General features: G+C 55.2%; 44 protein-coding genes (2 of these 44 cut by a window edge). 9 read left to right on the top strand and 35 right to left on the bottom strand.

Annotated features, from left to right (window positions below; genetic code table 11):
* Positions 1 to 932, top strand: the 3' portion of a protein-coding gene (locus tag EIY72_RS29925; protein ID WP_170290046.1) for a hypothetical protein. Its footprint begins 448 nt before the window's first position; the window shows 932 of its 1,380 coding nt (coding positions 449-1,380); its start codon lies beyond the left edge, outside the window; its stop codon occupies positions 930 to 932.
* Positions 933 to 1,203: 271 nt separating this feature from the next.
* Positions 1,204 to 2,904: a hypothetical protein gene (locus EIY72_RS13515; protein WP_132680141.1), complete on the top strand. Its 1,701-nt coding sequence runs from the start codon at positions 1,204 to 1,206 to the stop codon at positions 2,902 to 2,904.
* A 178-nt stretch (positions 2,905 to 3,082) separates the two neighbouring features.
* Here the strand turns inward: EIY72_RS13515 and EIY72_RS13510 are convergent, their stop codons facing one another.
* The 25 genes from EIY72_RS13510 to mtnA all read right to left on the bottom strand — a co-directional run bounded on the left by EIY72_RS13510 (position 3,083) and on the right by mtnA (position 35,073).
* Positions 3,083 to 5,119 (bottom strand): acyltransferase family protein, encoded by a 2,037-nt coding sequence (locus EIY72_RS13510; protein WP_093216387.1) that lies wholly within the window; start codon positions 5,117 to 5,119, stop codon positions 3,083 to 3,085.
* 236 nt (positions 5,120 to 5,355) lie between these two features.
* On the bottom strand, positions 5,356 to 6,468 hold the full coding sequence (locus tag EIY72_RS13505) for a glycosyltransferase family 4 protein (RefSeq protein WP_093216383.1): 1,113 nt from the start codon (positions 6,466 to 6,468) through the stop codon (positions 5,356 to 5,358).
* Positions 6,465 to 7,094 (bottom strand): acetyltransferase, encoded by a 630-nt coding sequence (locus tag EIY72_RS13500; RefSeq protein WP_093216379.1) that lies wholly within the window; start codon positions 7,092 to 7,094, stop codon positions 6,465 to 6,467. Before EIY72_RS13500 ends, EIY72_RS13505 begins: the two co-directional genes overlap by 4 nt.
* Positions 7,091 to 8,749 carry a glycosyltransferase gene (locus tag EIY72_RS13495; protein ID WP_231985525.1) on the bottom strand — a complete coding sequence of 553 codons (1,659 nt, stop codon included), beginning with the start codon at positions 8,747 to 8,749 and terminating at the stop codon, positions 7,091 to 7,093. The genes EIY72_RS13500 and EIY72_RS13495 overlap by 4 nt, the downstream gene beginning before the upstream one ends.
* The gene (locus tag EIY72_RS13490) at positions 8,746 to 11,037 is read right to left on the bottom strand and encodes a glycosyltransferase family protein (protein WP_093216369.1); all 2,292 of its coding nucleotides are present in this window, start codon (positions 11,035 to 11,037) and stop codon (positions 8,746 to 8,748) included. Before EIY72_RS13490 ends, EIY72_RS13495 begins: the two co-directional genes overlap by 4 nt.
* Positions 11,027 to 11,788 (bottom strand): ABC transporter ATP-binding protein, encoded by a 762-nt coding sequence (locus EIY72_RS13485; RefSeq protein ID WP_093216364.1) that lies wholly within the window; start codon positions 11,786 to 11,788, stop codon positions 11,027 to 11,029. The genes EIY72_RS13490 and EIY72_RS13485 overlap by 11 nt, the downstream gene beginning before the upstream one ends.
* Positions 11,785 to 12,567, bottom strand: coding sequence for an ABC transporter permease (locus tag EIY72_RS13480; RefSeq protein ID WP_093216359.1), 783 nt, complete (start codon positions 12,565 to 12,567; stop codon positions 11,785 to 11,787). Before EIY72_RS13480 ends, EIY72_RS13485 begins: the two co-directional genes overlap by 4 nt.
* 95 nt (positions 12,568 to 12,662) lie before the next feature.
* On the bottom strand, positions 12,663 to 13,748 hold the full coding sequence (locus tag EIY72_RS13475; protein WP_093216355.1) for a DegT/DnrJ/EryC1/StrS family aminotransferase: 1,086 nt from the start codon (positions 13,746 to 13,748) through the stop codon (positions 12,663 to 12,665).
* 11 nt (positions 13,749 to 13,759) lie between these two features.
* Positions 13,760 to 14,854, bottom strand: a complete 1,095-nt coding sequence (gmd, locus tag EIY72_RS13470; RefSeq protein ID WP_093216350.1) for a GDP-mannose 4,6-dehydratase — start codon at positions 14,852 to 14,854, stop codon at positions 13,760 to 13,762.
* Positions 14,855 to 14,955: 101 nt separating this feature from the next.
* A complete protein-coding gene (locus EIY72_RS13465) occupies positions 14,956 to 16,329 on the bottom strand; it encodes a phosphohexomutase domain-containing protein (protein WP_093216346.1) in 1,374 nt (457 codons plus the stop codon).
* A 145-nt stretch (positions 16,330 to 16,474) separates the two neighbouring features.
* The gene (locus tag EIY72_RS13460; protein WP_093216341.1) at positions 16,475 to 17,917 is read right to left on the bottom strand and encodes a mannose-1-phosphate guanylyltransferase/mannose-6-phosphate isomerase; all 1,443 of its coding nucleotides are present in this window, start codon (positions 17,915 to 17,917) and stop codon (positions 16,475 to 16,477) included.
* A 430-nt stretch (positions 17,918 to 18,347) separates the two neighbouring features.
* Entirely contained in the window at positions 18,348 to 19,235 is an 888-nt protein-coding gene (gene rfbA / locus EIY72_RS13455) for a glucose-1-phosphate thymidylyltransferase RfbA (RefSeq protein ID WP_093216338.1), read from the bottom strand.
* Positions 19,232 to 20,131, bottom strand: a complete 900-nt coding sequence (gene rfbD / locus EIY72_RS13450; RefSeq protein ID WP_093216333.1) for a dTDP-4-dehydrorhamnose reductase — start codon at positions 20,129 to 20,131, stop codon at positions 19,232 to 19,234. The genes rfbA and rfbD overlap by 4 nt, the downstream gene beginning before the upstream one ends.
* The gene (rfbB, locus tag EIY72_RS13445; RefSeq protein ID WP_093216328.1) at positions 20,128 to 21,204 is read right to left on the bottom strand and encodes a dTDP-glucose 4,6-dehydratase; all 1,077 of its coding nucleotides are present in this window, start codon (positions 21,202 to 21,204) and stop codon (positions 20,128 to 20,130) included. The genes rfbD and rfbB overlap by 4 nt, the downstream gene beginning before the upstream one ends.
* A 218-nt stretch (positions 21,205 to 21,422) precedes the next feature.
* A complete protein-coding gene (locus EIY72_RS13440) occupies positions 21,423 to 21,662 on the bottom strand; it encodes a LapA family protein (protein WP_093216324.1) in 240 nt (79 codons plus the stop codon).
* Between the two features lie 27 nt (positions 21,663 to 21,689).
* On the bottom strand, positions 21,690 to 21,986 hold the full coding sequence (gene ihfB, locus EIY72_RS13435; protein ID WP_007899751.1) for an integration host factor subunit beta: 297 nt from the start codon (positions 21,984 to 21,986) through the stop codon (positions 21,690 to 21,692).
* Between the two features lie 150 nt (positions 21,987 to 22,136).
* Positions 22,137 to 22,415, bottom strand: coding sequence for a hypothetical protein (locus EIY72_RS13430; RefSeq protein WP_093216319.1), 279 nt, complete (start codon positions 22,413 to 22,415; stop codon positions 22,137 to 22,139).
* A 216-nt stretch (positions 22,416 to 22,631) separates the two neighbouring features.
* Complete coding sequence (gene rpsA, locus EIY72_RS13425; RefSeq protein ID WP_093216314.1) at positions 22,632 to 24,326, bottom strand: 30S ribosomal protein S1; 1,695 nt, start codon at positions 24,324 to 24,326, stop codon at positions 22,632 to 22,634.
* Positions 24,327 to 24,446: 120 nt separating this feature from the next.
* Entirely contained in the window at positions 24,447 to 25,136 is a 690-nt protein-coding gene (cmk, locus tag EIY72_RS13420) for a (d)CMP kinase (RefSeq protein WP_093216310.1), read from the bottom strand.
* Complete coding sequence (locus EIY72_RS13415; RefSeq protein WP_231985587.1) at positions 25,133 to 27,340, bottom strand: bifunctional prephenate dehydrogenase/3-phosphoshikimate 1-carboxyvinyltransferase; 2,208 nt, start codon at positions 27,338 to 27,340, stop codon at positions 25,133 to 25,135. Before EIY72_RS13415 ends, cmk begins: the two co-directional genes overlap by 4 nt.
* 28 nt (positions 27,341 to 27,368) lie before the next feature.
* On the bottom strand, positions 27,369 to 28,481 hold the full coding sequence (gene hisC / locus EIY72_RS13410; protein WP_093216300.1) for a histidinol-phosphate transaminase: 1,113 nt from the start codon (positions 28,479 to 28,481) through the stop codon (positions 27,369 to 27,371).
* A gap of 12 nt (positions 28,482 to 28,493) precedes the next feature.
* On the bottom strand, positions 28,494 to 29,588 hold the full coding sequence (gene pheA / locus EIY72_RS13405; protein WP_007939916.1) for a prephenate dehydratase: 1,095 nt from the start codon (positions 29,586 to 29,588) through the stop codon (positions 28,494 to 28,496).
* Complete coding sequence (serC, locus tag EIY72_RS13400) at positions 29,588 to 30,673, bottom strand: 3-phosphoserine/phosphohydroxythreonine transaminase (RefSeq protein ID WP_093216296.1); 1,086 nt, start codon at positions 30,671 to 30,673, stop codon at positions 29,588 to 29,590. The genes pheA and serC overlap by 1 nt, the downstream gene beginning before the upstream one ends.
* A gap of 240 nt (positions 30,674 to 30,913) precedes the next feature.
* Positions 30,914 to 33,568, bottom strand: a complete 2,655-nt coding sequence (gene gyrA / locus EIY72_RS13395; RefSeq protein ID WP_093216291.1) for a DNA gyrase subunit A — start codon at positions 33,566 to 33,568, stop codon at positions 30,914 to 30,916.
* Between the two features lie 425 nt (positions 33,569 to 33,993).
* A complete protein-coding gene (gene mtnA, locus EIY72_RS13390; RefSeq protein ID WP_093216285.1) occupies positions 33,994 to 35,073 on the bottom strand; it encodes an S-methyl-5-thioribose-1-phosphate isomerase in 1,080 nt (359 codons plus the stop codon).
* A gap of 108 nt (positions 35,074 to 35,181) precedes the next feature.
* On the opposite strand from mtnA, the gene EIY72_RS13385 reads away from it, so the two are divergent.
* The 5 genes from EIY72_RS13385 to EIY72_RS13365 all read left to right on the top strand — a co-directional run bounded on the left by EIY72_RS13385 (position 35,182) and on the right by EIY72_RS13365 (position 40,144).
* Entirely contained in the window at positions 35,182 to 36,516 is a 1,335-nt protein-coding gene (locus tag EIY72_RS13385; RefSeq protein ID WP_093216280.1) for a TRZ/ATZ family hydrolase, read from the top strand.
* A gap of 58 nt (positions 36,517 to 36,574) precedes the next feature.
* Positions 36,575 to 37,273 carry a bifunctional 2-polyprenyl-6-hydroxyphenol methylase/3-demethylubiquinol 3-O-methyltransferase UbiG gene (gene ubiG / locus EIY72_RS13380; RefSeq protein ID WP_093216275.1) on the top strand — a complete coding sequence of 233 codons (699 nt, stop codon included), beginning with the start codon at positions 36,575 to 36,577 and terminating at the stop codon, positions 37,271 to 37,273.
* Between the two features lie 4 nt (positions 37,274 to 37,277).
* Positions 37,278 to 37,949 carry an N-acetylmuramic acid 6-phosphate phosphatase MupP gene (mupP, locus tag EIY72_RS13375; RefSeq protein ID WP_093216270.1) on the top strand — a complete coding sequence of 224 codons (672 nt, stop codon included), beginning with the start codon at positions 37,278 to 37,280 and terminating at the stop codon, positions 37,947 to 37,949.
* Between the two features lie 151 nt (positions 37,950 to 38,100).
* Complete coding sequence (locus EIY72_RS13370) at positions 38,101 to 38,841, top strand: YciK family oxidoreductase (protein WP_093216266.1); 741 nt, start codon at positions 38,101 to 38,103, stop codon at positions 38,839 to 38,841.
* Between the two features lie 376 nt (positions 38,842 to 39,217).
* Positions 39,218 to 40,144 carry a GGDEF domain-containing protein gene (locus tag EIY72_RS13365; RefSeq protein ID WP_093216261.1) on the top strand — a complete coding sequence of 309 codons (927 nt, stop codon included), beginning with the start codon at positions 39,218 to 39,220 and terminating at the stop codon, positions 40,142 to 40,144.
* Between the two features lie 77 nt (positions 40,145 to 40,221).
* Here EIY72_RS13365 and EIY72_RS13360 read toward each other — a convergent pair whose 3' ends face one another.
* A complete protein-coding gene (locus EIY72_RS13360; protein ID WP_371315418.1) occupies positions 40,222 to 40,983 on the bottom strand; it encodes an iron-containing redox enzyme family protein in 762 nt (253 codons plus the stop codon).
* Positions 40,984 to 41,061: 78 nt separating this feature from the next.
* A complete protein-coding gene (locus EIY72_RS13355; protein ID WP_093216251.1) occupies positions 41,062 to 43,521 on the bottom strand; it encodes an EAL domain-containing protein in 2,460 nt (819 codons plus the stop codon).
* Between the two features lie 218 nt (positions 43,522 to 43,739).
* Between EIY72_RS13355 and EIY72_RS13350 the strand changes: the two genes are divergently transcribed.
* Positions 43,740 to 47,894: a hypothetical protein gene (locus tag EIY72_RS13350; protein WP_093216247.1), complete on the top strand. Its 4,155-nt coding sequence runs from the start codon at positions 43,740 to 43,742 to the stop codon at positions 47,892 to 47,894.
* Position 47,895: 1 nt separating this feature from the next.
* Here the strand turns inward: EIY72_RS13350 and EIY72_RS13345 are convergent, their stop codons facing one another.
* The 5 genes from EIY72_RS13345 to EIY72_RS13325 all read right to left on the bottom strand — a co-directional run bounded on the left by EIY72_RS13345 (position 47,896) and on the right by EIY72_RS13325 (position 52,228).
* Complete coding sequence (locus EIY72_RS13345) at positions 47,896 to 49,713, bottom strand: ABC transporter ATP-binding protein (RefSeq protein WP_093216241.1); 1,818 nt, start codon at positions 49,711 to 49,713, stop codon at positions 47,896 to 47,898.
* The gene (locus tag EIY72_RS13340) at positions 49,706 to 50,308 is read right to left on the bottom strand and encodes a DsbA family protein (RefSeq protein WP_162276456.1); all 603 of its coding nucleotides are present in this window, start codon (positions 50,306 to 50,308) and stop codon (positions 49,706 to 49,708) included. Before EIY72_RS13340 ends, EIY72_RS13345 begins: the two co-directional genes overlap by 8 nt.
* 39 nt (positions 50,309 to 50,347) lie before the next feature.
* On the bottom strand, positions 50,348 to 51,289 hold the full coding sequence (gene trhO / locus EIY72_RS13335; protein ID WP_093216231.1) for an oxygen-dependent tRNA uridine(34) hydroxylase TrhO: 942 nt from the start codon (positions 51,287 to 51,289) through the stop codon (positions 50,348 to 50,350).
* 102 nt (positions 51,290 to 51,391) lie between these two features.
* Positions 51,392 to 51,691: a BolA family protein gene (locus EIY72_RS13330; protein WP_093216226.1), complete on the bottom strand. Its 300-nt coding sequence runs from the start codon at positions 51,689 to 51,691 to the stop codon at positions 51,392 to 51,394.
* 12 nt (positions 51,692 to 51,703) lie between these two features.
* Entirely contained in the window at positions 51,704 to 52,228 is a 525-nt protein-coding gene (locus EIY72_RS13325) for a DUF2059 domain-containing protein (protein WP_093216221.1), read from the bottom strand.
* A gap of 190 nt (positions 52,229 to 52,418) precedes the next feature.
* Between EIY72_RS13325 and EIY72_RS13320 the strand changes: the two genes are divergently transcribed.
* Complete coding sequence (locus EIY72_RS13320) at positions 52,419 to 53,813, top strand: class II fumarate hydratase (protein ID WP_093216216.1); 1,395 nt, start codon at positions 52,419 to 52,421, stop codon at positions 53,811 to 53,813.
* Between the two features lie 101 nt (positions 53,814 to 53,914).
* On the opposite strand, the gene EIY72_RS13315 is transcribed toward EIY72_RS13320, so the two are convergent.
* The 3 genes from EIY72_RS13315 to pap form a co-directional block, all read right to left on the bottom strand.
* Positions 53,915 to 54,874: a DMT family transporter gene (locus EIY72_RS13315; RefSeq protein ID WP_093216212.1), complete on the bottom strand. Its 960-nt coding sequence runs from the start codon at positions 54,872 to 54,874 to the stop codon at positions 53,915 to 53,917.
* Positions 54,875 to 55,123: 249 nt separating this feature from the next.
* Complete coding sequence (locus EIY72_RS13310) at positions 55,124 to 56,308, bottom strand: thiolase family protein (protein WP_093216207.1); 1,185 nt, start codon at positions 56,306 to 56,308, stop codon at positions 55,124 to 55,126.
* A gap of 102 nt (positions 56,309 to 56,410) precedes the next feature.
* Positions 56,411 to 57,671: the 3' portion of a polyphosphate:AMP phosphotransferase gene (pap, locus tag EIY72_RS13305; protein ID WP_093216202.1), read on the bottom strand. 263 nt of this gene lie beyond the right edge of the window; only the last 1,261 of its 1,524 coding nucleotides appear in the window; its start codon lies beyond the right edge, outside the window; the stop codon is at positions 56,411 to 56,413.

The raw sequence follows: 57,671 nt of genomic DNA, 5'->3' as shown, positions 1-57,671 counted from the left end.
CAGCCGCAATATGCTTGATTATTGCAATAAAACTCGCACTCAATCCTGAACGAAAGCACTGGCTCGTACTCCTGTTTTTTTCGGGTGCGGCAGCTAGCGCTGCTTACAATATTCGAACGATCTATCTATTCGCTTTTATTGCCTTGCTATTTACCATTCCGTTCACACTGCACGAAAAGTCTTGGCGAGCGCGCGGGCTTGGTTTGATGATATTTATATTCGGTGCGTTTTTAATCGCTCTTCCGCAAATGGCGATAAATAAACGCATTCACAACATCGCATCCCCTTTAGTGTTTGCCACTGTTGAAGGAAAATCATTAATGGCAACACAACTATTTTGGGGAATTACGGTACAGCGCTACGAAACCTATGTCGGCAAAGATACTCCTGCGCCAAGCATATATTACAGAGACCCTGCCGGCATTATCTTACGCTCGCTTAACGAATCAGTATTCACTAGTGAACCTTCTATCAGCGGGTACGCCTCGTTGCTCATGAGTCACCCGATGCAATTTCTTGGTATCTATGGGAGACATTTTGTTAACGGCATCGATGTACGTGATGGATTGGTTTACATCACAAAACCCTCTATCAATAAAAGCACTACTGCAATCCTGTGTTTTAGTCTATTTTTTTTTGGCGCTTTAATTTTCTGCACAAGACAAAATCCTCGCCAGGTGGAAATTGTATATCTCGCCCCTCTACTCATTCCGCTGTTAGCTATACTTCCCGGGGCAATTGAAACTCGATTTTTTTTACCTCTCTATCTGATACTGTTTGGAGCAATCGCGACGCAATTTCAATGGCATGACTTTCAAAAGCTTTTAAGGAACCATTGGATACCCCTCTTGGCTGCCTACATTGTACTCGGCACCTCTTTTCTCGCTATTACTACCACTACAATGGCCAACGTATCGTACAGCCTGCCTTGATCTTAAAGAGAGTTAACTGCATGAAGAACGAGCGTGGCGAGGGATGGTACTTTCGGATTATTGGGCTTTGAGCTTGGTATCGCTTCCCTTTCTTAAAGAAGCCTAGGCCTCTATGGAGAAAGGAAGGCTATAACACAACCAGCCAATCCTATCTACGAACTACCCCTATTAAAGTTATGGCAAACACTCGCAACAAGCTAAATTACTCATAAAAAAATGGCATAATTTTGCAAATACTTAAAAACGTTGATCACCATGAGACATATCAGGAATGCCAAAGTTGATTTCGGATAACAATACCTATAGTAGCGATCCGTTGGTCCGCACGGCAGTACTTTCGCTCGTGATAGCGACCTCTCTTTTACTTTGCTTTCGCATGACACTAGGGGTAGACCTTACTGACGAATCCTACTATTTGTCTTTTGTAGATGGCTGGTTGAAGACCGGCTTTCATGACAGTAGCGCTCTAGTAATTCACCAAACTGCTGAATTTTTAGTTTTTCCTTTCGTAAAAATATTTTTTACAATATACCCAGATGAAAATGGTCTAGCTCTATTCAACCGTTATTTATATCTATCACTAAGCCTGCTTTCGGGATTTTGTTTTTTTTACTTCGCTCGTACTCGCCAAACATTCACAATCTCTGCGCTTTGCGGAGTAGCTGTGACCAGTTTTATTCCTTTCAGTCTCCCGGCTCCGTCTTATAACACCATAGGTATGCTAGGCATGCTTTGCGCAATCGCATGCTACGCAACTTTTATAGAGACAAGGAAACACACTTTATTATTAATCTCTGCAGCATCATGGGCCGTATCAGCGCTCGCATATCCCACGCTCGTTGTAGTTCTAGCAAGTTTTCTGACTGTAATTGTTGCCGTTCCCACTCTACGACCCACCATACTTCGCTACAGTTTGTGGTGTCTGTTATTTCAAGTTCTGGGGCTTGGTTTACTGTTGTCCGTGTACGGCGAAAATCGCTTAATGCAGATTGTCGAATTCACGAATGCATCACTTCAAGTTTCATCTGGGCTTGGAGGAAAAGTATCAAGAGCGTATGTACTATTAAGCGCTAGTTACACTTTCGTCGCTTTGTGTTTAGGATCCATCGCAGTTGGTGTCGTTGCAGGAATGAGAATACGTCACTGGACTCATGGATGGCTAACTGCGTCCCTTATAACAGGGGTGTTGGTAACGGCCAGGCTCACAGGCCCTGTTCTATATGCGACATCACATGATTATGTATTCTTGCTTGCAATCACAGGTACTGCTTTTTTCATAACCGCATCCATTACAAGAACCCACAATGACTCCGCATTAACTGGGTATTTTCTTGTGGGGCTCTTTGCCGGCCTCGTCACCTCCTTAACTGCCACGAACAGCATCGTCAACTTCGCCGTAGGCGGCTTCATCAGTACGTGCATACTTCTTCTCTCCGCTCTCCCAAAAGATAAAATCTATCGTAAGGCCCATACAACTCTTGTCTGTGTGGTATCGGCTTTTTTTCTTCTGAGCAACTTCGAGTTTATATATGGAGAAAGTACCGATTTATTAAGCTCGAAATCCGCTAATCGAATTGAGCGTGGAGTCTTCGCGGGATTAGTTACTACCAAGGAAAAAGCTGAAGCGATAACCGAAACTTCTGCCTTTCTCGCAAAAATTCCCGGTGAATCGATTGCGGCTATTGGTCGGTTTCCCAGCATTTATTTACTGACTAGAATGCGGCCACAAACATTATCAACGTGGGACTTTAGTCAACAAAATGGAACAACCCCAAAAATCGACAGTGCTATTTCTGAATTTTACTCATTCGATAAAAACTTACCATCTGTAGTATTGAATGTAACCGACCCTTGGACACGCCCCCCATCAAACTCGGCCTTACAACTACTGACTCGCTATGTAAAAACTTCGCACATTGAAACCAATCTGTGGCGCATTGAAATATATGTTAAACCGTCCACAGTAAGGTGAGATGGTCATAATCGAAGGGTACGCACCAGTCAGTTGATAGACCTGGGAGTGTTGATGGGGTGCGTTTTTAGGGAAAAGAGGGGCAAAACACACTCTATGCGTGTAAAGCCCCGTCACGCGGGTGACCCGATAACTTTCTACAATACGACCTACATGCAATAGGCGTCCTATTGAATGCTTATGGGGTAGTTATACCTAATTCCGAGGCAATGGCCCTCATCGCAAAATTTGCACCATGAGGGGTAAAATGAACGATATCCAAATAGAACGCTGCGCCACTGGATGCAGACTCTCTCGTAAGGCATCCTTCATCGTTGCACATTTTGTCCGCAACCGAAATATATAATGCACCTGTTTCTTTCGCTACTAATCTAAGTTCTTTCTCCGCAGTTTCAGTGCGGCTATCCAACCCCTGCCCTACTTTAAAATCATGGCCCATTCCATACTTGGCATAGTCCAAGCGCTCCGACGGAACCCGGTGTAGCGGATCACTACTCCATAAATTAAAGGATATGCGAGAGGGTGTATCCTTCCATGCGGGAGCCGGTCCTAAAATTATAATCTTACGAACGCCTGCACTTTGTATTTGTTTGATCGTTGAAGCCAGCAAGTCCTTTTGATACTCCCCCCACATACCAGCCAATATCACCGTATCAGGTACCTGTTGGCTAATTTTTTCAATCGTCCATTGATTGTTACTTCTGCATGCGGGATTTCCGCCCTCGAAACCAATCATTGGGGGACAGGCCGAGGATGTAAATTGCGCTAACCGGAACTGACCGCTACGCTCAGCAAGACCACGCAACCCCGAATAAATAGCTGCGGCACCTGAGTCACCCCACAACACCCAAAGGGGCGCGTCCCCTTTATCTATGCACTCCGGAGCATATTGCGAAGCATCTTGTCCAATGTCCATGAAACAAACTCGATTGCGTAAAGCTGCACGATAACCGTCGAGATCGTACTCAGTTGCGCGTTGAATAATTTCTGGATAGCGGGACGCGAAGCCTCCTGACTTCAATATGCCTACTGAAACGACCACAGCCGCACACATCGAGGCGCAGAGAACGGAAACCTTAAGTTGCGTCCTTGAGCCTGAGCGAAATGGCTTTTCAATATAAAGATACGTCAAGGTGGCAAGCACGGCACTCGCAAACAGTATTCCAACACGCGCAGTCCAGGGCAAACCTTCCGGATTGGCGCTTCTTGCAAACGTCAACAATGGCCAGTGCCAGAGATAAAGAGGAAAACTGATCAACCCAATAGCAATCATTGGCCGGCTGGAGAGTAATACCCTATTCACCCAAGCAACTGGTCCGGCAGCTATCAACAGGAAAGTCCCGACAGTCGGAAGCAGCGCCCACTTTCCAGGGAATGGAAGCGTATCTTTAATCCGAAGCATCGCAAAAACAAGGAACAGAAGACCTATGATTGAAATAGCAGAACGTGCCTTTTCTGCTCTAAAAAACTCCGTAACGGCCGTGTAATACCTGTTGTATGAAATAGAACTCGAACGAGAGTTCAGTGTAAGACATGCTAATCCGGCTCCTATAATCAGTTCCCAGGCACGCGACAACGGAGAGTAAAATGTAGCTGTTGGATATTCATGTATCCAATTGATATTCACTGCAAAGGATGCCAGTCCGATACCAGCTACAATCAACAACAAGGAAATTCGTAAGCGCCATGCGGCCCAAATTAGTAACGGCCAAACAACATAAAACTGTTCTTCAATCCCCAATGACCAGAGATGGAGCAGCGGCTTCAACTCTGACGCTTTATCAAAATAACCTGCCTCTCCCCATAAAACTAAATTGGAAGCAAATCCGGCACCGCCTAACACATGTTTTGCCAAAAGGGCGAGATCATCCGCCAACATTGTATTCCAGCCGAATATTAGACAGCTGGCCAATACAGTCACAAGCGCTGGGAATATTCTACGTATACGCCGAGAGTAAAAATCAGCAATGGAGAACGAGTCCTTTTTCAGTGTACTAAAGATAACCTTCGATATGAGATAGCCGGAAATAACGAAGAACACATCAACCCCAACAAAACCGCCCTGCAGTACTGTTGGAAATGCATGAAAAATTAAAACAGCCAGAACAGCGATAGCACGTAGCCCGTCGATATCCGGTCTGTACTCAATATGACGCTTTAAATCACTGAGCTTTTTTGATGTTCTAAACGCAATTTGAGCCTCATTAACGGCCATCTTCCCCACCAGAGCACGATATTGCACGCATTTAAGTTTTAACTCACCCTATAAAAACTCGGGCACCGGATACGCTTCATTAAAACAAAACCTGCTCAACATGTTCAAACTGCAGCGCCGACTATAACCACCTCAACAACCAAACTAAAATCAATACTCAAGGCCGAGTAAATTACATTAGCCCTTCATGAGCAAAATCATTTAGCCGGCTAAATCACATTCAGCTAACGCATTACTCACTTGGGTATCAAATCTTTATATATATTCAAATATGCGCCAACCATAGTATCAGCTTGAAATAGTCGCTGGTAACGCCTCTGACTCGATTCTCCAAATTGAGCAGCCAACGTTGGACTTTCCCAGAGTTTTCGCATTGCATTTGCTAGTGCGTCGGCATCACGAGGGGGAATCACCAACCCAGTTTCATGATCTATATTTATATATGTCGTGCCAGTTCCAATTTCACACGAAATAAGTGGTTTTCCATACATTGCCCCTTCAAGAAGCGTTATCCCGAAGGCTTCCGATCTGAGATGAGAGGGAAACACCAAAGCAAAACATAGACTCATCAACGCCGCCTTATCACTATCAGGCAACGCACCAACAAAAAAGACATTACTTAAACCAGCATCTTTTGCCTTTAGTTTCAGATCACTTTCCATCGGGCCTTTGCCCATGATAACTACTGGCAATTGGGTTTTCCGGGCAGCCTCGAGCAAGAAATCAAGACCTTTGTAATAGCGAAGCGCGCCAACAAAGAGAAAAAAACGGTCCCCCAGTTTCTCTCGCCATTTGGCTGCTATGGCCGCGCTCACCTCGGGGTACGTATTTCTATCCACTCCAATAGGAACAACTTTAACCTTGTCTTTGTACTTCTGCAGAACCTCACTACTTTCAACATAGTTCGGAGAGGAAGCAACAATAACATCAGCATTTCGAAGAAAGGCATGTAGAAGAGGGGAATAAAGTTTAAGCAATAGTTTCTGCTTGACGATATCAGAGTGATACGTGACAACGATGGGTTTCTTGACCTTTGTTAGAAAGTGCACCATATCCATGAAAGGCCAAGGAAAATGGTAATGAATTATATCGGCTTGTTCGGCTAATTCGGCAAAATCTCTGAATGCCCCGATGGAAAATCCGGTAGACGCAAATTGAAAATTTTCATAGGAGCGGTGCGTAACATGGTTTGCGAGTTTTTCATTGCGCATTGCACCACGGGGGCTAAGGTACAAAACTTCAGCCTCGATACCCTGTTGGATGCCTCCCTCAGCAAGCTGAAAGATAACCTGTTCTATACCACCCATCGTGTCGGGATAATACGTCTTGAAAAAGTGCAGGACTTTCAATGCTTGTCTCCCAGCATCTTTGCTGGAACGCCCACATACGTACCAGCGATCTCCAGGTTTCGGTGGGCGCATGCGCCTGCTCCGAGTACGACATGGTCGGCCACCTGCAGACCGTCGATTACCGTTGAACCTGCCCCCAAGAAACAGCACTCGCCAATACGACTGCGCCCTGCGATTACCGCGCCAACGGAAACATGAGTGTATTGGCCCACTGTGCACTCGTGCTCAACAATGGCCCCAGTATTGATAATACAGCCGCGCCCGACTTTAGCCATAGGTCCTATATGGGCGTGATGGGCTATGAAACTACCCTCACCAACCTGGGCTCCAACGCCAACAGTCGCGTAGGGAGAAATAAGCGTACCCAAGCGCAATCCCTGCTGAGTGGCCCAGTCACATTGCTCCAGGCGCTTCTGATTGTCTCCAGCCGCAGGGAAGACAACCCAGTCCGAGGGCAGCTCAAAGTCCAAGGCCGACTTGACAGGAAAGGAAAGAAACGCTTCGTTAGGCCTCGCATTACTGTCGACAAAACTAAGTTGCGTTATTCCAGAGGCAAGGGCTACATCAGCTACACTTCGAGCATGGCCCCCGAACCCCAAAATAAGTATCCCTGCGACAGGACTCATGAATGAACCTCTGAAGGGTTACCCGCCTCTGCTGAAATGGCGTCAAGTACCGTAATGTGTTCGTTTACGACATCCGTCCAGGTGCGTTGAATCAATCGCTCGTAGATGGCTTTCTGCTGGACAAGAAGTTCTTCTCGATGCAAAAGCGCCCACTCAATTCGACGCGCCATGTCCTCCCAATCATAGGGATCAAAAAATGTCGTATCTTGAATTTCAGGCTGATTGAGAATTTCTTCAGTAACCGGGATTCGCGCCATGACGACTGGAGTGTCAACTGACAACGCTTCGGTAAAGGTGAAAGGACATCCACCCTCACTTAAACTCGGGTTAACTGCCAGATCCGCTAACTTATAGCATGCTGCCAACTCCTGGATGCTTAATCCGTGCAGACATAGCACATCATTCTGCAAGCCATGTTCAGCTATGAACTTCTTGACCACGGGAAACTTGCTGGAGTCTCCAGTCAATATCAGCTTGTGCGACAAAAACCTATTTCTTAACAAATATTCATAGGCTTTCAAAAGCATCAGTAGATTTTTATTTGGGCGAAATTGACTCGCATAGAACATAAATTTGAAACTTGAGTTTTTAAAGCCCGATGCATAGTGCCGATTGCTGGATTTCCTCATAGCGGAAGACAGCAGAACCCAGCAATAATTCTTGGATGTCTCTACCAAGTCCGCGAAGCCGCGAGTTGTCACCCATTTGTGCAACATATTAGGCGCATGGTGAATTACCGTAACATCAGAAGGCTTTACAGAATACTGATCAACCAAGGTCTCCCACTTAATAGCCTCGCTGTAGGTTATGAAGTTTTGCCCAGTTTGAATCGCACGACGAACAGACTCAAAAGTCTGCATGTATCGATCTCCGCCTAGTGCAGAAAACTCGACAGGAAAATCCGAAAGGACAACATCAGGAACGCACATCAGCCGAGGCGCTGAAATCTTGTTGAATTCCGGCCAGAATGCCGTCGGGCTATACCATGCCTTAACTTTTTTCTGAGCATTTATCAGCTTCAGCATTTTTTCGGACTCTATGCTTTCCATGCGCTTATAAAGTCGCAAGACAAAAGCATCATCTTTCGGTTCTTCTACGGCCACCCCAACCCTAGACGATACAACACCGAAACGTCTAAAAACTCGACGTAGAACCCGTCGAGCAATCTTTGGAGCTTTTACCAACCCAAACCCAAACAGGATAGCAATAATGACAGGGCTAATTATTGCAATTACAGCTAGAGCGGCCAGCCCCTCAACAAGTAGCCACAAGACATCAAGAACGCTTTGAGTAGCGACCAAACGATGCTCAACATGATTGCTCAGAGCCGTCTTAAACTTAGCAATCTTAGTGTTCATCCATTGAACTAATCTAGATTTATTATTTCTCTTTTTACGCTCAAGATAAGCTTCGTAAACCCGCAGAACTAATGGTTTCTTCGCAGGGCTGACAATCTCAAGTTTTTCCTCGGGAATGCCCTCGCTAGCAAATAGCTCGGCTATGCCTTGTCTCGACCAACTGGGGCAGACCAGGACAAACCTGACGTCTTCTCGCAGCGATGCACCTTTTACAAAGGCCGCCAGGTAGCGTCCTAATCCCTCATGCCTCAAATCAAGACTAGGGGCATATGCCAAATATATTCCGTAGTATTTCATAGGCATTCCCTGATCACTTCCCAGTACTCGGCACTGAGTTCATCCACATGCTGCTCACTCAAACTTTCAACATTTGGTAACGTCGAAGCCCTGGAGAGATGTGTCATCTCCATTTCTTTCAGTTTGCGACCCATCTCTTTATAATCGCCTGAGTTCATCCACATCAAATTTAACGCAAACTGCTCATCCATTTCTCGCATTGCGGGGTAATCGCTGCTTAACGTCGGAACGCTCAAGTAGGCCGCCTCCACCGCACTGAATGTTCCATTATCGATTTTAGCGGTATGCCACAGAAAAGCAGCGTTCCCTAAAGTAGTTCGATATTCGAAATCAGGCAGTTCGCCCAACCAGTGAACTTTCTTATGTAGCGTCTCACTCGACTCAAATAGCTTTATTGACCCCTGCAAGTGGCGCGCTTCACTTCTCAGCAGATCTTTAGTATTAACACCCGTAACATAACAATCCATTTTTCCGTCCAGACTGTCATAATAAAAACTGAGCGCCCTTAAAGAGTTTTCATGATTTTTATGTTGCGCTGCATTTGTAGTCCAGACAAAATATGGATTAATATCCGAGCGTCGTGGAACCACACCTAGTTTTTCATTTGAAAAATCGGTTGTCAGCATCGGCAACTTTACAACAAGCTCATGATCCACACCGGCATATTGAATTACATCACTCCGAGTAAACTCAGTAGTAACAATCACTTTCTGCGCCAATCGAACGGCATCAATGAAGGAGCTGTCCCGTATCGTAGATTTACCCTCATATCGCTGAAGATAATCATACACCACGAACAAACACGGCTTAAGAGGTAACAGTGGTGCGGCCACTCGATCAGAAACCACTACCCACGCATCACAGTCCAATAATTGTTTAATACCATCATTGACGACCAGGTATTTATTGTAAGTAGGTTCCCAACCATCATGCCCGGCATATCTCATTGCACGTCGAGCTCTGGGGTGATCCATGCTTTCCCAACTGAACGATCGAAGTTGGATTTCGGGACTTATATCTTCAAAGTCCTCATTTTGGTAACTATTAGCGGATTCCAAGTGGAGTATTACAACGTCCACAGGCTCTTCCCAACGCCGGCTACCAGAGTAGATGGCTTGGGCTACGAGTTTCGCACCTCTAAGGCTTCCACCTCGATACTCGACAGGAACAATGACAGCAATCTTTTTTCTCTTGATCGGAAGCGGTCGTTTTTCCAAACGAATAAGGGCCAGATCCGATATTACTTTATCCATCCCTATACGCCACGCATCCACGCAGCGATCAGCATGCATGGGCCCAAGCATGACTGTTTGCGTTTCACGGATCCGACGGATTAGATCGGCATCGTCATTCAGAATCCTCCGAATCTTTTCTTTAGCCTCGGCGATTGTTTGACACCTGCCAGGGAGCCCAATGCCTCCCATGCGATCTAAAATGCCTCCGGACATAAACACCAGAGGCATACCAACCCTTATCGCCTCATAAGGGTGATAGTGAATATGATTCGGCTCACGAGAATGGTAGAACATAAGCCGACACTCTCTCATGTTTCTATCATGCTCTTCGTTTGTCACAAAACCCAATACATTGGGATCGTCGACTTCGATAGGTTGTGCGCCACCGACTTTATAGGGAAAATCACCAAAATCGCGTTTAAACTCGCTATAGATTTGACCGTAGTAACTGCTTGGGCCTATGTCAGGGCAAACAAAAAAGATGACCTTTTCACGCCCCATCCACTTATCGTTGATACTGCAGTTACTTAACCCTAACGGTAAGAAAACCTTGCGCCGCTGAAGATATAAAGGTTCGACGTCTGCGAGGTGTTCATAAGCAATCCCGAACCAAAGTCGCCGGCCCAGTCGTTGAACCGATTGACTGCCATGCATCATGGCCCTGACGACAACCGAATAGTTAACGTCAATAGGCTGACCATACGCGCGCCAAATAGCCGCCCCTTGGAATGAGCGGGACACTTCACTCATAAAGCCCAAGGACTGGCATATAAAAAAGCAAATATCAAAATGCTTATTGGCTATCGCCCAAGCCTCTTTCGTAGGCGTTTTATACCAATTCTGCGCATTCAATATCTCTAACTCTTCACGCGGAATTGTTAGATTATCGTCTTCAGAATAATCAATGCTCGCCGAGCGAAATCCGATTTCCTGTGGAAAAGATTTAGGAAGGAATATTTCATTGATACCCATTGCTTTAAGCATCGGGATCTCGAATTTACGTGCGGCCCCATGATTGAGAAGCCACATGACGCGCAATGGTTTATCCGACATTATTTAATCCATTAATAGATGCGTATTCAGCAATGGCCGCCTCAATATTGCCGTCAAACATCAATTTGCCATGGTGAAACACGAGCCCGCGGGTGCAGATCGACCGCAATGCTCCCAGGTCGTGAGAAGCGAGAACCAAGATCTCCGCTTGTTCAATAAGACTGCTTATGCGTGCTTTGGCTTTAGCCATGAAGTTCGCATCACCGGCTCCAATGACTTCATCAAGCAATAGTACATCGCCGCCAACAGTTGTAGAAATTGCAAAGGCTAGCCTAACCTGCATACCTGCGGAGTAGGTCTTTATCGGGTAATCAATGAACTCACCCAACCCTGCAAACTCAACGATCTCAGCCTCTTTCGCACGCATGAAGCTCGGCGTCAGACCAAGAAGCAAGCCGCGGTAGAGAATATTTTCCCGGCCTGTAGCATCTGGTTCAAAGCCTAGGCTCAAATCGAATAAGGAACGAACCTGCCCAACCACCTTCAACTTGCCGCTGGAGATAGGGTATAGACCTGCAACAGTTTTGAGAAAAGTGCTTTTACCCGCGCCGTTATGCCCGAGCAAGCCAACACGTTCGCCACTGACTATCTCGACACTCACATCCTTAAGTGCGTGTATGTCGACAACTCCAGTGTTTTGTGCACGTTTGCGCAAGAGCCCGGCCATCAACGACTTTACCGATCTGTCCTTGTAGGCTACTGCCGCGTAGTGAAGATTGACGCCATTTAGTGAAATTCGATTGTTTTTCATAGATAAAAAATCACTTTACGCTCAGATTTCTTGCCCACCATGATTGCGATCACGGCAAAGAACAGCGCAGTGCCCAAACTGAAAGTATAATTTTCAAGAGTCGGCCATTGCCCCTGCAACAAGGGAGCCCGGATAATTTGGAGGATATGATAGATAGGGTTGTAATCAATTAGAGCGTGAAGCCCACCGTTTTGGAACATCTTGGCTTCAAAATACACTGGCGATACAAACCAAAGCGCTTGCATGACGAGTCCAAGTGCATGAGGAATGTCTCGAAAACGGGTGCTAAAGTAAGCAAGAATAGTTGACACCGGCCAAGCTATCATCGCCAAAACTGGAAAGATCGTGAGGGTGGCCAACCAACTCCAACCAAAATTTTGCGGCATCACCACCAACACCCACAAATATAACGAAATACTTGCAAGCATGAGTACGATCGAGCTGCCCACCACCGTACGAAGTGTGTAGATGGCTAACGGGTGATTACATTGCTTGATATAAGCATCCGCTTGAACGAAAGATAAAGAACCACCGACCGTGTTCGCAGAGATATAGTCCCACACAATAATGCCCGATAGTACATAGGGCGCATAAGTCACTATATCCGCGTTAAATATTTTACTAAACACCAAACTTAATAGCAGCGTCAGCCCAAGTGGCTGCATGATTGACCACATAACGCCGAAAAAAGATCGCCTCCAACGCGAACGCAGATCGGATAAAGCAAGGTGTACCCAAAAATACCGGGTCCCCCAAACGCGGGAAAAATACGAAATCATTACTTCCTCTGGATTTTTAGTTACAACGCCAGACGATCCTGGCGTTGCACTTGAAGATGTCCAGGGTTGTTCATTTCCCCCGGATCACTATTAAATCAGGCAGAAAAGTATGCCCTGATTTCTTCTACTACTTGCTGCACCTGCTCCCGGGTCAGCGTCGGGTAGCTCGGAAGGTTCATCCCTCGCGAGCTGAGGTCCTGCGCGACCGGGAAGGTCTGGTCCGTCTTGCAATGTGGCATGGTGTTCGCCGGTGCGAACAGCGGACGTGTCTCAATGCCCTTGCTCTTGAGATGATCACGCAGTGGTTGGCGCTGTTCAGCGTCATCCAGCAACACCGAGCACATCCAGTACGAGTGGCGTGTACCTGGTTGTTCGGCATGCATTTGCAACGGAAGGCCTTCCAGCGCTTCGCGGTACCAATCGGCTACCTGACGTTTCAGCGCGATAATCTCGTCAGCGCGTTCCAGTTGGGCCAGGCCAATGGCTGCGCAGATGTTGGTCATCCGATAGTTGTAGGCCAACTCGTCATGCCAGTACTCACGGGTCTTGGAGACGCCCTGGCTTTTGAGATGGCAGGCTCTTTCGTGGATGTCCTTGTTTTTGCAAACCACCATCCCACCCTCACCGGTGGTAATGGTCTTGTTCCCGAAGAAACTGAAGGTAGCGACATCGCCAAAAGTGCCGACATGCTGGTTCTTGTACAAGGAACCGAATGCCTCTGCACAGTCTTCGATCAGCAGCAGATCGTGTTCTTTGCAGAGTGCGACAACCGCATCCATGTCACAGCTCAGGCCGTACAGGTGCACGACCATGACGGCCTTGGTTTTCGGCGTGATTCGGCTGCGGATATCCGAAACGCTGACGTTCCATGTGTCCGCCAGGGATTCGGCGTAAACGACGCTCGCCCCGGTCTGCATGATGGTGTTGACCGATGCCACGTAAGTCAGCGTCGGAACAATCACTTCATCGCCAGGACCCAGGCCCAGAGCGGCCATTGCCAGGTGAAGGGCAACGGTGCCGTTGCTCACCGTGGTCGCGTGATCTGCGCCGATGTACTGGGCAAACTCGCTCTCAAAGCGAGAAATAAACTCTCCGCGAGAAGAAATCCAGGTCGAATCCAGACACTGGTTTACGTATTCCTTTTCGCGACCGCCCAGGAAGGGCTGATATACCGGAATCATCCCAGCCCCCTTTATTCCTGGCCTTTGAAGTATTTAAAGCCATGTTCCGCGACCAGCTTGTCGCGTTTGGCTTCACTCAGGTCTTCACGCATCATTTCTTCTACCAGCTCGGCGAAGGTGGTGCGTGGTACCCAACCCAATTTGGCCTTGGCCTTGCTTGGGTCACCCAACAGTGTCTCTACTTCGGCAGGACGGAAATAGCGTGGGTCGACAGCCACGATGCATTGGTTGGTTTCGACGTCGTAACCCTTCTCGTCTACACCCTTGCCTTCCCAACGGATCTTGATGCCGGCCTCATTGGCTGCAACTTCAACAAATTCACGAACAGAATGTTGTTCGCCGGTCGCGATCACGAAGTCTTCCGGGGTTTCCTGCTGCAGCATGAGCCATTGCATTTCCACGTAATCACGGGCATGACCCCAGTCACGCAGGGCATCCATGTTGCCGAGGTACAGGCAATCCTGCAGTCCGACCTTGATACGTGCCAAGGCGCGGGTGATCTTGCGGGTTACGAAGGTTTCACCACGGATCGGCGATTCGTGGTTGAAGAGAATGCCGTTGCAGGCGTACATGCCATAGGATTCGCGATAGTTCACGGTGATCCAGTAGGCGTACATCTTGGCAACGGCATACGGGGAGCGCGGGTAGAAAGGCGTGGTTTCTTTCTGAGGAATTTCCTGAACCAGACCGTACAGTTCGGAGGTGGAGGCCTGATAGAACTTGGTCTTCTTTTCAAGACCGGCGATGCGGATGGCTTCAAGGATACGCAATGTACCCATGGCATCCGTGTCAGCGGTGTATTCCGGCGATTCGAAGGAAACGGCAACGTGGCTCTGCGCGCCGAGGTTGTAGACTTCGTCCGGTTGTACTTCCTGCACGATGCGAATCAGGCTGCTCGAATCGGTCAGGTCGCCGTAATGAAGCTTGAGATCATAGCCTTGGTTGTGCGGGTCGTGGTACAGGTGATCAATACGGTGAGTATTGAACAAAGAGGCACGACGCTTGATGCCGTGCACCGAATAACCTTTTTTGAGCAGGAACTCAGCCAGGTAAGCACCATCTTGCCCCGTAATACCCGTAATCAACGCTACTTTCTTTTCGCTCATGTTTTCACCAATTTAAATTAATCAATTGAACAGTAAGTCTCTATCGGAGAGTCAACTATTCGCTGCCCTCACCTTCCAACTGGAAGTGAGACCGTCTTTTTTCATTCCATATATTTACTGTTCAGCAGTCCCTCAATTTCTTTAACCTTCAACGCGACCAGAGCCGGATCTCTTCTGCTTTCCACATTCAGCCTCAGCAGTGGCTCGGTATTTGAGCCGCGAAGATTGAATCGCCAGTCAGGAAAATCCAGACCAATCCCGTCTGTTTGATCAAGGTGGGGCGCCTGAGGCAGGTAGTGCTTCAAGACGGACTCCAGTGCAGCAGCAACGTCGCTGACCCGGTAGTTGATCTCACCACTGCACGGATAGGCTTCAATGCGCTCATCAACCAGTTGCGACAGCTTTTTACCCGAGACGGACATCAAGGCCGTCACCAGTAGCCAAGGGATCATGCCGCTATCACAGTAGGCGAAATCCCGGAAATAATGGTGCGCACTCATCTCACCGCCGTAGATCGCATCCTCCAGACGCATGCATTCCTTTATGAAGGCGTGCCCGGTTTTGCATTGTACTGAAACGCCGCCCGCCAAACGAACCTGGTCGATCGTGTTCCAGGTCAATCTTGGATCATGGATGATCTTGGCGCCCGGGTTCTGCTTGAGCAACATCTCGGCCAGCAGGCCGACCAGGTAGTAACCCTCGATAAAACGGCCTTCCTGGTCAAAGAAGAAGCACCGATCGAAGTCACCATCCCAGGCCAGACCCAAATCGCAGCCGTTTTCCAACAGCGCTTGCCGGGTCAGACTGCGGTTCTCCGGGAGCAGCGGATTGGGGACACCATTCGGGAAGTTGCCGTCAGGTTCGCCATTGATGATGATCCATTCGAACGGCAGCTTGCCTATCAACTCCTGCAGTACCGGGCCGGCCGCACCATTGCCCGGGTCCGCGAGAATTTTCAGCGGCTTCAAATCAGCGATATCGACGTAGGTCAGCAAATGCTCGATGTAGCGGGTCTTGTCCAGCTCGAATCGAACCTGCCCGGGATTGGACGCCAACGGCCCCAAGTCCCCACTCTCCACCCTGTCGCGTATCGCATTGAGCCCCGTATCACCACTGATCGGACGCGATTCGGACTTCACCAGCTTCATCCCGTTGTAGCCCTTGGGATTGTGGCTGGCGGTGATCATCACGCCGCCATCCGCTGCAAACGCGCTTGTCGCAAAGTAGACCTCTTCTGTGCCACACAAGCCGATATCGATGACGTTGGCACCCGCTTCTCGCAATCCGCGAGTCATTGCCTCAGCCAGCATCGGGCTTTCGAGCCGCATGTCCCGCCCCAGCACAATGTGCTTGGCGTGAAGCTCGGCAACCATGGCGCGGCCTATACGGTAGGCGACTTCTTCGTTGAGATCGGAAGGCACTTGGCCACGAATGTCATAGGCTTTGAAACACTGAGTTTTTATAGGGGTGTTCATACCGCTCTCTTGCTGAGGTATGTGAGGTGAAATCGAAGCAGACCACCAATTAAGCGACCGGATCGAGAGGTTCCCTTGGCAACATACAAAGAAGCCAGGTCAGTGAACACTCCCACCGACCCGGCTTGCGATGGCCGGGCAACCGTTACTTGTCGGTTCGACCGTAATTGTCTTCGAAGCGCACGATATCGTCCTCGCCGAGATAGTCGCCACTCTGCACTTCAATGAGCACCAGGTCTATGACCCCTGGGTTCATCAGACGATGCTGATGACCTGCACGGATAAAGGTGGACTCATTGGTGTGCAGCATCAGCTCCTGCTTGTCGTTGATGACCACCGCCGTGCCACTGACAACGATCCAGTGCTCACTGCGATGATGGTGCATCTGCAGGGACAAAGACGCCTTAGGCTTGACGACGATGCGCTTGATCTTGAAGCGCTCGCCGTTTTCAAGTGTCGTGTAGGTACCCCATGGGCGATGCACTGTGCGATGCAGCAGATGCACCGTATGGCTGCAAGCCTTCAATTGGTTGACGATGTGCTTCACGTCCTGAGCGTGATCCTTGTGGGCGATCATCACGGCATCAGGGGTATCGATCACCAGCAGGTCTTCGACACCAACCAGTGCGGTCAACCGACCTTCGCTGTTCACGTAGTTGTTACGGGATCCGTGGGACAGCACTTCCCCTTCAAAGCGGTTACCGTTCTCATCAGGCTGGGTCAGTTCGCTGACAGCATTCCACGAACCGATATCACTCCAACCGATATCACACGGGATGGTTGCCACCTTGGACGAACGTTCCATCAGTGCGTAATCGATGGAAATGTCAGGTACTTCGGCGAACGCGTCAGCATTCAATGCCAGACAGCGATATTTCGAGGACGAAGTCAGGCGCGATTGGTCGATGGTCCTGGCCACTGCGGCCACGACGTCCGGGGCATGCTCGCGCAACTCATCGAGAACCGTGCCGACCCGGAAGCAGAACATGCCGGAGTTCCAGTAATAGTTACCTGCACTGACGTAACCTTGTGCGGTATCGAGGTCGGGTTTCTCGACGAAGCGAGCAACCTTGAGCCCCCCATTCAATGGCGCACTCTTTTGTGCCTCGATGTAGCCGAACCCCGTTTCCGGATACGTTGGCTGAATGCCGAACGTGACCAGCCAACCTTCGGCAGCCAGCGTCATGGCATTGGCGACAGCGGCAGCAAAGGCATGCTCATTCTGGATCAGATGGTCCGCGGCCAATACCAGCATCTGGGCATCAGGACCATGGGTGGCTTCCAGCTGAAGCGCGGCGGCGGCAACGGCTGCTGCCGTGTTGCGGCCAAAGGGTTCGAGGATGAAACCTTGAGCAAGTTTGGCCTTGTTGACTGCGCCGTACTCGTCTTCAGTCTTGAACAGCAACTCCCGATTGGTCACCGTAAGGATTTCCACAACCCCCTCCAGACGCGACGCACGCAGGAAGGTTTTCTGGATTAGATTCTGGCCATCTGGCAGGTCCATGAACGGCTTGGGATGAGCCTCTCGTGAAACAGGCCACAACCGGCTGCCCACTCCACCAGACAAAATTACGGGAATCAGTTCCATGCTCTAAATCCTTAATCCCCTACTGGTAGAGGCAACCAGTCATCGGGGTTCAGTTATGTTTCCAGTCACTCCTGCATCGTCACCATTGCAAAATGTTGGTGAAGCGGCCGCAGGAGAAACAATTCAATTTCAATTCAAGAAACCTGGCTCAGCACGCCCTATCGATTAATCCGTGACCATACACTCGCATCCCACACCAGCTCTAGAGACTGCCTGGACGGAAAAGCTTCACCCGGAAAGAAAGGAGAAGCCTTTGAGAGTGAGTTGCAATGCCTGTCAGGATCAGACCGTTCTAACGTCCATTCTACAGGGAGGCTCGGAAATAAATAACTCACGTACCGACCAGCGACAAAAAATCATTTGAAAACAATCAATTGTCTCTTCCTGAAAGCCATCATAACGACATCAACTTCCAGCGTAGTACAAAGCTCTATCGAGGGTGCGAGTCCAAGAGTTTTTCCAGGTATTGACCGTAGCCCGTCTTCCCGAAGCGCTTCGCCTGAGCCGACAGTTCCGCAGCAGAAATCCAACCGCTGTTGTAAGCGATTTCCTCCAGACAGGCGACCTTGAGGCCTTGGCGCTTTTCGATGGTATGAACGAAATGCCCTGCCTCCAGCAACGAATCGTGAGTGCCGGTATCCAACCAGGCAAACCCACGGCGGAGCATCTCCACCTTTAGGGACTTTTGTTCCAGGTAAACACGATTGACATCTGTTATTTCCAACTCGCCCCGAGCAGACGGTTTAATATTTTTCGCGATATCCACAACCTGATTATCGTAGAAGTAGAGCCCCGTCACCGCGTAGTTGGACTTTGGATTCGCTGGTTTCTCCTCGATGCTCAGCACCCGGCCATTCACATCAAACTCCACAACCCCAAAACGCTCTGGATCGGAAACGTGGTAGCCAAATATCGTTGCACCGCTGGCCTGATTGTTGGCCGAACGCAGGTGCTCGGTAAATTGGCCGTAGAAAATATTGTCTCCTAGTATCAGGCAGCACGGATCCTTGCCAATGAACTCTTCGCCAATAATAAAGGCTTGAGCCAGACCATCCGGAGTTGGCTGCTCCGCATAACTCAGTTTGATTCCATATTGACTGCCATCTCCCAGCAACTTTCGAAAGTTAGGAAGATCCTCGGGAGTTGAAATGATCAAAATCTCGCGCATACCGGCCAGCATCAGCACGGACAGCGGATAAAAAATCATCGGCTTATCATAGATAGGCAACATTTGCTTCGAGACACCCAAGGTCAAAGGGTGCAGTCGCGTACCTGAACCACCGGCGAGGATGATGCCCTTGCGATTTATCATGCTCATTTATTTAAAACTTCCCTTAGCATTCGGGTTACGCCACTTTGCCAATCAGGCAAGTACAAAGAAAAACTGTCTCGCAGTTTCTGGGTACTCAATCGAGAGTTCAATGGACGAGGTGCGGGCGCCGGATAATCTCTCGCATCTATCGGCTTGATTGATGTCACCGCAAACTGGGCGCCGTTGTTTCGCGCAAAATCGATAACGAAACGAGCATACTCGAACCAGGACACTTGACCGCTCGCACTCAAATGATAAACACCAGCCAACTCTGGATGCCGTATTACCTTTTGAATAGCCAGCGAAGTCACGTCCGCCACCAGGTCAGCACCAGTGGGAGCACCAATCTGATCAGCCACAACCGTCAACGTTTCGCGCTCTGCCGCCAAGCGCAACATGGTTTTGGCAAAGCAACTACCCCGAGTGGCATAAACCCAACTGGTACGAAAAATCAGATACTTACAGCCAGACTGCATGATTGCGCGTTCGCCGGCGGCCTTACTCTGACCATATCTGTTCAAGGGGCTGACCGTATCGGACTCTCGCCATTGCGCCGTGCCTTGGCCATTGAACACATAATCGGTCGAGTAATGTACCAACCAGGCACCTAGCGACAGCGCCTCCTCGGCCATGACACGACAGGCCTGAACATTCACACGATCGACCAGCTCGGCTTCAGAATCTGACTCTGCCTTGTCGACCGCAGTATATGCCGCCGCATTGACGATCAGATCCGGTTGGATCTGCCGGATTACTGCGCGTAGAGCAGTCAGGTCCGCAACATCCACGCTTAACCCGGTGACAGCGTGACGCTCAAGTGCAATCAATTCTCCCAGCGGAGCGAGGGAGCGCTGCAGTTCCCAACCTATTTGCCCATTTTTGCCGAGTAAGAGGATCTTCATGCCTTACCCGAACGCCTTGCATAGTTCTGCTCAAGCCATTGCTGATAGCTACCACTTTTCACATGAGCAACCCATTCTGAGTTGCTCAGATACCACTCGACCGTTTTGCGAATTCCGCTTTCGAAGGTTTCTTCAGGAGTCCAACCCAGCTCGCGCTGTATCTTGCTGGCATCGATCGCGTATCGCTGATCATGCCCAGGACGATCTTGAACATAAGTAATCAAATCGGCATGCGGGCAGTGAGCAGAATCAGGGCGCAACTCATCCAGTAACGCACACAGGGTTTTGACAACTTCGATGTTCTGCTTTTCGTTGTGACCGCCAATGTTGTAGGTCTCTCCGACCACACCCTCAGTGACGACCTTGTACAAAGCGCGAGCATGATCCTCGACGTACAACCAATCCCGCACCTGGTCACCTTTGCCGTAGACAGGCAACGCTTTGCCCTCCAGAGCATTAAGGATGATCAGCGGAATCAACTTTTCCGGAAAGTGGCAAGGACCATAGTTGTTCGAGCAGTTTGTAACCAGCGTAGGCAATCCGTAAGTACGGCTCCAGGCGCGAACCAGATGATCTGAGCTGGCCTTACTGGCGGAATACGGAGAACTTGGCTGATACGGCGTGCTTTCTGTGAAAAGGTCTTCAGGACCGTCGAGATCTCCGTAAACTTCATCTGTCGAAATATGATGAAATCGGAACCCGGCTTTACGCGAATCATCCAGTGCAGCCCAGTAATGGCGTGCAGCTTCCAGCAAGGTGTACGTGCCGATGATGTTCGTCTGAATGAATTCGGATGGCCCAGAGATCGAACGATCAACGTGCGACTCTGCAGCCAGATGCATGATGGCGTCTGGCTGGTGCTCACGCAGGATTCGGTCGATTTGAACGCGGTCGCAAATGTCGACATGCTCGAATGCATAACGTGTGTTTTGACTGACTTCGGCCAGCGACTCTAGGTTACCGGCATACGTCAGCTTGTCGACGTTAACTACCGAGTCAACTGTATTGGCCATTATGTGACGAATAACGGCCGAACCGATAAATCCGGCGCCGCCGGTTACTAGAATTTTCACGCCAAACCATACCCTTGAGTTGCCGGCAGGGCTGCGACTCGAGCCCAGCCTGATCCTTGAATGCGAAAACCATATTGCCAGCCGAGGCTATGGGTAATGCCGGCCAGAGTCGATATGGGGAGTGCCATTTTCGAGTGAGGCCGCATTTTACAGCTTAATCAGCGCTTTACTAACGGATAAAGACCAGTCGCAAGGTAAATTCGATAGGCGCTGCACAATCATACAAGGCGCTTGCGCGAGGCCTTGAACAAGCGATTCGCGAGCCACCCGATAACCGGCCCGATTACCATACCGATCAGCAACGTCAGAACAACAATCAGCGAAATTGGCAGTTGCGGCCCAGCCCAGCCCAGGAACAAAAGAGAAACTGATTGCTGATTTTCGAGGACGAAAGCCAGGATCGCCAATATCAACAAAAGAAGGAGTACGACGACCACGATGCGCTTCAGGTTACGCATGCGTGACCTCCGGAACGATAGCGACTATCAAAGCCCCTCCTCCTCTTCCTCATTCACACGGTCACGCAGTTCCTTGCCCGGCTTGAAATGAGGAACAAATTTACCATCGAGGCTGACAGACTGGCCGGTCTTGGGATTGCGACCCACGCGCGGGGCGCGGTAGTGCAGGGAGAAGCTGCCAAACCCTCGGATCTCGATGCGATCACCGGTGGCCAGACATTGGGACATTTGCTCAAGCATGGTCTTGATGGCCAGCTCTACATCCTTGGATGAGAGTAGCCCTTGATGGGTGACAATTCGTTCGATCAACTCCGACTTCGTCATATTTTTCCCTTCTTTTTCAAGCAGCTAGGTCAGCGCTTCAAAGGTTTTAGCACGCCTGCATGAATTTGAACAGCCCGACCTCTTCCATCTTTCTCTCCGCGCCAGAACACCTGCTCCACAGACAACAACAGACACACCTTGATCACCCACTCACTTGCAAATCACCAACATGGTGCGCGTCAGGAAACCCGCAGGATTGAAGCCAAAAGGGAACTCATCCTCTTCTTTTGCATCGTCAGACCGGACAATGACCTTATAGCCTGCACCCGCGCACTCCTTGGCTGCGCGCTTCTGGCAGCGCTCCCAACTCGACCCTAGCCCCGAACAGTCGACCTCGATACCGCTCACCCCACGCACAGCATGAGTCTTGGCATTAGTCGTACATCCAGTCAGTGTCAGCACTGCTATTGCGACAATGAACTTGTTCATTCACATCCTTATGCCAGGCGAGCCGCCCGGCCGTCGTCAGCTACAGGCTAAAGACTAGCTGCAAATAAGCGATTGATCCGACTAAAGAAACAGACTGCACTTAGCAGCCTTTGTTTCATGAATTCGCAACGACGTTAGACACACAGTTATCGCCCCCTCAAATTCCGGGCACAAAAAAGGGCGACCGAAGTCGCCCTTTTTCTGGTCAATCAGAACTTAGTTCTGCTTTTCCATTTGTGCACGCAGCAGGTCACCCAGAGTGGTGGCTACTGGAGCATCGGAGCCAGCTTGCGGCTTGTCGCGCAGGCTTTGGATGGCTTCCTTCTCTTCTTCAACGTCTTTCGACTTGATCGAGAGCTGGATTACACGGCTCTTACGGTCAACGCTGATGATCTTGGCTTCTACTTCTTCGCCTTCTTTCAGAACGTTGCGCGCGTCTTCAACGCGGTCACGGCTGATTTCGGAGGCTTTCAGAGTCGCTTCGATATCGTCGGCCAGAGTGATGATGGCGCCTTTGGCGTCAACTTCTTTCACGATGCCCTTAACGATAGCGCCTTTGTCGTTCTCTTGAACGTACTCGGAGAACGGATCGCTTTCCAGCTGCTTGATACCCAGGGAGATGCGCTCGCGCTCTGGGTCAACCGACAGGATAACGGTGTCCAGCTCGTCGCCCTTCTTGAAGCGGCGTACGGCTTCTTCGCCCACTTCGTTCCAGGAGATGTCGGACAGGTGAACCAGACCGTCGATGCCGCCGTCCAGACCAATGAAGATACCGAAATCGGTGATCGACTTGATGGTGCCGGAGATCTTGTCGCCCTTGTTGAACTGGCCAGAGAAGTCTTCCCATGGGTTCGACTTGCACTGCTTGATGCCCAGGGAGATACGACGACGCTCTTCGTCGATGTCCAGAACCATAACTTCCACTTCGTCGCCGACTTGTACGACTTTCGAAGGGTGGATGTTCTTGTTGGTCCAGTCCATTTCGGAAACGTGTACCAGACCTTCAACGCCTTCTTCCAGCTCAGCGAAGCAGCCGTAGTCGGTCAGGTTGGTTACACGCGCGGTAACGCGAGTGCTTTCTGGGTAACGGGCTTTGATAGCAACCCATGGATCTTCGCCCAGTTGCTTCAGGCCCAGGGAAACACGATTGCGCTCGCGATCGTACTTCAGAACCTTGACATCGATCTCGTCGCCAACGTTGACGATTTCGGAAGGATGCTTGATGCGCTTCCAAGCCATGTCGGTAATGTGCAGCAGGCCATCGACGCCACCCAGATCGACGAATGCGCCGTAATCGGTGAGGTTCTTGACGATACCTTTGACTTGTTGGCCTTCCTGCAGGGATTCCAGCAGAGCTTCGCGCTCGGCGGAGTTCTCGGCTTCCAGGACGCTACGACGGGAAACGACAACGTTGTTGCGCTTCTGGTCCAGCTTGATGACCTTGAATTCCAGCTCTTTGCCTTCCAGGTGCGTGGTGTCGCGCACTGGACGGACGTCAACCAGAGAACCTGGCAGGAACGCACGGATGCCGTTAACGTCGACAGTGAAGCCGCCTTTAACCTTACCGTTGATAACGCCCTTGACCACTTCTTCGGCTGCGAAGGCTGCTTCCAGAACAATCCAGCATTCAGCGCGCTTGGCTTTTTCACGGGACAGCTTGGTTTCACCGAAGCCGTCTTCAACCGAGTCCAGAGCAACGTGAACTTCGTCACCGACGTTGATGTTCAGTTCGCCAGCGTCGTTGTAGAACTGCTCCAGCGGGATCAGTGCTTCAGACTTCAGGCCAGCGTGAACGGTTACCCAGCGAGCTTGGTAATCGATATCAACGATAACACCGGTGATGATGGAGCCTGCCTGAAGGTTCAGGGTCTTTAGGCTTTCTTCAAAGAGTTCCGCAAAGCTTTCGCTCATTTTAATTCCTGTTGATTAGGGCGAAAAATACGCCCATCTCCACACCCCAGACAGTGTGGGTTAGTTTCATTTAAAAGAAGCCACCGCAGGACTATGACTGGTCCCCTGCGGCCTTCTTGGTCACCCGGCGATATCGCGAATGGCGATTTCGCTCATGATGCGTTCAAGCACCTGGTCGATGGATAATTCCGTGGAATCCAGCTGTATGGCGTCAGCCGCCGGCTTGAGCGGAGCTACCGCTCGCTGGGTGTCGCGCTCATCGCGCGCACGTATCTCATCTAGCAGACTCGACAGACTAACACCCTCGACCTTGCCCTTCAACTGCAAATATCGACGACGAGCCCGCTCTTCGGCGCTGGCGGTCAGGAAAATCTTCAGCGGAGCGCCCGGAAACACCACCGTGCCCATGTCGCGACCGTCGGCTACCAGCCCTGGCGATTCCTGAAATGCGCGCTGGCGCTGCAGCAGCGCCTCGCGCACAGCCGGCAGTGCAGCCACTTGGGACGCACCGGAACCGACGCTTTCGGTACGAATGACATCGCTGACTTCGTCACCTTCCAGAATGATGCGCTGCAACTGACCGTCGTTCGCCGCGATGAATTGAACATCCAGATGAGCGGCCAGTTTCTTCAGCAGCTCTTCATTGGTCAGGTCGACGCCATGGTTGTGCGCAGCAAACGCCAGCAATCGATACAACGCACCGGAATCCAGCAGGTTCCAGCCCAGACGCTTGGCCAGAATCCCGGCTACCGTGCCTTTGCCAGAGCCGCTTGGCCCATCGATGGTGATGACCGGTGCAATGCTGTTCACGACTGAGCCTCTTGTGCCACACGAATACCGACCTGCGCGCACAGCGCGAGGAAGTTCGGGAACGACGTCGCGACGTTGGCGCAATCGTGGATCCGGATTGGTGCAGTGGCGCGCAGCGACGCAACACTGAACGCCATCGCAATACGGTGATCGCCGTGGCCATGCACTTCGCCGCCGCCAATCTGGCCGCCGTCGATGATGATGCCGTCCGGCGTTGGTTCGCATTTGACGCCCAGCGCCAGCAAACCGTCCGCCATCACCTGGATGCGGTCCGATTCCTTGACTCGCAGCTCTTCAGCTCCGGTCAGCACGGTGCGCCCTTCGGCACACGCGGCGGCGACGAACAGCACCGGGAACTCGTCGATAGCCAGTGGAACCAAGGCTTCCGGAATCTCGATACCCTTGAGTTTAGCTGCTCGCACGCGCAGGTCGGCTACTGGTTCGCCACCGACTTCACGCTGGTTTTCCAGGGTGATGTCAGCGCCCATCAGGCGCAGGATGTCGATCACACCGGTGCGAGTCGGGTTGATACCAACGTGCTCCAGAACCAATTCCGAGCCTTCGGCGATCGATGCCGCCACCAGGAAAAACGCCGACGACGAGATGTCGCCCGGCACTTCAATGTGGGTCGCGGTCAGCTTGTTGCCGGACTCGACCGACGCCGTGGCGCCGTTCACGCTGACCGGGTAACCAAAACCGCGCAGCATGCGCTCGGTGTGGTCACGGGTCGGTGCCGGCTCGGTCACGGTGGTCTTGCCTTCAGCGTAAAGACCCGCCAGCAGCAGGCAGGACTTAACCTGGGCGCTGGCCATCGGCATGGTGTAGGTCAGGCCTTTGAGCTTGTGGCCACCCCGAATGGTCATCGGCGGACGACCTTCAGCGGCGGTTTCGATCACGGCGCCCATTTCCCGCAGCGGATTGGCCACGCGATTCATCGGACGCTTGGACAGCGAAGCGTCGCCGGTCAGCGTGCTGTCGAAGTCCTGCGCAGCCAACAGGCCGGACAGCAGACGCATCGACGTGCCGGAGTTACCCAGATAGATCGGACCTGGCGCAGGCTTCAGGCCATGCAGGCCAACGCCGTGAATGGTCACGCGGCCATGGTGCGGGCCTTCAATGACCACGCCCATGTCGCGGAAGGCCTGCAAGGTCGCCAGGGCGTCTTCGCCCTCGAGGAAGCCTTCGACTTCGGTGACGCCCTCAGCCAGGGAACCGAGCATGATCGAACGGTGGGAAATCGATTTGTCACCTGGTACGCGAATCCGACCGGACAGGCGGCCACCAGGTTGAGCCAGGAAAATCAGATCGTTGGAATTCATAGCGTCCACATAGGCCCTGCGGGCCAGGATTTTACTGAAATGCTCGCGGGCAACCCGGGCGCGAGTGAATACGCCCAATAATTGGTGCCCATCCCCTGCATCGACCGCGTCGCGCAAGGCGTCGAGGTCGCTGCGAAATGTATCGAGTGTGCGCAGGACAGCTTCGCGGTTGGCGAGGAAGATGTCGTGCCACATGACCGGGTCGCTACCGGCGATTCTTGTGAAATCGCGGAAACCGCCCGCAGCGTAACGGAAGATCTCAAGATTTTCATTGCGCTTGGCCAACGAGTCGACGAGGCCGAACGCCAGCAAGTGCGGCAAATGACTGGTCGCCGCCAGCACCTCATCGTGCCGCTCGACCTGCATATGCTCGACATCGGCGCCCAGTTCGCGCCACAAGCGATCGATCACTGCAAGGGCAGCCGGATCGGTTTGCGCAAGCGGCGTCAGGATCACTTTATGGCGCCGGAACAGATCGGCGTTGGAAGCTTCCACCCCACTCTGCTCAGAGCCGGCAATCGGATGCCCCGGTACAAAGTTCGCCGGCATGCGGCCGAAGGCTTCGGTGGCGGCGCGCACGACATTGCCCTTGGCACTGCCGACGTCCGTCAGGATCGCCGACCCCAGGCTCATGCCAGCCAAGCGGGCCAGCACTTTTTCCATGGCCAGGATCGGCACGGCAAGCTGAATCACATCAGCACCCTGACACGCAACGGCCAGGTCGTCCTCACAGCGATCCACCACACCCAACTCAACCGCGAGCTTGCGTGACTGTGGATCGAGATCAACCCCAACCACTTCACGGCAAACGCCGCTTTCACGCAAACCCTTGGCAAACGAACCGCCGATCAACCCCAGACCGACCACCACCAGGCGACCGATCATAGGTTCGGCAGATTGCAGTGCAGTGACATCAACCACGAGCCAGGACCTTGCTCAGCGCTTCGAGGAAGCGGCTGTTTTCCGCCGGCAGACCAATGGTGATACGCAGGTGATTCGGCATGCCGTAGTTCGCTACAGGACGCACGATCACACCTTCGCGCAACAAGCCCTGGAACACGGGAGCCGCGACTCGACCCAGGTCAACGCAAATGAAGTTGCCCTTGGACGGAATCCAGCTCAGGCCCAGCTCGCGGAAGCCGGCTTCCAGCTGCTGCATGCCGGCTTCGTTCAGTTGACGGCTTTGCGCCAGGTACTCTTCATCCTTCAACGCTGCACAGGCCGCAGCCAGGGCCAGGCTGTTGACGTTGAATGGTTGACGCACGCGATTCAGCACGTCGGCAACCACAGGCGTCGACAAGCCATAACCTACACGCAAGGACGCCAGGCCATAGGCCTTGGAGAAGGTGCGCGAAACCAGCAGGTTCGGATAGGCCGCCAGGAAGTCCAGACCATCGGGCAAATCGCTGCCTTCGGCGTATTCGATGTAGGCCTCGTCCAGCACGACCAGTACGTGTTCCGGAACATCCTGGAGGAATTCATCCAGCGCCTCGGCGTCGAACCAGGTGCCGGTCGGATTGTTCGGGTTGGCGATGAAGACCACGCGGGTTTTGGCATCGATAGCCTTCAGCATGGCAGGAAGGTCATGCCCCCACTCTTTGGCCGGAACCACCTTGGCCTGAGCGCCGACCGCCTGGGTGGCGATCGGGTAGACCGCGAACGCGTGCTCGCTGAACACGGCATTCAGGCCCGGCGCCAGATAGGCGCGCGCCACCAGCTCGAGAATGTCGTTGGAACCGTTGCCCAACGTCACCTGATCAAGCTCGACACGGCACTGTTCGGCCAGCAGGCTCTTGAGCGCGAAGCCATTGCCGTCCGGATAACGGGTCAGCTCGGCCAGCGCATCACGAATCGCCGCCAGCGCCTTGGGACTGGCGCCCAGCGGGTTTTCGTTGCTCGCCAGTTTGACGATGCTGGCCGGATCCAGGTCCAGCTCGCGCGCCAGTTCGTCCACAGGCTTGCCCGGAACGTAAGGCGAAAGTTGTTGCACGCCCGGCTGTGCCAGAGCGAGGAAATTGCCACTCATTGCTATCGCCCCTTAGAGAACTGCTTTCGGGTAGGAACCCAGCACCTTGAGTGCCACTGCTTCCTGACTGATCTTTTCCAGCACACCCTTTACCAGCGGGTCGCGATGGTGGCCGACGAAGTCGATGAAGAACACGTAGGTCCATTTGCCACTGCGCGACGGACGCGTCTCGATGCGCGTCAGGTCGATACCGTTGTCGTGGAACGGCACCAGCAACTCGTGAAGGGCACCTGGCTTGTTGCTCATCGACACGATGATCGAAGTCTTGTCGTCGCCGGTCGGCGGCACTTCCTGATTACCGATCATGAGGAAGCGCGTGGAGTTGTCCGGACGGTCCTCGATCTTCTCGGCCAGTCGGGTCAGCCCGTACAGGCCGGCCGCCATGTCGCCGGCAATCGCCGCCGAATTCCACTCACCCTTGACCCGCTTCGCCGCTTCGGCGTTGCTCGACACCGCGACGCGCTCGACATTCGGGTAATGCGCGTCCAGCCACTTGCGGCACTGGGCCAGGGACTGGGCGTGGGAATAAATGCGGCTGATGCTGTCGGTCTTGGTGTTTTCGCCCACCAGCAGGTGGTGGTGGATGCGCAGCTCGACTTCGCCGCAGATCACCATGTCATGCTCGAGAAAGCTGTCGAGGGTGTGGTTGACCGCACCTTCGGTGGAGTTTTCCACCGGCACCACGCCGAAATTGACGGCACCGGCCGCCACTTCGCGGAACACTTCGTCGATCGCCGCCATCGGCTTGCTGATCACCGCGTGGCCGAAATGCTTCATGGCCGCCGCTTGGGTGAAGGTGCCTTCCGGACCGAGGTAAGCCACTTTCAGCGGCTGTTCAAGGGCCAGGCAGGACGACATGATTTCGCGGAACAGCCGCGCCATCTCTTCGTTACCCAGCGGCCCCTGATTACGCTCCATGACACGCTTGAGCACCTGGGCTTCGCGCTCAGGACGATAGAACACCGGCACTTCGCCTTCGGCCAGCGAGGCCATCTTTACTCGCGCGACTTCCTGGGCGCAGCGCGCGCGCTCACTGATCAGCTCCAGGACTTTTTCGTCCAGAGCATCAATGCGCAGGCGCAGTGCCTTGAGTTCTTGCTCAGACATTAGCCGTGTTCCTTCTCGAACTCTGCCATGTACGAAACCAGCGCATTGATGGCGTTGATATCGACGGCGTTATAGATGGACGCGCGCATGCCTCCCACGGAACGGTGGCCCTTTAGGTTCAGCAGGCCACGCTCGTCGGCACCCGCCAGGAATGGCTTGTCGAGACGATCGTCAGCCAGACGGAACGGCACGTTCATCCAGGAACGGTCCGCTTCGTTGATCGGGTTGCTGTACAGGCCGCTGGCGTCGATGAAGTCATAAAGTGTGCGCTTCTTCACTTCATTGAGCTTGCCGATGGCCTCGACGCCGCCCTGCTCTTTCAGCCACTCGAACACCAGGCCGGACAGGTACCAGGCCAGGGTCGGCGGCGTGTTGTACATCGAGCCGTTATCGGCCGCGACCTTGTAGTTGAGCATGGTCGGGCAGATGGAGCGCGCCTTGCCCAGCAGGTCTTCGCGAACGATGTTGACGACGATGCCGCTCGGGCCGATGTTCTTTTGGGCGCCGGCGTAGATCATGCCGAAGCGCGAAACATCCACTGGACGCGAGAGAATGTCCGAAGACATGTCAGCCACCAGCGGAACGTCGCCTGTTTCCGGAATCCACTGGAATTCCAGGCCGCCGATAGTTTCGTTTGGCGCGTAGTGAACATAGGCCGCGTCTTTCGACAGGTTCCATTCGCTCTGACCAGGAATGGCAAAGTAGTCATAAGGCTTGGCAGTACCCGCCACATTGACGTTGCCATAGCGCGATGCTTCTTCGATGGCTTTCTGCGACCAGATACCGGTGTCGATGTAGTCGGCCGTACCGTTTTCCGGCAACAGGTTCAGCGGAATCTGTGCAAATTGCTGGCTGGCGCCGCCTTGCAGAAACAGCACTTTGTAGTTCGAAGGGATATTCAGCAGATCACGCAGATCCTGCTCGGCCTTGGTGGCGATGGACACGAACTCATCGCTGCGATGGCTCATTTCCATGACAGACAAACCCTTGCCGTGCCAATCAAGCAGCTCGCCCTGAGCGCGCTTCAGGACAGCTTCGGGAAGGGCCGCAGGACCGGCACAGAAGTTATAGGCTCTCTTGCTCACATCCAATCTCGCTCTGATCTGGTGGTATCACGCAATAAATCACAATTTCAATCAACACAGGATCTCTGCTGAAGCAGGCAACCCTTGGAAGCGAACCTGCTCGCGAATGCATCACCGCAGCGTTCCCGGCGCCTGCTTCGCGAGCAAACTCGCTCCCACAGGGATATCCATGGGTGTCGACATTTTCCGTTCGGACAAACAACAAGGGGGCGAATTTTCATCCGCCCCCTGCTTACCTGCTTATTCCTGTGGTTCTTCGTCAGCGGCGGCGTCGAGTTGCTGGTCTTCGCCAGCGTCGTCGTTCACGACTTCACCGACAAATCCTTCAGCCTCGTCACCTTCCAGCTCTTCACCCTCGACCTCCGAAGGCTCCTGAACCCGCTCCAGGCCGACCAGTGTCTCGTCATTGGCCAGCTTGATCAGGGTCACGCCCTGGGTGTTACGACCCAGGCTGGAGACTTCATCGACACGGGTACGCACCAACGTGCCCTGGTCGGAAATCAACATGATTTCCTCACCGTCGAGCACCTGTACCGCGCCGACCAGACGGCCGTTACGCTCGTTGCTGACCATGGCGATAACGCCCTGACCGCCACGCTTGTACTCAGGGAACTCGGTGATCGCCGTGCGCTTGCCGAAACCTCGCTCGGAAGCGGTAAGAATCTGGCTGCCCTCTTCCGGAATCAGCATGGAGATCAGCTTCTGGCCTTCCGGCAGACGCATGCCGCGCACGCCGCGAGCGGTACGGCCCATGGCACGTACGTCGGATTCCTTGAAGCGGGTGACCTTGCCGCCGTCGGAGAACAGCATCACTTCGCGCTCGCCATCGGTGATCGCGGCGGAAATCAGCACGTCGCCTTCGTCCAGTTCCAGCGCGATCAGGCCGACGCTGCGTTGACGGCTGAAGGATTCCAGCGGGGTCTTCTTCACGGTGCCGTTGGCGGTGGCCATGAAGATGTAGTGACCTTCGGTGTATCCCTCGACCGGCAGCATGGTGGTGATGTATTCACCGTCATCCAGCGGCAGCAGGTTGACCAGCGGACGACCACGGGCAGCGCGGGATGCTTCCGGGATTTCGTAGGTTTTCAGCCAGTACACCTTGCCCTTGCTGGAGAACAGCAGCAGCGTGGTGTGGCTGTTGGCAACCAGCAGGTGAGCGATGTAGTCCTCATCCTTGACGCCGGTGGCCGACTTGCCTTTACCGCCACGACGCTGAGCCTGGTACGCAGCCAGCGGCTGGGTCTTGGCATAGCCTCCGTGGGAAATGGTCACGACGCGCTCTTCTTCCGGGATCATGTCGCCCAGGGTCAGGTCGAGACGGGCATCGAGAATCTCGGTGCGACGCACGTCGCCATACTCGGCGCGGATCACTTCCAGCTCTTCGCGAATCACTTCCATCAGGCGCGTGGCGCTGTTGAGGATGCGGATCAGCTCGCCGATCTGGTTGAGAATCTCTTGATACTCGGCCAGCAGTTTTTCGTGTTCCAGACCAGTCAGGCGGTGCAGACGCAGTTCCAGAATGGCTTGCGCCTGTTCCGGCGACAGGAAGTACTTGCCGTCGCGCAGACCATATTGCGGATCGAGGTTTTCCGGACGGCACGAATCGGCACCGGCACGTTCCACCATCGCGACCACAGCGGAGGATTCCCAAGGCGTGCTGACCAGCGCTTCCTTGGCTTCCGACGGGGTTGGCGAGGCCTTGATCAAGGCGATGACCGGGTCGATGTTCGACAGGGCAACCGCTTGACCTTCAAGGATGTGGCCACGTTCGCGCGCCTTGCGCAGTTCGAACACGGTACGACGGGTTACCACTTCACGACGGTGACGTACGAAGGCTTCCAGCAGATCCTTGAGGTTGAGGATCCGCGGACGGCCGTCGATCAGCGCAACGATGTTGATACCGAACACTGCTTGCAACTGGGTCTGGGCGTAGAGGTTGTTGAGGATGACCTCAGGCACTTCGCCACGACGCAGTTCGATCACGACGCGCATGCCGTCCTTGTCGGACTCGTCACGCAGTTCGGTGATGCCTTCGAGTTTCTTCTCTTTAACCAGCTCGGCGATCTTCTCGATCAGACGCGCCTTGTTCAGCTGGTAAGGCAGTTCGGTGATGACGATCTGCTGGCGACCACCGACCTTGTCGATGTCTTCGATGATCGAACGGGCACGCATGTAAATACGCCCGCGACCGGTGCGGTAGGCTTCGATGATGCCGGCGCGACCGTTGATGATCGCGGCGGTCGGAAAGTCCGGACCAGGGATGTATTGCATCAGCTCGTCGACGGTCAGCTCAGGGTTGTCGATGAGCGCCAGGCAACCGTCGATGACTTCACCGAGGTTGTGCGGCGGAATGTTGGTCGCCATGCCCACGGCGATGCCGCTGGAGCCGTTGACCAACAGGTTGGGAATACGGGTCGGCATGACCGCCGGGATCATTTCGGTGCCGTCGTAGTTCGGCACCCAGTCCACGGTTTCCTTGTGCAGGTCGGCCAGCAGCTCGTGCGCCAGCTTGGTCATGCGCACTTCGGTGTATCGCATCGCTGCGGCGTTGTCGCCGTCGACGGAACCGAAGTTGCCCTGGCCGTCGACCAGCAGGTAGCGCAGGGAGAATGGCTGCGCCATCCGAACGATGGTGTCGTACACCGCGGTATCACCGTGCGGGTGATACTTACCGATCACGTCACCGACAACACGGGCAGATTTCTTGTACGGCTTGTTGAAGTCGTTACCCAGCTCGCTCATCGCGAACAGCACACGCCGGTGCACGGGCTTCAAGCCATCGCGCGCATCCGGCAGTGCCCGACCGACAATCACGCTCATCGCGTAGTCGAGGTAGGACTGCTTCAGCTCGTCTTCGATATTGACCGGGAGGATTTCTTTGGCCAGTTCGCCCATGAGAAGCCTGATTCCTTTTTCTGGTGAAACTTCGTCACATCCATATGGGACGAACGAAGCTCGCCGCTGCAGGCTGAGTGCCATACACCGACTTACGACAAATCAACGAGTTATGCCATGGATCTGCGCAGTAAAGGTCACCCCGCGGGGTAACCTTGGAAACCGCCGGATGTTATCACAAGAGCCGCCACGCACCTATCCCCCAGATGCGCATGGAGAGTAGTTAGTTGACCGGTGACAGGCTGATAAGGGACGAGAGGGGCTTAGAGCTGTGTTGAATGGAGAATTTGAGGCTGATTCGGGTTGGTTCATTGGGTTTGACGACCCCATCGCGAGCAAGCTCGCCCCCACAGGTTTTATGCGCACCGCAAACACTGTGGGAGCGAGATTGCTTGCGATGGCGATTCCTCAGACGCCGGCGATGATCAATGCAGACGCTTGCGGCACATCAACTGCGCCATCTTGGCTGTATCCGGCCGCTCGACAATGCCTTTTTCCGTGACGATCGCATCAATGAGGTCCGCCGGTGTCACGTCAAACACCGGGTTGAACGCCTGAACATCCGCCCCGACCCGCTTGCCGCCGACTTCCAGCAGCTCACGACCATCACGTTCTTCAATCGGGATATCGTCACCGCTGGCCATGTTCATGTCGATGGTCGAACTCGGCGCCACCACCATGAAACGCACGCCGTGGTGCATGGCATTGACGGCCAACTGGTAGGTACCGATCTTGTTGGCGACGTCGCCATTGGCGGTGATCCGGTCAGCACCGACGATGACCCAGGTCGGCCCTTTGGTTTTCATGATATGGGCCGCAGCAGAATCGACATTGAGGGTCACGGGGATGCCCTCGTTGGCCAGCTCCCAGGCCGTCAGGCGCGAACCCTGCATCCATGGGCGGGTTTCGTCGACGTAGACCTGCTCGACCATACCCTCGATGAACGCCGCACGAATCACGCCCAACGCCGTGCCGAAGCCGCCCGTGGCCAAGGCACCGGTGTTGCAGTGGGTCAGGATCGCCTGAGCATTGCCCTGATGCTTACGGATCAGGTCTACACCCAATTGCGCCATGGTCAGGTTGGCCTCGCGATCACTCTCGTGAATGGCGATGGCCTCGGCCTCAAGCGCCTCCAGCGGATCGGCGTTGTCCTTCAGACGATCCAGCCGATCGTGCATACGCCCCAGGGCCCAGAAGAGATTGACGGCAGTGGGACGAGAGTCGGCCAGCAGCGCGAAATCCTCCTCCAGCGCCGCATACCAATCATCACCTTCCTCAGCAATGCGAGTACGGGCCGCCAGCACAATGCCATAAGCGGCGCTGATGCCGATTGCCGGCGCGCCACGCACCACCATCGAGCGAATGGCCTCGGCCACACCGGCTGCGCTGGTGTAGGCGATCCAGTTTTCCTCGAACGGCAAAACGCGCTGATCCAGCAGATACAGGGCACCATCACGCCAATCGATGGCCTTCACCTTTTCCGCCGCCAACAGTCGATCGCGCATCCCTCACCCCGCACTCATGAACAAAAGCCGCCGATTATAGCGATCCCCCGGCGAAGACGCTCGGGTATACTTCGCCATCCTTTATAAAAGCACTGGAACTCACACGCGATGCCGAACACTGCCGCTGCGCTCGACCTGCTATTGCTGCCGACCTGGCTGGTACCCGTCGAACCCGCCGGCGTTGTCCTCAAGGAACACGGCATCGGCATTCGCGATGGACGCATCGTGTTTATCGGTCCACGTTCCGCTGCACTGAAGCTTAACGCAACCGAAATTCGCGAATTACCCGACATGTTGCTCAGCCCCGGCCTGATCAACGCCCACGGGCACGCGGCGATGACCCTGTTTCGTGGCCTGGCCGATGACCTGCCGCTGATGACCTGGCTGGAAAACCACATCTGGCCCGCCGAAGCCAAGTGGGTCGATGAAGCCTTTGTACGCGATGGCACCGACCTGGCCATCGCCGAGCAAATCAAGGGCGGCATCACCTGTTTCTCGGACATGTATTTTTTCCCCAAAGTCGCCAGCGAACGCGTGCACAACAGCGGCATTCGTGCGCAGATCGCCATTCCCATCCTGGATTTTCCGATTCCGGGTGCCAGCTCGGCGGATGAAGCCATCCGTCAGGGCATCGAACTGTTCGGCGACCTCAAGCACCACGAGCGCATCAAGGTCACCTTTGGCCCCCACGCCCCTTACACCGTGGGCGATGAAAACCTGGAAAAGATCCGGGTAATTGCCGAGGAGCTGGACGCTTCGATCCACATGCACGTGCATGAAACCGCGTTCGAAGTGCAGCAGGCAGTCGATCAGCGTGGCGAACGCCCACTCGCCCGCCTCGCCCGCCTGGGCCTGCTCGGACCGCGCTTTCAGGCGGTTCACATGACCCAGATCAGCGAGGAGGACCTCGCACTGCTGGTAGAAAGCAATACCCATGTCATCCACTGCCCGGAATCGAACCTGAAACTGGCCAGCGGCTTCTGCCCGGTCGAGCGCCTGTGGCAGGCTGGCGTCAATGTCGCGGTCGGCACAGACGGTGCGGCCAGCAACAACGACCTCGATCTGCTTGGAGAAACCCGTACCGCCGCCCTGCTGGCCAAGGCTGTCGCCGGATCGGCCACTGCACTGGATGCCCATCGCGCCCTGCGCATGGCAACACTCAACGGCGCCCGGGCATTGGGCATCGAAACTGAAACGGGATCGCTGGAAATCGGCAAGGCTGCGGACATGGTGGCGTTCGACCTTTCCGGCCTGGCCCAGCAGCCGGTCTACGACCCGGTGTCGCAGCTTATCTACGCCACCGGGCGCGATTGCGCGAAGCATGTCTGGGTCGCCGGCAAGCCATTGCTCGAAGACGGTCGCCTGACGCGCCTGGATGAAACGCAGCTAAGCGCTGTCGCGAAAACCTGGGGCCAGCGCATCAGCGGCCGCACCGAATCGTAAGTCCCCCGGTTTCGATACCGGGGCAACAGGATTTTTCAAGTTTTAGAGGACATAAACCATGAGCAACGTCGACCACGCCGAAATCGCCAAATTCGAAGCCCTGGCCCATCGCTGGTGGGACCGCGAAAGCGAATTCAAACCACTGCATGACATCAACCCATTGCGTGTCAACTGGATTGACGAACGCGTCAATCTGGCCGGCAAGAAAGTCCTCGACGTCGGTTGCGGCGGCGGCATCCTCAGTGAAGCCATGGCCCAACGTGGTGCCACCGTCATGGGCATCGACATGGGCGAAGCGCCGCTGGCAGTTGCCCAATTGCACCAGCTGGAATCCGGCGTGAATGTCGAGTACCGGCAGATCACCGCCGAAGCCCTGGCCGAGGAAATGCCGGAACAGTTCGATGTGGTCACCTGCCTGGAAATGCTCGAGCACGTGCCTGATCCATCGTCGGTGATCCGTGCCTGCTTCCGCATGGTCAAGCCCGGTGGCCAGGTGTTCTTCTCCACCATCAACCGCAATCCGAAGGCGTACCTGTTCGCCATCGTCGGCGCCGAATACATCATGAAGCTGCTGCCGCGCGGCACCCACGACTTCAAGAAGTTTATCCGCCCCTCCGAGCTGGGCGCCTGGAGCCGCATCGCCGGCCTGACCGTCAAGGACATCATCGGCCTGACGTACAACCCGTTGACCAAGCACTACAAGCTGGCCGCCGATGTCGACGTCAACTACATGATCCAGACCCTGCGCGAGGAATAAGCCGATGCGAATCAGAGCAGTTCTTTTCGACATGGACGGCACCCTGCTCGACACCGCGCCGGACTTCATTGCGATCTGTCAGGCGATGCGTGCCGACCGCGGCTTGCCACCGATGAACGACAAACACATTCGTGACGAGATTTCCGGCGGCGCCCGGGCGATGGTCGCGGTGACATTCGCCATGGACCCGGAATCCCCAGGCTTCGAGGAACTCCGCCTGGAGTTTCTTGAGCGTTACCTGGTGGGTTGCGCGGTTCACAGCAAACTGTTCGACGGCATGGGCGAACTGCTCGCCGATATCGAGAAGGCCAACCTGATCTGGGGCGTGGTCACCAACAAGCCATTGCGTTTTGCCGAACCGATCATGCAGCAACTGGGCCTGGCTGAGCGCTCGGCCTTGCTGATCTGCCCGGATCACGTGAAAAACAGCAAGCCGGATCCGGAGCCGCTGATCCTCGCCTGCAAGATGCTCGACCTGGACCCCGCCAGCGTGCTGTTCGTCGGTGATGACCTGCGGGACATCGAGTCAGGGCGCGATGCCGGAACCAAAACGGCGGCGGTGACATTCGGCTATATCCACCCGGACGATAACCCGCGGCATTGGGGCGCGGATGTGGTGGTCGATCACCCGCTGGAGCTGCGCAAGGTGCTCGATAGCGCGCTTTGCAGCTGCTGAGTTTTTGCCGGGACTGCTCCTTGTGGGAACGAGCCTGCTCGCGATAGCTGTAGCCCAATCGACATTGATGTTGAAGGTGATACCGCCATCGCGAGCAAGCTCGCTCCCACAGGGATAGCGTCCGCCCTGAAAAATTCATGTTGAGGTTTTTATGTTTGATTACTCCGCCCGCCCCGAATTGCTGAAAAACCGGGTCATTCTGGTCACCGGTGCTGGCCGCGGCATTGGCGCTGCTGCCGCCAAGACCTACGCGGCGCACGGTGCGACCGTGTTATTGCTGGGCAAGACCGAAGCCAACCTGACTCAGGTCTACGACGAAATCGAAGCCGCTGGCCACCCGCAGCCCGCGGTCATCCCTTTCAACCTCGAAACCGCCCTGCCCCATCAGTACGATGAGCTGGCAGCGATGATCGAAACCGAGTTCGGTCACCTTGACGGCTTGCTGCACAACGCATCGATCATTGGCCCACGCACACCCATCGAGCAGCTCTCCGGCGAAAACTTCATGCGGGTCATGCAAGTCAACGTCAACGCCATGTTCATGCTCACCAGCACTCTGCTGCCGTTGCTCAAGCTGTCTCAGGATGCTTCTGTAGTGTTCACCTCCAGCAGCGTCGGTCGCAAGGGGCGCGCGTACTGGGGCGCCTATGGTGTTTCGAAGTTTGCCACTGAAGGGCTGATGCAAACCCTGGCGGACGAAGTCGATACTGTGGCCCCGGTTCGCGCCAACAGCATCAACCCGGGCGCGACCCGTACCAGCATGCGCGCCCAGGCCTATCCAGGGGAAAACCCGCTGAACAATCCGACGCCGGAAGAGATCATGCCGGTCTACCTGTACCTGATGGGACCTGACAGCACAGGCGTCAATGGGCAGGCGTTCAACGCCCAGTAATACTCCGCACGTCGGTTATTTGCCGCGGCGACTTCCCGTCGCGGCAGGGGTTGCGCAGCAAAATCAGTGTGTTTTGCTGTCAAACAAACGTCATCCATATCAGCACTTTCATCTAACAACGAACACAACCAGCTGATTTAGAACGTTTTTTATTTTTCATGAACCGAATGGCATGACTTTCGCTCTAATTTTGCTCAGACACGCTACGTGACAGCAGGTCGGGCAATGCTTAAGTGGGCAGGTTCCTTATCTTCCACAAAGCAGATTAAACTTGTACGAAATGTCCTACGGGACTGAAGGACCAGTACGACGCGCCGCCCAAAGCCGCTCTCACCCAGCTTGTAAGACAGCCTTACTGCTTAGGGGCGCATGCCTTATGAAACCACCTTCCCAGACCAACGCAATTGACTTCGACAGCGCCAAATTGCAACGCCTGGGCTTTGGTCAGCAGCCGTCCCTTCTGGAAAGGCCCGTCAGCCTCGCGCAACTGCGCCAGCAACTGAGCCTGCAGCTGCAAACCAGTCTTGAGCCGCAACGCATTCTCGGCATTTTCTTTCGCGAGATTCAGCGCATCGTACCGCTGGATGCCCTGAGTTATCAGCACCAGAGCAGTGATCTGCGCCTGGAGTTCGGCCACCGCGGTCACCACTCCATCAGCTACAGCCTCAGCCACGAAGGCGAACACCTCGGTGAACTGGTGTTCAAACGCAATCAGCGTTTCAGCGATCAGGAACAAGGCCAACTCGAATCGCTCCTCGCCACATTGCTGTATCCGATGCGCAATACCCTGCTCTATCGCGCAGCGACCCAAAGTGCTTTGCGTGACCCGCTGACGGACACCGGCAACCGCATCGCCATGGACCAGACCCTGCAACGGGAAATCGAGCTATCACGGCGGCACCTGCAACCCTTGTCCCTGTTGATGCTGGACATCGATCACTTCAAAAAAATCAACGACACCCACGGCCACAGCGCGGGCGATGACGTGCTCAAGGCGGTTGCCGCCTCGATCAAAAGCCAGTTGCGCAACGTGGACATGGTGTTTCGCTATGGTGGGGAAGAGTTTCTGATCCTGCTCTCCAACACCAGCCGGGAAGCCGCGGCGATGGTGGGCGAGCGCCTGCGATTTGCCGCACAGTCGGCGCAATACATCGCCGACGGGCAATCGATCGACCTGACGGTCAGCCTCGGTTGTTCGACCCTGTTGCCCGGCGAATCTGCCGACAGCCTGCTGCGTCGGGCTGACAGCGCGCTGTATGTGGCCAAGCGCGAGGGACGCAATCGTCTGGCAATGGCGGGCTAACCCTCTTAGCCGCCGCACAAAAATAATGTGGGAGCGGCAGTGTGTCGCTCCCACAGTTGTAGCAAGCAGCCTTCAGATCAGCCTTCGACCAGCGCCATCCGCTCACGAGCATGCGGTGCTTTCTCCGCATGTTCCAACTGCATGCAGCGCTCCAGAAACAGGTACATGTAGTCGTAGCTCTTGCACACGGCTTGGCGCAGCTCCATTTGCAGGGACTTGCTCGGATTCATGCCAGCGAGCGTGCAGATGATTTCCAGCGCCTCCCACGGATGCGCATCATCATACTGGGCGTGCATTTTCAGCCATTTCATCGCGCGCTTGCGCTCCTCTTCAGGGAACGAGGCGGCATAGATGCCATTGGAACAGACGACCGCCGACCACTCCCCGGTGGCGCCTTCAATCGCATAGTTGGTTGCGGCAATGGCAACGATCAACGAATCGGAAGAACTGGTGTGCCAGCACCAATGACTCAAGGCGTGAAGCTCCGGGGTAACCTGTTGCGCCTGCAGGTCTTCCAGGCTGACACCGTGTGCGCGGCTCCAGTGCACCCAGTAATCGGCATGGTTCAGCTCGACACGGATGTTGCGCATCAGCCAGCGGCGCGCCATGTCCTCGCCCGGGTGCCGGGCGAAACGGGTCTTGGTAAGGTTCTGTGCCATGTACAACGCAAACTGTTCCACCACGGGCCAACCACCGATCAGGTACTGGCGCATGGTTTTCGCACTGAGCTTGTTGTCTCTCATGCGCTGGTAAAGTTCGTGTTCGACTACGCGGCGCTTGCTCTCGCTGCAATCCTGAATCAGGCGCTGGGCCCAGGCAGGGTAACTGGCAGCTTCCATGAGGGGGCCGGTTCGGTTGAATGTATCGATCACTGTCGAGCTCCTTTTGATGGTGATTTTCTTGACCGGCAAGAGGTTTCAACGGAACGTGCCAGGCGCCCTGAACAGTAAAGGTCGGGGCCTGGCAGGACGACTTAGCAGACTGTCGCAAGTAAACAACTGCGGGCGCTCAATGACATACCCCTGAGCGTAATCCACCCCGATCTCCAGCAATGCCTGCTCGATCTGGGGTGTTTCGACAAACTCGGCAATCGTACGTTTACCCATGACATGGCCGATGTGGTTGATCACCTCGACCATGGCGCGATTAATCGGGTCGTCCAGCATATCCTTTACGAAACTCCCGTCGATCTTCAGGAAGTCTACAGGCAAATGTTTCAAGTACGCGAACGAAGACATTCCGGCACAAAAGTCGTCCAGTGAAAAATGGCAGCCTAACCCTTTGAGTTCATTAATGAATCGAATTGCACTGCCGAGATTCGCGATGGCGCTGGTCTCGGTAATTTCAAAACAAATCATTTCAGCCGGAATATCGTGAATCACAAACTGCTCACGCAGGAAGTCGAGGAACGCCTCATCGCCAATAGTGGTGCCCGACAGATTGATCGCACACATGGCCAGCGGCCCCCGTGGCTGCTCGGCCCGACACTGGGCTATGACCTTGAAGACGTTTTGCACCACCCAACGATCAAGAGAACTCATCAGACCATAGCGCTCTGCCGCCGGAATGAAGCTGTCGGGCAAAATCATGCGCCCCGCTTCATCGTGGAGGCGCAGCAGGATTTCAATATGCCCGCCATCCTGATCGTGACGCCCCAGCGGCGCGATCTCCTGGGCGTAGAGGCAAAAGCGATCCTCTTCCAGCGCCATGTGCAGGCGCTGCACCCAAGCCATTTCACCAAAGCGCAAAGACAATTCGGAATCGTCGGGATGATAGACCTGAACCCGATTACGCCCCTTTTCCTTGGCCATGTAGCACGCCATGTCGGCAGCGCGCAGCGATGCTTCAAGAGTCGGCGGACTCTGCGCGACATGCACCAGGCCGATGCTCACGGTGGTCACGAAGGGACGGCCTTTCCAGACAAAGTGCAGGTTCTGTATGGTCTGACGCAGGCTCTCGGCAATTTTCTCCGCCGCTTCCGGCGGGCAGTTTTCCAGCAGGATGCCGAACTCGTCGCCACCCAGACGCGCCAGGGTGTCACCTTCGCGCAGACCTGATTGCAACAACGCACAGATATGTCGCAGCAACTCGTCGCCCGCGGCATGACCGCAGGTATCGTTGACCAGTTTGAACTGATCCAGATCAAGGAACATCAGGGCATGGCGCCCCGTGTAGCGGGTCAGGTTGTGCAAGGCCTGCTCCAGCCGGTATTCGAACTCCCGGCGATTGGCCAGCCCGGTCAAGGCATCGTGGGTCGCCTGCCAGGACAGGTTGGCAATGTATTGCCGCTCCTGGGTCATGTCGTGCAACACCAGCACTGTACCGCTGACCTTGCCCGCATTGCGGATCGGCGCCCCTACCAGAGTGACCGATACCGTGCTGCCATCCAGGCGCTGGATCAGCTTGGAATGTTCGCTGCTGCCACTGAGCTGACCGCTCAGAATGCGTTCGATCAGGGTGAAACCATCCGTCTGGGCGTTTTCGTCGAGCAGGTTGAACAGTGCCGCCAATGGCAAGCCCGTTGCCTGATCGGCCTTCCAGTGAGTCAAGGCTTCGGCGGCCGGATTCATGTAGGCAATGGCGCCTGAGACATCTGTGGTAATCACGCCGTCGCCAATCGATTGCAGGGTTACCTGCGCCCGATCCTTTTCCATTTGCAGGGCATCGGCGAAAGCATGGCGCTGCTTGAGCAATTTGTGGGTGCGCATGAGCGCCAGTGCGATCAAGCCCAACGCCGTGGCGAGGTTGATCCCCAACAACAGACGAAGAATGACTCGCGAGCCCTCCCCCAGCGCATCACTGAAGGCTTTCGCTGCGGGTGTCACCTCATCGTTGATCGCAAAAATCTGCTCTTTCCAGCGTTCGATGTCCGCTTCGGAGGCCGGGCGGTTTGTGATGTGCTGGTGCATGTCCCGGGCAAGCTCATCGAGCCTGGCCAGATAGGCGTCGCCCACGGTCCAGCGATCGATGGCCTTTTCGAGGTAACTGAAATGACGAAAATTGAGATACAGCCAGATCAGACTGGAAACGTCGTCTGGATGGTTTCCGCCCTTGAGGATTGCCAGACGTGCCGCTTCGATATCTGGCGGTTGATTGTCCAGCGCGACTCGCAGTTCGTGCCCACCCTGGGGAACGGCAATAGCGGTTTGATACTTGTTGAAAATCCCTTCATCACCGCCGTCGGCGTAAAGGTTGAGGTAGTAGATGGCATCTTTCTGGCCCTTGGACCATAGACTTTCGCCAGCGACATAGCCACGAACAGCCGACAGCACGTAAAGGCTGACACCACCCAGCAAGGCTTGAAACAGCACCACGGCGATAAAAGGCCAGACGATGCCCAACAACCGTGGCGTTCCGAGAGTCCGCGTTTGATTCATGAGGTCCCTTGCATTAGCACTGCTTGATCGTCTTCCGGACGAAATCGCTACCGCAAGACTAGGGTGCGTTCCCGGATCCGGCAAGCAGCGGTTCAGACTCCTTATCGAGTAGGTGTGAGACGCATAGATATGTACCGCCATCACTGATTTCGGGATTGATTTACTCGGCACTTCCGACTTTCCGCGCCATTGCGGGAAGCTTTTCGATGGAGTGCGACATGACAGAAACACCCCCACTTTCAACAGAACTATCCCTGTCACCCGCAGATGAAGAGTTGCGCGCCCGGCTGGCACTGGGATTCGATAACAATCCGGATATCGAAGGGCTGGGCGGGCAACCCACTGCCCAGGATCGGAAGCGGTTCAAGGCGTTGCAACGTACAACGCCGGAACTCGCGCAACAGATGACCCTCGCAACCTACAAGGCAAGACGCATCAATGCTCAAATCACCGACACCGTGAAGGTATTCCTGAATGACAAGCCTTCGCTGATCGGTCATCTCGCCGCCCCTGTATTGGCTGGTGCATCAGTGGACCAACTGCGTGCAACGCCATCGCTATTTCTGCTACGGATGCTGAACTCGGTCGAAGCAAACGATCTGGCGGACAGGCTGCTCAAGTCGCTCAAATGGTACGGCGCCGTCCCCGGCGAAAAGACGCCAGCAGCCATCCGCTACCAACTGGTTTGCAGAGCCATCTGTCTCTTCCTTCATCCACCGTCTGCCGATGAGCCACTGGAGCTCGCTGGATTCCGCTGGCAAGACCCGGCTCATTGGGGGAAAAGCTACCCAACCCTGCGCAGCGATTTCGAACAGCACTTGCGGGATACCCAGCGGGCCAGTTCCGACAAAGAGGCGATCCTGCTCACGCGAGTATTCGAGACGAGATTGTCGAAAGACTTCGCCGTGCGCGACATTCCAACCGACCTGCCATACAAGAGTTCGGTGGTGTGGGTGAACTTCATGCACGGTGTGTTGTTGGCTGACGAACTTGCTCTTGACCACCCGCAACCCTTGTCCTTTCAACAGTTGATCGACTTGCCTCTGACAAGAAGTATCGACGCGTCTGCAGAGCAACTTGAAACGATTGCACGGTTGCGAATGACTCCCGCGCTGGAATGGGCGGTCAGCAGCGGCTTCGTTCAATCGCGAACAGTGCCCGACTACGATGAGGAGGATATGAAACGGGCGTTGGCGGCTCTGGAGAACCATAGCGAACGATTGAACAACGCGGTCATGACCCTCGACTTGCCACCTCCGGATCGATTGAAGATGGCCAGACAGGTGAAGCAGGCTCTGTTTGGAGAGGCGGCGTTCGAGTCGGACGGACGCATGCTGTTGCCTGATCACCCACCCAGCGGGCCGGGGTTCAGGGACATGCCCTCGTTGAAGTTGCCAGGCTACTCATTTCTCGACCTCTATGCCGACGGTCAACTTGATAACGGAAGTACGTGGTATGTCACACGACCTGATGGTCAGACAAAGACCAGTCACTGGATCAGGATTGACGACGAGCGAACCGTCCACTCAGAGCGAAAAGACCAGGAGGGTACATATAGGCCCGTGTTCCCATACTCAGGCAAGACGTTGCCTGACATCAACGCGGCGTTTGAATCAGACTTTGAAAACTACATCTCGAAAATCGAAACGGCCTATAAAACACTGATCTTCAGCCTGTTGATTTCCCTACCGCCGGCTGACCGCCTGGCACTGGAGCGAGGCAACGTCCGGCTATTGAGCCTGCGTGAGAAAGTCGTCAGTTTCCGAGAACAGCTATGGGCGAGAAAAGGATTTGTTCTGCAGGTCACCCACGGTCAAGAAATCACTTACTACGAATTGATCCCGAGCGCCGGCATCATTCGTTGCCGCCCCCACCTGAGAACATCAGTCATCGATGGGGTTCGCACTCTTTTTCCATTGCACGCCTCAATCCCCGGACAAACCTATTCGCCGGATACCAGTACAACGCTACTTCTCGACTGGTCCGCCCACCGAAACGGCACGATGCCCGAAAAAAACGCGTACTGCGTCGCGATCCTCGGCGTGGTGGGCGACGTACCCGCCGCTGCGGAATCAGCGAAAACCGATAACCCTCGCGAAACAGCCAACAGATCTGCCCGATTGAATGCCATAGCCGACTACATTGCCACGAGTTTCCTGTATGTCGACAAACATCAGCTACACACCCAAGCCCGCGGCATGACCGTATTCGATGCAGCAAGGGCCGAATATCAACAACGTCTCGATACGTTTCTGGCAATCGTGAAAGGCTTTGTACCTTTTTGGGGCAGCATTGAAGATCTCCTCTCCGGTGACCCCAGGCAGATGCTTGCCGGCGCCGCAGGACTCTTGATTGACCTGGCGACATTCCTCAGCCCGATCGGGAGATTCGTCTCAGGTTCGATACGCTTGATCAAACTTGGAATGACTGCCTCGCGCATGACAGTCAAAACGACCCTGCCGTCATTTTCAACGTTGAGCCGCAAACTTCTGACGTCCACAGCGAACAACCTGAACCCACTGGACGGTGTGCCCTCGTTGTTGAAAGGGCTGGGAAGCGGTGCCGTCAAGAGCCTGCTCCTTGGAGGCCGCTACAGTATTCGAGGAGTCAGAAACCTGGCTGATCATTCCAGTAGCTATCGACTGGTCCACAGCCTGCCCCAAGCCACTGATCCAGGAAATTGGAGGCGTCTGACAACGGGTGATCAATTGGCAACGGTCAACGGTATCGATGATGTACTGGTTCGCAGTACCAGCCCGTCGAACCTGACCCGACTTCATCCTGTCGACCCAATGTCATCCCTGCCCTACGGCCCGCGACTGGTGTACAACAGTAAAAATCTAGAGCTGGGACGTTCGACATTCAAAACCCTGGCCCCCACCGAAAGCCACGTGCTGATTGAACTCCCGAAAGACGCCAGCACCCGCGAAATACTCGAGATCAATGGACGCGCCACGCTGATTGTGGATGACATTCCCTATCGACTGGAGGGAGACCAACTACGTCGAGCAGATCTGATCGATGATCGGGCGATCTACAAAACATTGCCTTGTCGAACGACGCGTGTACCGGGTCAGCAAGTATGCACAACCCGTTACGTCACCGCCGATCCCGCACCGACGCCAGCCATTGGCAGCCATGATAAAAGCAAAGGCTGGGCGCCTTGGTTCGGGGACAGTATCTATACACCGGCCACTGCAGATCGGGCGATGTTACTGAAAACGCTTACGAATAAAAGGAGACTCCCCGCGACAGTGGAGTTCGAGAAAGGAATTTACGCGCGGATCCAGGTGAAGCTGCCCTACGGCACGCAAAATCAATTTGATACTTTCCAGGCTGGCGCCATCATCGTTCCGGCCATGGACGGCTCCAGGCAATATGTGTTCACAAGACTGGAAGCCGCTGCGTTTTATGTCGCTGAGCGCCTTCCAGAGCAAGATATCTCCATTCCCCTGACCTTACGCAAGTCCACAACTTTACCCGTTGAACTGGCTAATGAGTTGAAGACGGTTTACACCGGATCACTCAACGCCAACAACATGGCTAGAATTTACGGCGTAGAAATGGTGGAGCGAGCCATGAAAACCATGGAAGAAATTGCCATTCCCATTGGTGGTCACGTGAATCCACCCGCTACGCTCAAGTTGCTCAAAGTCGATACCAGCCCAGGCGAAGCGGTGCTGTTCGATCATTCGACTCGAATAATCATTACCCGGTTGCCCAAAGGGGTGACAAGCTGGTCGCGAAGCAAAGTTGCATCAGAAGCCTTTCGTCAAAGAACCGTGGAAATTTTCGATACCCTGTTCCTTGAGCCGATCATCGTGCTGAAGCATCCAGACAACGCCTTGAGGATCAACAACGCGATGCAAAGGCTTCAAAACCTTATCCCGCGGAGCCAGCGCGCGTTCAAGCCAAGAAACATCGCTTATGCCGAAGTGGTCACCACCACCGGGCAGCGGGAAGTTTATGTGAGTGTTTCGGGTGCACAGGGGGCGACCGGATACCTACCTCTATTCAGGAATAATCCTGGCGCAGATCAGGTCAAGGTAGGCGCAACGACCTACTTCAATGTCGATATGAATGAAGCGTTTCCCAGCACATCACTACGTGTCTCCGATGAAGGCAAACTAATTGCCGTACCCGTGACGATAAAAGATGTCGGGAACTACACCCCGAATTTGACCCGAAAGCCCACCTCACTGGATAGCGAGAGCAAGTTGATCGGTGTGATTCGCGATAAATACCCCGATCCCGCATCAATCGAATCGGTCAACGTCGCCACCACCATGCCGCCCTGCGAATCCTGTTCAGTTGTTATCAAGGAGTTCGCTTTCGACGGCGGCGAAAATGCGCTTAACGTGCTGTGGCACTGATTCAATGCCGCTGCAAATGCCCGTAAAGCTTGGCGTACAAACCACCATCGGCAATCAACTGCTGGTGGTCGCCATCCTCGGCAATTTGCCCACCATCAAACACCAGCACCCTGTCCGCCTGTTTCACCGCGGACAGTCGGTGGGCAATGATCAATGTGGTGCGGTTGCTCAGAAAACGCGCCAAAGCCTGATGCAGGTTGTATTCGGTGGCGGCGTCGAGTGCGGAGGTAGCCTCATCGAGAATCACCACTTTCGGCTCGGCCAATACCATCCGCGCAATCGCCAGGCGCTGGCGCTGCCCCCCGGACAAACGCACGCCGGAGCGCCCGACAATGCTGTCCAGGCCGTTGGGCAAATCGCGAACCGTGCCGTGCAGTTGCGCGATTTCCAGTGCCTGCCAGCAGGCCTCGTCACTGCGATCGCGGCCCATGGTCAGATTGGCGCGTATCGTATCGTTGAACAGCGCCGGATGCTGCAGCACCACGGCGACGTTTTCTCGCACGGTATCCAGGCCGATCTCCTGCTGGGTCGAGCCGCCGAAGCGGATGGTCCCGGACTGTGGCGTATACAAGCCCAGCAGCAGTTGCACCAACGTACTCTTGCCGCCGCCACTGGCGCCGACTATGGCAACTTTTTCACCAGGGGCGATGGACAGGTTCATCTGGTTCAGAACCAGCTCACCGCCGTAGCCGAAACTCAATCCCTGAACCTCGACCCCGACCGTCTCGCGACCGGTGAACGGGTCAACGCCGCCGGGGTATTGCGGTTCGTCAGATCGAGACAACAACTCGTTGATCCGCGACAGCGCGCCACCGGCCGCGTAATAGGCATATTGCAGGTTCAGCAGTTGCTCGACCGGGCCGATCATGAACCACAGGTAGCTGAACACCGCGAGCATCTGGCCGATTGAGAGATCGGAAAACAGCACCGTGAGCATGGCCGCGGCGCGAAAAATATCGATGCCGAACTGGAACAGCAAACCACTGGCACGGTTTGAGGCATCGGTCTTCCACTGGGAATTGACCGCATAATCACGCACGTCGCGGGCACGTTGTCCCAGACGACCGAGGAAAAAGCCCTGACGGTTACCCGCACGCACTTCCTGGATCGCATCCAGGGTTTCGGTCAGCGCCTGGGTGAAGCGCGAAGTGCTGTCGTTCTCGAGTTTTTTCAGGTGTTTGACACGCTTGCCCAACTGCACGGTGGCGTAGATCACCAACGGGTTGAACAACAGAATCAGCAGTGCCAGTTTCCAATGCATCCAGATCAGGATCCCGGCGGTGCCGACCAGGGTCAGCATGGCCACCAGAAACCGACTGAGTGTTTCGCCGACAAACTTGTCCAGCGTGTCCAGGTCGGTAACCAGGTGCGTTGTCACCGTACCGCTGCCCAGGCTTTCGTATTCGCCCAGGGAAATGCGCTTGAGTCGTTCTATCAGACGAATGCGGATGCGATAGACAATGTCCTTGGCCAGACCGGCGAACAACTTCGCCTGTACGACGTTGAACATCAAGGCCGCGCAACGCAGTGTGAGGGTCACCAGCAGCATCAGGCCGATGTAGCCCGCCGCTTTCTGCCAAACCTCGGGCAGCGCGTGGTTCATGATCTTCAGCGCCGAATCGCCGTGCCCCAACAACACCTCATCCACCAGTAACGGCAGGAGTAACGGGATCGGCACGCTGCACAGGGTGGCCAGCACCGCCACTCCGTTGGCGATCCATAGGGATTTCTTGTGCTGAAGGGCCAGGCGACGGATTTCCGCCCAGCTCAGGCGGTCGACACGCTTTGCGGGTTGAACGTCATCCGGCAGGTCATGCACAGGCAGCGCGCTCCAGCCAACGGCCGAGCAACGGGGAAAGCTCACTCAAGGGTTGATAGCCGTTGGTCAGCAAGGCCAATTGACCGTTGCGCTCAGCCAGCAGGGTGGGAAAGCCGGAAATGCCCAGATCCTGAACCCAGGTGAAATCGGCATTGGTGGCGGCGTGTGTGTCGGCGCGGTCGAACGCGGCGGCGAATTCGATTCGCGGCAGACCGGCCTGCTCGGCCAACTCAACCAGAACGCTGGCATGGGTCACGTCGCGACCCTGGGCGTAAAACGCGTGCTGGATCAGCCCAAGCAGCTTCCACGCACAATCGGGTGCCAGATTACGCGCGGTCACCAAGGCCCGGCAGGCCGGCTCGGTGTCGTAGACAAATCCGTCGGGCAAGGCGCCTTCCAGTTTGAACGGCTGGCCCGTGGCTTCGGTGACCGCTTGCCAGTGCTCAAGAATATAGCGCCGGGTCGTCGGTTCCAGCGCCGCGCCGCTGCCGGTGCGCAACCCGCCCACCACCAGGTGCACATCGACACCGACGGCCGCCGCCTGCTCGACCAATGCGTTGGCCACCGGGGCAAAACCCCAGCACCAGGAACACATCGGGTCCATCACATAGAGCAGGCGCGCAGTCTTCATGGTTCAGGCCTCGGTGGACGCTTGTTTGTAGTTGTAGCCGATCGGGTGAGGCATGTTGCGAGCCTTGGCCAGTTCGATCTGCTTTTGCCGATCGATGGCGCTGCGGCGGGTTTTCTCGCTCAGCGTGTCCCAGCAATGCGGGCAACTGATACCGGCCACATAATGCTCGGACGCGCGATCCTCGACGCTGACCGGTGTGCGGCAGGCATGACATTGATCGTAGTCGCCCTCGCTCAGGTCATGGCGCACGGTCACGCGGTTATCGAACACGAAGCAGTCGCCTTGCCACTTGGTTTCTTCCTGAGGCACTTCTTCGAGGTACTTCAGGATGCCGCCCTTGAGGTGATAGACCTCATCAAAGCCTTCGCTAAGCATGTAGCTCGAAGCCTTTTCGCAACGAATGCCGCCGGTGCAGAACATCGCGACCTTCTTGTGCACCGCCGGGTCGAAATTGGCTTTGATGTAGTCGGGAAATTCGCGAAAACTGGTGGTTTTCGGATCGATTGCACCTTCAAAGGTGCCGATTGAGACTTCGTAGTCGTTACGGGTGTCGATCAACAGCACTTCCGGATCGCTGATCAGCGCGTTCCAGTCCTGCGGATCCACGTAGGTGCCGACCTTTTTGTTCGGGTCGACGCCTTCGACGCCCAGGGTGACGATCTCTTTCTTGAGCTTGACCTTGGTACGGTAGAACGGCTGTTCGTCGCAGTACGATTCCTTGTGGTCGATGTCATCCATGCGCGGATCGTTCTTGAGCCAGGCCAACAGCCCGTCGATGCCCTCACGGCTACCGGACACGGTGCCGTTGATGCCCTCTTCGGCAATCAGCAGCGTGCCTTTGATGCCGTTGTCGACCATGGCTTGCAGCAGTGGCTCGCGCAGGGCGACGTAATCTTCCAGGGTGACGAACTTATACAGTGCCGCCACGACAATCTGTTGTGTCATGGGTAAATCTCCAGGTGGCTACCCTCGTAAGGGGTGAACCGGATGCGAAAAAAAACGCGCCGGGTGAGCGGCGCGTTTCGCATTCTACCAAATAAACGTGGGTCAGTGCTTGCTGCCGCCGGCACAGGTCGGCGAGGCCGGAGCCGCGTCGATCTGTGCCCATTCATCGGGCGTGTAGGTATGCAGCGCCAACGCATGGAACTCGCCCATCAGCTCGCCGAGCGTGCCGTAGACTTTCTGGTGGCGCTTGACCCGGTTCAGGCCTTCGAATTGAGCGCTGACCACCACGGCCTTGAAGTGGGTCTGCAAGCCACGGCTGTGCATGTGGCTTTCATCCAGCACCTGCAGGTGTTCAGGCTGAAGCAGGGCCAGCGTCGATTCGATGCGTTGTTGCATGGTCATACCCGACTCCGCTTAAGGCTTTTTCTTGGCTGGAGCCGCGGCGTCTTTCGGCGTCAGCTCGGCGGTCATGTCAGCCAGCAGCTTGTTGACCACAGGCACTGCGCTTTCCAGCTTGGCCTGAGTCATCTGGGCCGATTGCTGGGTCAGTTGCGGCATTTTTTCCAGGACTTTCTTGCCCAGAGGCGACTGGTAGAACGCGACCAGGTCCTTGAGCTCGGATTCGCTGAAGTTGCTGGTGTACAGCTTGACCATGTCCGGCTTCAGCTTGTTCCAGCCAATGGCCTGGTCCAGCGCGGCGTTGGCCTTGGCCTGGTAGGTTTCCAGTACGGCTTTTTTCGACTCAGGGGCTTTGGTTTGCTCAAAGCGCTGGGCGAACATCTGCTGTACTTGCATGTACACCGGGGTACCCAGCTTGTCAGCGTGCGCCATGGTCAGGAAAGCCTCGGCACTGGCGTTGTGGCTGGCGGTATCGGCAAGAACCTGGCCGCTGGCGCAAACCAGTGCAACCGCGGTACAGATGGCACGAAGACGAGTCATCGAGTTTCCTTTTTTAACTGGCGAGGTAAAACCCCAAGGGCGTCCATTCTGCGCCTAAAAAAGTCTGTCACTCAACCCCAAGCCTTGTCGTACCTGATTTAGAGGGATTGAATGGTCAAGTCAGACTGATGGAACCACGGTCGTCGAGTACGGCCTAAACTGCGCAATCGGACCTACAGGAGTGAGCAAGATGAGCCGTATCGAAACCGACAGCCTTGGCCAGGTCGAAGTCCCGGATGAAGCCTACTGGGGCGCACAGACTCAACGCTCGCTGATCAACTTTGCCATCGGCAACGAACGCATGCCGCTGGCGGTGCTGCATGCCCTGGCGCTGATCAAGAAGGCCGCGGCGCGGGTCAATGACCGAAATGGCGACTTGCCAGCAGACATCGCTCGACTGATCGAACAGGCCGCCGACGAAGTGCTCGATGGCGACCATGACGACCAGTTCCCGCTGGTGGTCTGGCAGACCGGCAGCGGCACCCAGAGCAACATGAACGTCAACGAAGTGATCGCCGGCCGCGCCAACGAACTGGCCGGCAACCCGCGGGGCGGCAAGAGCCCGGTGCACCCCAACGATCACGTCAACCGCTCGCAGAGTTCCAACGACTGCTTCCCGACGGCCATGCACATCGCAGCCGCCCAGGCCGTGCAGCAGCATTTGCTGCCCGCAATCACCGAACTGTCCGGTGGCCTCGCCGAGCTGGCCGCCCGGCACATGAAACTGGTCAAGACCGGTCGCACCCACATGATGGACGCCACCCCGATCAGCTTCGGTCAGGAAGTGTCGGCCTACATTGCGCAACTGGACTACGCCGAGCGCGCCATCCGCAGTGCCTTGCCGGCTGTCTGTGAGCTGGCCCAGGGCGGGACGGCGGTGGGTACAGGGCTCAACTCACCCCACGGTTTTGGTGAAGCCATTGCCGCAGAACTGGCCGCCCTGTCCGGCCTGCCGTTCGTCACCGCGCCGAACAAATTTGCCGCGTTGGCCGGCCATGAACCGCTGACGACCTTGTCCGGCGCATTGAAAACCCTGGCGGTGGCACTGATGAAAATCGCCAACGACCTGCGTCTGCTGGGCTCTGGGCCGCGCGCCGGTTTCGCCGAAGTGAAACTGCCGGCCAACGAACCGGGCAGCTCGATCATGCCGGGCAAGGTCAATCCGACCCAATGCGAGGCGCTGTCGATGCTGGCCTGCCAGGTGCTGGGCAACGACGTGGCCATCGGATTTGCCGCCAGCCAGGGTCACCTGCAACTGAACGTGTTCAAACCGGTGATCATCCATAACCTGCTGCAGTCGATTCGTCTGCTGGGCGACGGTTGCAGCAACTTCCAGCAGCATTGCATTGCCGGCCTGGAACCGGACGCCGAGAAAATGGCTGAACACCTCGAGCGCGGGCTGATGCTGGTGACGGCGTTGAACCCGCACATCGGTTATGACAAATCGGCAGAGATCGCCAAGAAGGCTTACAGCGAAGGGCTGACATTACGTGAGGCGGCGTTGCAGCTGGGGTATCTGACTGATCAGGAGTTCGATGCCTGGGTGAAACCGGAGAACATGTTGGAGGCTGGGGCCAAGGGCTGAGTGCTGAGTGCTGTAGCGTCTGACAGTCCGCTATCGTCGGAACGACGCCCGGAGCAAACTCGCTCCGGGCGGCGTTCCGACGATAGGCTTAATGAGCAGTCTCAGCCAGTCACCATCTTTGCTTTACGGGCTTTCAACCCGGCAATCAGCGACGGCCCCAACGCCACCAGCGCCGATCCCAATACCACCAGCACCGCCCCGCCATATCCCAGGCCATTGATCGTTTCGGCGTGCACAAAATCCGGCCACAACCAGGCGGCAATGGCGACGGCAGCGAACGTCACCAACGGCGTAATCGCCAGCGTGGCGCTGACCCGGGAAGCTTCCCAATGGGCCAGTGCTTCAGCGAACGCGCCATAAGCAATCAGTGTGTTCATGCAGCATGCCAGCAACAACCAGCCTTGCAGCGGGCTCAACTGCAGTGCTTCCAGCGGATGCACCCACGGCGTCAGCAACAACGCGCAGGACAGGTAGATCACCATCATCACCTGCAGCGAATTCCACACGGTCAGCAGTTGCTTCTGCCCCAGTGCATAAAAAGTCCAGACCGTGGATGCCAACAGCACCAGCAATACGCCGGCGGTGTATTCGGTCAGGGAGGTGAGCAATTCACTCAAGCGCTGGTTGAAAAACAGCGCGAAGCCGACCAGCAGTACCATCAGGCCGATCCCCTGCCCGAGGCTGAAGCGCTCCTTGAACACAAACACACTGGCGATCAGCAACATGATCGGCCCCATCTGCACCACCAGTTGCGCAGTGCCGGGGCTGAGCAGGTTCAGGCCCATCAGATACAGCACGTAGTTGCCGACCAGACCGAGCACCGCCATCAACACCAGCCAGCCGCCCTTGGGGCCGAGCGCTTTGCGGCTCGGCAGACGTTTGGTGGCGGCTAGATAAATGAACAGGCAACTGCCAGACACCATCAGGCGAAACCAGGTGACCGTCACCGGGTCCATGACCAGTAGTACTTGCTTGAGCTTGATCGGCAGGATGCCCCACAACAACGCAGTCAACAGGGCCAGGAACAGACCGTAGACCCAGCGACCCGATGAAATGTGCATGTGAACCCCGCGATGCCTGATGACAAGTGTTGCCATTCTAGGCGCACAACGTGGGTGCACACAGGCACAGTTTGAAGCTGGCCGCGAATGAAACTGTGCAGGTCGTAATGTGAAGGCGCCAGACTTGAAACCCTGGCGCGTCCATCGCGAGCAAGCTCGCTCCCACAGGAAGCCATGCAGAACATCAATATGTTGCGGGAGCGGATTGCTCGCGAAAGCTATCGGACAATCAATACAAACTGCCGGGAGTTAACGCACCGCTTCAAACAACCCCGTCGCCCCCATCCCGCCGCCGACGCACATGGTGACGATGCCATACCGCAGGTTGCGCCGTTGCAGTTCACGCACGATGTGCCCGACCTGACGCGAACCGGTCATGCCAAACGGATGACCGATGGAGATCGAGCCGCCGTTGACGTTGTAGCGGGCGTTGTCGATTTCCAGGCGGTTGCGGCTGTACAGGCACTGCGAGGCGAAGGCCTCGTTGAGTTCCCACAGGTCGATATCGTCAATGTGCAAGCCCTTGGCCTTGAGCAACTTCGGTACGGAGAACACTGGGCCGATGCCCATTTCATCCGGTTCGCAGCCGGCCACGGTAAAGCCGCGGAAAAACGCCTTGGGCTTGAGCCCCAGCTCCAGAGCTTTTTCCAGGCTCATCACCAGGGTCATGGATGCGCCATCGGACAGCTGTGAAGAGTTGCCGGCGGTCACCGAACCGTCCTCGGCAAAGACCGGTTTCAACCCGGACAGGCTTTCCAGCGTGGTATCAGGACGGTTGCAGTCGTCGCGATCGACGATGCCATCAAGGATCTGTACTTCACCCGTGTTCTTGTCCTCGACGCGGTACTTCACCGCCATCGAAACGATTTCATCGTCGAACAGCCCGGCTGCCTGAGCCTGCGCCGTCCGCTGCTGGCTTTGCAGGGCGTACAGATCCTGTTCTTCGCGACTGACCTGATAACGACGGGCAACGACTTCAGCGGTTTGCCCCATCGGGAAGTAGATGCCCGGCACCTGTTCCTTGAGCAACGGGTTGATCAGGTTGTCAGTGTTGACGCTTTTCATGGTCAGGCTGATGGACTCGACACCACCCGCGACTATGATATCGCTGCAACCGGAGGCGATTTGGTTGGCGGCAATGGCAATCGCCTGTAAACCCGAAGAACAGAAGCGGTTGAGGGTCATGCCAGCCGTGCCGATACCCAGACGCGAGAGTACCGCGACGTTGCGCCCGATGTTGAAGCCCTGCGCACCTTCGTTGGAGCCGGCGCCAACAATGCAGTCCTCGACACTGGCCGGATCGATACCGGTACGCGCCAGCAAGGCATTGACGCAGTGCGCCGCCATGTCGTCCGGACGGGTCATGTTGAATTTGCCGCGAAAGGACTTGGCCAGCCCGGTCCGCACGCTGTCGACGATCACCACTTCACGCATGGCATACCTCATTGTTGTTGTCGGTTGAGAGTGGACCGAGCATAAGTCCAGCCCTCGACCGACCGCGACAATCATTCACCTCGCGTATGCGCAACCATCGCCTCAGTCCTTGCCTTTGTGCTTCTTGCCCTCATGACGATCAGAGCGCTCGAACGCCGCCTCCAGCGCCAGATTGATGGTGCGCAGCACTTTGACCCTGGCCCAGCGTTTGTCATTGGCCTCCACCAGGGTCCATGGCGCAACGCCAGTGCTGGTGCGGTCGACCATATCGCCCACCGCACCCCGGTAGTCGTCCCATTTTTCACGATTGCGCCAGTCGTCCTCGGTGATCTTGAAACGCTTGAACGGTATCTGCTCGCGCTCCTGAAAACGCTCCAGCTGCGTTTGCTTGTCGATGGCCAACCAGAACTTGACCACGATCACCCCGGCATCAGTGACCTGCTCTTCGAAATCGTTGATTTCACTGTAGGCACGCAGCCAGTCCGCCGGGCTGCAAAAACCTTCGACACGCTCCACCAGCACCCGGCCATACCAGGAGCGGTCAAACACAGTGAACTTGCCCCTGGCCGGCAGATGCCGCCAGAAACGCCACAAATATGGCTGCGCCCGTTCCTCTTCCGAGGGGGCAGCAATCGGCACGATGCTGTATTGACGCGGATCGAGCGCCGCGGCGACCCGTCGAATCGCCCCGCCCTTGCCGGCCGCATCATTGCCTTCGAACACCGCCACCAGCGAATGCTTACGCATGCGTTTGTCACGCATCAACCCGGAAAACCGCGCCTGCTCGGTGATCAATTGCTCTTCGTAATCGTCTTTTTCCAGCTTTAGGGTCAGGTCCAGACTGTCGAGCAGGTTCACCTGGTCGACGCTGGGGAATACCGGTGCCGCACTGACTTTTTCCGGATGGATCTTCGGCCGCTTCAGTGCCTCGTTCAGGCCTTCGAGCAAAATCTTCCCAACCACCAGGTTGCGATAGCGCGGATCCATCCCGGCAACCACGTGCCAGGGTGCGTAGTCACGGCTGGTACGGCGCAAGACCCGCTCGCCATACTTCACGAAGCGGTCGTAGGTTTGCGATTGCTGCCAGTCCAGCGGGCTGATGCGCCAACTGTGCAACGGGTCGTCAGCCAACGCCTTGAGGCGGTCCTTCATTTGCTTTTTGGACAGGTGAAACCAGAACTTGAAGATCAACGCGCCTTCATCGCAGAGCATCTTTTCCAGACGCTCGGCAGCGTTGATCGCCTGATCCAGCCGCGGGTCCTTGTACTCGCCATGGACGCGTCCCTGAAGCATCTGGCTGTACCAGTTACCGAAGAAAATCCCCATGCGGCCCTTGGCCGGCAACATGCGCCAATAACGCCAG

Origin of the sequence: Pseudomonas vancouverensis (assembly GCF_004348895.1) — a bacterium.
GTDB classification, from domain to species: domain Bacteria; phylum Pseudomonadota; class Gammaproteobacteria; order Pseudomonadales; family Pseudomonadaceae; genus Aquipseudomonas; species Aquipseudomonas vancouverensis.
The sequence above is the reverse complement of the archived record's forward strand: the minus strand, read 5'-3'. Positions and strand labels throughout refer to the sequence as shown.

Bases quoted from the DNA above. Each gene is read 5' to 3' on its own strand.
- mupP (WP_093216270.1), top strand. From the start codon at position 37,278: ATGCGAATCAGAGCAGTTCTTTTCGACATGGACGGCACCCTGCTCGAC.
- EIY72_RS13515 (WP_132680141.1), top strand. From the start codon at position 1,204: ATGCCAAAGTTGATTTCGGATAACAATACCTATAGTAGCGATCCGTTG.
- EIY72_RS13340 (WP_162276456.1), bottom strand. From the start codon at position 50,308: ATGTGTTCCTGGTGCTGGGGTTTTGCCCCGGTGGCCAACGCATTGGTC.
- EIY72_RS13360 (WP_371315418.1), bottom strand. From the start codon at position 40,983: ATGGAAGCTGCCAGTTACCCTGCCTGGGCCCAGCGCCTGATTCAGGAT.
- EIY72_RS13355 (WP_093216251.1), bottom strand. From the start codon at position 43,521: ATGAATCAAACGCGGACTCTCGGAACGCCACGGTTGTTGGGCATCGTC.
- EIY72_RS13495 (WP_231985525.1), bottom strand. From the start codon at position 8,749: ATGAAATACTACGGAATATATTTGGCATATGCCCCTAGTCTTGATTTG.
- EIY72_RS13485 (WP_093216364.1), bottom strand. From the start codon at position 11,788: ATGAAAAACAATCGAATTTCACTAAATGGCGTCAATCTTCACTACGCG.
- EIY72_RS13385 (WP_093216280.1), top strand. From the start codon at position 35,182: ATGCCGAACACTGCCGCTGCGCTCGACCTGCTATTGCTGCCGACCTGG.
- EIY72_RS13480 (WP_093216359.1), bottom strand. From the start codon at position 12,567: ATGATTTCGTATTTTTCCCGCGTTTGGGGGACCCGGTATTTTTGGGTA.
- EIY72_RS13415 (WP_231985587.1), bottom strand. From the start codon at position 27,340: ATGATCGGTCGCCTGGTGGTGGTCGGTCTGGGGTTGATCGGCGGTTCG.
- hisC (WP_093216300.1), bottom strand. From the start codon at position 28,481: ATGAGTGGCAATTTCCTCGCTCTGGCACAGCCGGGCGTGCAACAACTT.
- EIY72_RS13510 (WP_093216387.1), bottom strand. From the start codon at position 5,119: ATGGCCGTTAATGAGGCTCAAATTGCGTTTAGAACATCAAAAAAGCTC.
- EIY72_RS13460 (WP_093216341.1), bottom strand. From the start codon at position 17,917: ATGGAACTGATTCCCGTAATTTTGTCTGGTGGAGTGGGCAGCCGGTTG.
- EIY72_RS13310 (WP_093216207.1), bottom strand. From the start codon at position 56,308: ATGCGTGAAGTGGTGATCGTCGACAGCGTGCGGACCGGGCTGGCCAAG.
- rfbD (WP_093216333.1), bottom strand. From the start codon at position 20,131: ATGAAGATCCTCTTACTCGGCAAAAATGGGCAAATAGGTTGGGAACTG.
- rpsA (WP_093216314.1), bottom strand. From the start codon at position 24,326: ATGAGCGAAAGCTTTGCGGAACTCTTTGAAGAAAGCCTAAAGACCCTG.
- rfbA (WP_093216338.1), bottom strand. From the start codon at position 19,235: ATGAGCATGATAAATCGCAAGGGCATCATCCTCGCCGGTGGTTCAGGT.
- EIY72_RS13500 (WP_093216379.1), bottom strand. From the start codon at position 7,094: ATGAGTCCTGTCGCAGGGATACTTATTTTGGGGTTCGGGGGCCATGCT.
- ubiG (WP_093216275.1), top strand. From the start codon at position 36,575: ATGAGCAACGTCGACCACGCCGAAATCGCCAAATTCGAAGCCCTGGCC.
- EIY72_RS13320 (WP_093216216.1), top strand. From the start codon at position 52,419: ATGAGCCGTATCGAAACCGACAGCCTTGGCCAGGTCGAAGTCCCGGAT.
- trhO (WP_093216231.1), bottom strand. From the start codon at position 51,289: ATGACACAACAGATTGTCGTGGCGGCACTGTATAAGTTCGTCACCCTG.
- mtnA (WP_093216285.1), bottom strand. From the start codon at position 35,073: ATGCGCGATCGACTGTTGGCGGCGGAAAAGGTGAAGGCCATCGATTGG.
- EIY72_RS13430 (WP_093216319.1), bottom strand. From the start codon at position 22,415: ATGAACAAGTTCATTGTCGCAATAGCAGTGCTGACACTGACTGGATGT.
- EIY72_RS13475 (WP_093216355.1), bottom strand. From the start codon at position 13,748: ATGATTCCGGTATATCAGCCCTTCCTGGGCGGTCGCGAAAAGGAATAC.
- EIY72_RS13365 (WP_093216261.1), top strand. From the start codon at position 39,218: ATGAAACCACCTTCCCAGACCAACGCAATTGACTTCGACAGCGCCAAA.
- EIY72_RS13440 (WP_093216324.1), bottom strand. From the start codon at position 21,662: ATGCGTAACCTGAAGCGCATCGTGGTCGTCGTACTCCTTCTTTTGTTG.
- gmd (WP_093216350.1), bottom strand. From the start codon at position 14,854: ATGAGCGAAAAGAAAGTAGCGTTGATTACGGGTATTACGGGGCAAGAT.
- EIY72_RS13370 (WP_093216266.1), top strand. From the start codon at position 38,101: ATGTTTGATTACTCCGCCCGCCCCGAATTGCTGAAAAACCGGGTCATT.
- EIY72_RS13330 (WP_093216226.1), bottom strand. From the start codon at position 51,691: ATGACCATGCAACAACGCATCGAATCGACGCTGGCCCTGCTTCAGCCT.
- ihfB (WP_007899751.1), bottom strand. From the start codon at position 21,986: ATGACGAAGTCGGAGTTGATCGAACGAATTGTCACCCATCAAGGGCTA.
- EIY72_RS13465 (WP_093216346.1), bottom strand. From the start codon at position 16,329: ATGAACACCCCTATAAAAACTCAGTGTTTCAAAGCCTATGACATTCGT.
- EIY72_RS13490 (WP_093216369.1), bottom strand. From the start codon at position 11,037: ATGTCGGATAAACCATTGCGCGTCATGTGGCTTCTCAATCATGGGGCC.
- gyrA (WP_093216291.1), bottom strand. From the start codon at position 33,568: ATGGGCGAACTGGCCAAAGAAATCCTCCCGGTCAATATCGAAGACGAG.
- EIY72_RS13325 (WP_093216221.1), bottom strand. From the start codon at position 52,228: ATGACTCGTCTTCGTGCCATCTGTACCGCGGTTGCACTGGTTTGCGCC.
- EIY72_RS13315 (WP_093216212.1), bottom strand. From the start codon at position 54,874: ATGCACATTTCATCGGGTCGCTGGGTCTACGGTCTGTTCCTGGCCCTG.
- EIY72_RS13350 (WP_093216247.1), top strand. From the start codon at position 43,740: ATGACAGAAACACCCCCACTTTCAACAGAACTATCCCTGTCACCCGCA.
- pheA (WP_007939916.1), bottom strand. From the start codon at position 29,588: ATGTCTGAGCAAGAACTCAAGGCACTGCGCCTGCGCATTGATGCTCTG.